This window comes from Geitlerinema calcuttense NRMC-F 0142, assembly GCF_030285425.1.
The window spans coordinates 1-57,671 of record NZ_JASVEJ010000038.1 but is presented as its reverse complement, the minus strand read 5'-3'; the positions used below and the strand labels follow the sequence as shown (position 1 = coordinate 57,671).

At 48.9% G+C, this 57,671-nt stretch carries 50 protein-coding genes and 1 pseudogene (1 of these 51 running past the window's edge); 31 read left to right on the top strand and 20 right to left on the bottom strand.

What is annotated here, in order from left to right; all coding sequences use genetic code 11:
* Window positions 1-95: the 5' portion of a single-stranded DNA-binding protein gene (locus QQ055_RS10190; RefSeq protein ID WP_286004657.1), read on the bottom strand. The gene continues 262 nt to the left of window position 1, outside the view; 95 of the gene's 357 nt are visible here — the first part of the coding sequence; its start codon is at window positions 93-95; its stop codon lies beyond the left edge, outside the window.
* Window positions 96-472: 377 nt separating this feature from the next.
* Here QQ055_RS10190 and QQ055_RS10185 point away from each other — a divergent pair, with 377 nt between their 5' ends.
* The 4 genes from QQ055_RS10185 to QQ055_RS10170 are packed head-to-tail and all read left to right on the top strand — an operon-like array spanning window position 473 to window position 3,259.
* Entirely contained in the window at window positions 473-1,513 is a 1,041-nt protein-coding gene (locus QQ055_RS10185; protein ID WP_071958116.1) for a rod shape-determining protein, read from the top strand.
* Window positions 1,514-1,518: 5 nt separating this feature from the next.
* Window positions 1,519-2,298: a rod shape-determining protein MreC gene (gene mreC / locus QQ055_RS10180; RefSeq protein WP_069965752.1), complete on the top strand. Its 780-nt coding sequence runs from the start codon at window positions 1,519-1,521 to the stop codon at window positions 2,296-2,298.
* Window positions 2,291-2,851 (top strand): rod shape-determining protein MreD, encoded by a 561-nt coding sequence (gene mreD, locus QQ055_RS10175; protein WP_286004656.1) that lies wholly within the window; start codon window positions 2,291-2,293, stop codon window positions 2,849-2,851. The genes mreC and mreD overlap by 8 nt, the downstream gene beginning before the upstream one ends.
* A 24-nt stretch (window positions 2,852-2,875) precedes the next feature.
* Window positions 2,876-3,259 (top strand): DUF6717 family protein, encoded by a 384-nt coding sequence (locus QQ055_RS10170; protein WP_349775343.1) that lies wholly within the window; start codon window positions 2,876-2,878, stop codon window positions 3,257-3,259.
* On the opposite strand, the gene QQ055_RS10165 is transcribed toward QQ055_RS10170, so the two are convergent.
* The 4 genes from QQ055_RS10165 to QQ055_RS10150 form a co-directional block, all read right to left on the bottom strand.
* Window positions 3,215-3,592, bottom strand: a complete 378-nt coding sequence (locus tag QQ055_RS10165) for a DUF423 domain-containing protein (protein WP_069965750.1) — start codon at window positions 3,590-3,592, stop codon at window positions 3,215-3,217. The two genes, QQ055_RS10170 and QQ055_RS10165, sit on opposite strands and share 45 nt — an antisense overlap.
* Before the next feature lie 106 nt (window positions 3,593-3,698).
* Complete coding sequence (locus tag QQ055_RS10160) at window positions 3,699-4,103, bottom strand: hypothetical protein (protein WP_286004654.1); 405 nt, start codon at window positions 4,101-4,103, stop codon at window positions 3,699-3,701.
* Between the two features lie 34 nt (window positions 4,104-4,137).
* The gene (gene bchM, locus QQ055_RS10155; protein WP_286004653.1) at window positions 4,138-4,827 is read right to left on the bottom strand and encodes a magnesium protoporphyrin IX methyltransferase; all 690 of its coding nucleotides are present in this window, start codon (window positions 4,825-4,827) and stop codon (window positions 4,138-4,140) included.
* A 326-nt stretch (window positions 4,828-5,153) separates the two neighbouring features.
* Complete coding sequence (locus tag QQ055_RS10150; protein ID WP_286004652.1) at window positions 5,154-6,701, bottom strand: AbgT family transporter; 1,548 nt, start codon at window positions 6,699-6,701, stop codon at window positions 5,154-5,156.
* Between the two features lie 46 nt (window positions 6,702-6,747).
* Here QQ055_RS10150 and QQ055_RS10145 point away from each other — a divergent pair, with 46 nt between their 5' ends.
* The gene (locus QQ055_RS10145; protein WP_286004651.1) at window positions 6,748-7,311 is read left to right on the top strand and encodes a GNAT family N-acetyltransferase; all 564 of its coding nucleotides are present in this window, start codon (window positions 6,748-6,750) and stop codon (window positions 7,309-7,311) included.
* Window positions 7,312-7,460: 149 nt separating this feature from the next.
* On the opposite strand, the gene QQ055_RS10140 is transcribed toward QQ055_RS10145, so the two are convergent.
* From QQ055_RS10140 to recQ, 3 genes and pseudogenes are all read right to left on the bottom strand, one after another.
* Window positions 7,461-8,036, bottom strand: a complete 576-nt coding sequence (locus QQ055_RS10140) for a hypothetical protein (RefSeq protein ID WP_286004650.1) — start codon at window positions 8,034-8,036, stop codon at window positions 7,461-7,463.
* A gap of 56 nt (window positions 8,037-8,092) precedes the next feature.
* Window positions 8,093-10,329, bottom strand: a pseudogene (locus QQ055_RS10135) (APC family permease).
* Between the two features lie 66 nt (window positions 10,330-10,395).
* On the bottom strand, window positions 10,396-12,579 hold the full coding sequence (gene recQ, locus QQ055_RS10130; protein ID WP_286004649.1) for a DNA helicase RecQ: 2,184 nt from the start codon (window positions 12,577-12,579) through the stop codon (window positions 10,396-10,398).
* 155 nt (window positions 12,580-12,734) lie between these two features.
* On the opposite strand from recQ, the gene QQ055_RS10125 reads away from it, so the two are divergent.
* The 7 genes from QQ055_RS10125 (at window position 12,735) to rpsU (ending at window position 19,141) form a co-directional block, all read left to right on the top strand.
* Entirely contained in the window at window positions 12,735-14,663 is a 1,929-nt protein-coding gene (locus tag QQ055_RS10125; RefSeq protein WP_286004648.1) for an ABC transporter ATP-binding protein, read from the top strand.
* 38 nt (window positions 14,664-14,701) lie between these two features.
* Entirely contained in the window at window positions 14,702-15,535 is an 834-nt protein-coding gene (locus QQ055_RS10120) for a metallophosphoesterase (protein WP_069965742.1), read from the top strand.
* Between the two features lie 296 nt (window positions 15,536-15,831).
* Window positions 15,832-16,839, top strand: coding sequence for a 1-acyl-sn-glycerol-3-phosphate acyltransferase (locus QQ055_RS10115; RefSeq protein WP_349775344.1), 1,008 nt, complete (start codon window positions 15,832-15,834; stop codon window positions 16,837-16,839).
* 172 nt (window positions 16,840-17,011) lie between these two features.
* Window positions 17,012-17,623 (top strand): transglutaminase-like domain-containing protein, encoded by a 612-nt coding sequence (locus tag QQ055_RS10110; protein ID WP_286004646.1) that lies wholly within the window; start codon window positions 17,012-17,014, stop codon window positions 17,621-17,623.
* Between the two features lie 44 nt (window positions 17,624-17,667).
* Window positions 17,668-18,231, top strand: coding sequence for a GNAT family N-acetyltransferase (locus QQ055_RS10105; RefSeq protein WP_283357978.1), 564 nt, complete (start codon window positions 17,668-17,670; stop codon window positions 18,229-18,231).
* A 276-nt stretch (window positions 18,232-18,507) separates the two neighbouring features.
* Window positions 18,508-18,810, top strand: a complete 303-nt coding sequence (rbp, locus tag QQ055_RS10100; protein WP_069965738.1) for an RNA-binding regulator — start codon at window positions 18,508-18,510, stop codon at window positions 18,808-18,810.
* 121 nt (window positions 18,811-18,931) lie between these two features.
* Window positions 18,932-19,141: a 30S ribosomal protein S21 gene (gene rpsU, locus QQ055_RS10095; protein WP_069965737.1), complete on the top strand. Its 210-nt coding sequence runs from the start codon at window positions 18,932-18,934 to the stop codon at window positions 19,139-19,141.
* Window positions 19,142-19,185: 44 nt separating this feature from the next.
* On the opposite strand, the gene QQ055_RS10090 is transcribed toward rpsU, so the two are convergent.
* Complete coding sequence (locus QQ055_RS10090) at window positions 19,186-20,085, bottom strand: alpha/beta fold hydrolase (RefSeq protein WP_283357979.1); 900 nt, start codon at window positions 20,083-20,085, stop codon at window positions 19,186-19,188.
* A 136-nt stretch (window positions 20,086-20,221) separates the two neighbouring features.
* On the opposite strand from QQ055_RS10090, the gene QQ055_RS10085 reads away from it, so the two are divergent.
* The 3 genes from QQ055_RS10085 to QQ055_RS10075 all read left to right on the top strand — a co-directional run bounded on the left by QQ055_RS10085 (window position 20,222) and on the right by QQ055_RS10075 (window position 25,106).
* Window positions 20,222-22,525 (top strand): PP2C family protein-serine/threonine phosphatase, encoded by a 2,304-nt coding sequence (locus QQ055_RS10085; protein WP_286004645.1) that lies wholly within the window; start codon window positions 20,222-20,224, stop codon window positions 22,523-22,525.
* 119 nt (window positions 22,526-22,644) lie between these two features.
* Window positions 22,645-24,315, top strand: coding sequence for a CHAT domain-containing protein (locus QQ055_RS10080; protein WP_286004644.1), 1,671 nt, complete (start codon window positions 22,645-22,647; stop codon window positions 24,313-24,315).
* Window positions 24,316-24,524: 209 nt separating this feature from the next.
* The gene (locus QQ055_RS10075) at window positions 24,525-25,106 is read left to right on the top strand and encodes a hypothetical protein (RefSeq protein ID WP_141724268.1); all 582 of its coding nucleotides are present in this window, start codon (window positions 24,525-24,527) and stop codon (window positions 25,104-25,106) included.
* Between the two features lie 38 nt (window positions 25,107-25,144).
* Here QQ055_RS10075 and QQ055_RS10070 read toward each other — a convergent pair whose 3' ends face one another.
* From QQ055_RS10070 to QQ055_RS10050, 5 genes are all read right to left on the bottom strand, one after another.
* Complete coding sequence (locus tag QQ055_RS10070; RefSeq protein WP_283357982.1) at window positions 25,145-26,575, bottom strand: PrsW family glutamic-type intramembrane protease; 1,431 nt, start codon at window positions 26,573-26,575, stop codon at window positions 25,145-25,147.
* 213 nt (window positions 26,576-26,788) lie between these two features.
* Window positions 26,789-26,989, bottom strand: coding sequence for a hypothetical protein (locus QQ055_RS10065; protein ID WP_069965731.1), 201 nt, complete (start codon window positions 26,987-26,989; stop codon window positions 26,789-26,791).
* 55 nt (window positions 26,990-27,044) lie between these two features.
* On the bottom strand, window positions 27,045-27,608 hold the full coding sequence (def, locus tag QQ055_RS10060) for a peptide deformylase (protein WP_286004643.1): 564 nt from the start codon (window positions 27,606-27,608) through the stop codon (window positions 27,045-27,047).
* Window positions 27,609-27,728: 120 nt separating this feature from the next.
* The gene (locus QQ055_RS10055) at window positions 27,729-29,393 is read right to left on the bottom strand and encodes a DUF11 domain-containing protein (RefSeq protein WP_286004642.1); all 1,665 of its coding nucleotides are present in this window, start codon (window positions 29,391-29,393) and stop codon (window positions 27,729-27,731) included.
* A 120-nt stretch (window positions 29,394-29,513) separates the two neighbouring features.
* Window positions 29,514-31,688, bottom strand: coding sequence for a CARDB domain-containing protein (locus tag QQ055_RS10050; RefSeq protein WP_286004641.1), 2,175 nt, complete (start codon window positions 31,686-31,688; stop codon window positions 29,514-29,516).
* Between the two features lie 272 nt (window positions 31,689-31,960).
* On the opposite strand from QQ055_RS10050, the gene QQ055_RS10045 reads away from it, so the two are divergent.
* The gene (locus QQ055_RS10045; RefSeq protein ID WP_286004640.1) at window positions 31,961-32,863 is read left to right on the top strand and encodes a cell division protein FtsX; all 903 of its coding nucleotides are present in this window, start codon (window positions 31,961-31,963) and stop codon (window positions 32,861-32,863) included.
* A gap of 23 nt (window positions 32,864-32,886) precedes the next feature.
* Here QQ055_RS10045 and QQ055_RS10040 read toward each other — a convergent pair whose 3' ends face one another.
* From QQ055_RS10040 to QQ055_RS10025, 4 genes are all read right to left on the bottom strand, one after another.
* Window positions 32,887-34,251 (bottom strand): right-handed parallel beta-helix repeat-containing protein, encoded by a 1,365-nt coding sequence (locus QQ055_RS10040; protein ID WP_286004639.1) that lies wholly within the window; start codon window positions 34,249-34,251, stop codon window positions 32,887-32,889.
* A 185-nt stretch (window positions 34,252-34,436) separates the two neighbouring features.
* Complete coding sequence (locus tag QQ055_RS10035) at window positions 34,437-36,380, bottom strand: M10 family metallopeptidase C-terminal domain-containing protein (RefSeq protein WP_286004638.1); 1,944 nt, start codon at window positions 36,378-36,380, stop codon at window positions 34,437-34,439.
* Between the two features lie 387 nt (window positions 36,381-36,767).
* Window positions 36,768-37,295, bottom strand: a complete 528-nt coding sequence (locus QQ055_RS10030) for a DUF456 family protein (RefSeq protein WP_141724273.1) — start codon at window positions 37,293-37,295, stop codon at window positions 36,768-36,770.
* A gap of 39 nt (window positions 37,296-37,334) precedes the next feature.
* Window positions 37,335-37,997, bottom strand: coding sequence for a cofactor assembly of complex C subunit B (locus tag QQ055_RS10025; protein WP_283357989.1), 663 nt, complete (start codon window positions 37,995-37,997; stop codon window positions 37,335-37,337).
* 137 nt (window positions 37,998-38,134) lie between these two features.
* Here QQ055_RS10025 and QQ055_RS10020 point away from each other — a divergent pair, with 137 nt between their 5' ends.
* Complete coding sequence (locus QQ055_RS10020; RefSeq protein WP_286004637.1) at window positions 38,135-39,421, top strand: D-alanyl-D-alanine carboxypeptidase; 1,287 nt, start codon at window positions 38,135-38,137, stop codon at window positions 39,419-39,421.
* Window positions 39,422-39,446: 25 nt separating this feature from the next.
* On the opposite strand, the gene QQ055_RS10015 is transcribed toward QQ055_RS10020, so the two are convergent.
* Entirely contained in the window at window positions 39,447-40,079 is a 633-nt protein-coding gene (locus QQ055_RS10015; RefSeq protein ID WP_069965720.1) for a M23 family metallopeptidase, read from the bottom strand.
* Window positions 40,080-40,360: 281 nt separating this feature from the next.
* On the opposite strand from QQ055_RS10015, the gene QQ055_RS10010 reads away from it, so the two are divergent.
* Complete coding sequence (locus QQ055_RS10010; protein ID WP_069965719.1) at window positions 40,361-40,714, top strand: DUF6464 family protein; 354 nt, start codon at window positions 40,361-40,363, stop codon at window positions 40,712-40,714.
* Window positions 40,715-40,722: 8 nt separating this feature from the next.
* Here QQ055_RS10010 and fmt read toward each other — a convergent pair whose 3' ends face one another.
* Entirely contained in the window at window positions 40,723-41,730 is a 1,008-nt protein-coding gene (gene fmt, locus QQ055_RS10005) for a methionyl-tRNA formyltransferase (protein WP_286004636.1), read from the bottom strand.
* A 433-nt stretch (window positions 41,731-42,163) separates the two neighbouring features.
* Here fmt and QQ055_RS10000 point away from each other — a divergent pair, with 433 nt between their 5' ends.
* The 13 genes from QQ055_RS10000 to QQ055_RS09940 all read left to right on the top strand — a co-directional run bounded on the left by QQ055_RS10000 (window position 42,164) and on the right by QQ055_RS09940 (window position 57,612).
* A complete protein-coding gene (locus QQ055_RS10000) occupies window positions 42,164-43,837 on the top strand; it encodes an alkaline phosphatase family protein (protein WP_286004635.1) in 1,674 nt (557 codons plus the stop codon).
* Window positions 43,838-43,935: 98 nt separating this feature from the next.
* Window positions 43,936-44,637, top strand: a complete 702-nt coding sequence (locus tag QQ055_RS09995) for an acyltransferase (RefSeq protein ID WP_286004634.1) — start codon at window positions 43,936-43,938, stop codon at window positions 44,635-44,637.
* A gap of 106 nt (window positions 44,638-44,743) precedes the next feature.
* Window positions 44,744-46,024 (top strand): glycosyltransferase, encoded by a 1,281-nt coding sequence (locus QQ055_RS09990; RefSeq protein ID WP_286004633.1) that lies wholly within the window; start codon window positions 44,744-44,746, stop codon window positions 46,022-46,024.
* A 173-nt stretch (window positions 46,025-46,197) separates the two neighbouring features.
* Complete coding sequence (locus QQ055_RS09985; protein WP_285962873.1) at window positions 46,198-47,265, top strand: polysaccharide biosynthesis/export family protein; 1,068 nt, start codon at window positions 46,198-46,200, stop codon at window positions 47,263-47,265.
* 57 nt (window positions 47,266-47,322) lie between these two features.
* On the top strand, window positions 47,323-48,774 hold the full coding sequence (locus QQ055_RS09980; RefSeq protein WP_069965713.1) for a GumC family protein: 1,452 nt from the start codon (window positions 47,323-47,325) through the stop codon (window positions 48,772-48,774).
* A 20-nt stretch (window positions 48,775-48,794) separates the two neighbouring features.
* Window positions 48,795-50,084, top strand: coding sequence for an O-antigen ligase family protein (locus QQ055_RS09975; RefSeq protein WP_286004632.1), 1,290 nt, complete (start codon window positions 48,795-48,797; stop codon window positions 50,082-50,084).
* Between the two features lie 38 nt (window positions 50,085-50,122).
* Complete coding sequence (locus QQ055_RS09970) at window positions 50,123-51,109, top strand: glycosyltransferase family 2 protein (RefSeq protein ID WP_283357997.1); 987 nt, start codon at window positions 50,123-50,125, stop codon at window positions 51,107-51,109.
* Between the two features lie 94 nt (window positions 51,110-51,203).
* Entirely contained in the window at window positions 51,204-52,487 is a 1,284-nt protein-coding gene (locus tag QQ055_RS09965) for a lipopolysaccharide biosynthesis protein (protein ID WP_286004631.1), read from the top strand.
* Between the two features lie 25 nt (window positions 52,488-52,512).
* A complete protein-coding gene (locus tag QQ055_RS09960; RefSeq protein ID WP_286004630.1) occupies window positions 52,513-53,550 on the top strand; it encodes a glycosyltransferase family 2 protein in 1,038 nt (345 codons plus the stop codon).
* 161 nt (window positions 53,551-53,711) lie between these two features.
* The gene (locus QQ055_RS09955; protein WP_286004629.1) at window positions 53,712-54,788 is read left to right on the top strand and encodes a glycosyltransferase family 2 protein; all 1,077 of its coding nucleotides are present in this window, start codon (window positions 53,712-53,714) and stop codon (window positions 54,786-54,788) included.
* Between the two features lie 212 nt (window positions 54,789-55,000).
* Entirely contained in the window at window positions 55,001-55,948 is a 948-nt protein-coding gene (locus QQ055_RS09950) for an ATP-binding cassette domain-containing protein (protein WP_069965707.1), read from the top strand.
* Window positions 55,945-56,787, top strand: a complete 843-nt coding sequence (locus QQ055_RS09945) for an ABC transporter permease (protein ID WP_285962878.1) — start codon at window positions 55,945-55,947, stop codon at window positions 56,785-56,787. Before QQ055_RS09950 ends, QQ055_RS09945 begins: the two co-directional genes overlap by 4 nt.
* Window positions 56,788-57,612 carry an ABC transporter permease gene (locus QQ055_RS09940; protein WP_286004628.1) on the top strand — a complete coding sequence of 275 codons (825 nt, stop codon included), beginning with the start codon at window positions 56,788-56,790 and terminating at the stop codon, window positions 57,610-57,612.
* Window positions 57,613-57,671: the final 59 nt, after the last annotated feature.

The window sequence follows — 57,671 nt, the reverse complement described above, 5'->3', positions numbered from 1 at the left end:
AGGGTTAAGTTACAAACAACGCTTCCTGATTCAAAATATTTGACATCCGGATCGCCACCCACGCGACCGACTAAGGTTACAACATTGAGAGTCATGAGATCTAATTTACCCTTGTTTTTTTCGCCAACGTTTATACTGTAGCCGAACCTGAACTCATTGAGTGGGGTCAAAACGCAAAACTTTCGATTCGGGGGTGCAGTTTCCGCAGGTGGGTTGTCAAATCCCCTATCCTACGAGAAAGATGCCAGACTCTACCTGAGTTCCACATCTATTTCAACATTGTCCTGAAATAAGGTGCCTAGCTCAGGATATAATGGCAGATTCCGAAAAGAGGTCAGTGGATTCGGACACTAAATTGATTAACCTGACTAGACTCAGGATAGAAAACGTAATAGAATCCACCTCGGTTACATAACAGTTACATTTTCTGTAGTTGCACGGCTTTGCATCGCAATTGGGGGCGTAGAAATCGGTGGGTCTTTTCAGTCGATTTTCACGGGACATGGGTATCGACCTCGGTACCGCCAACACTTTAGTTTATGTATCGGGTAAAGGGATCGTGCTTCAAGAACCCTCAGTGGTTGCCATTGACCACGAGACGAAGCAACCCCTAGCGGTTGGCGAAGACGCCAAAAAAATGCTAGGCCGTACCCCTGGAAACGTCGATACCTTTCGTCCGCTGCGAGATGGAGTCATTGCTGACTTCGATACCGCAGAATTGATGCTCAAACATTTTATCGAGCGCGTTCATGAAGGCAAAGGAGGACTGATTTCTCCTCGCATCGTCATCGGAATTCCTTCCGGCGTGACGGGCGTTGAAAGACGTGCTGTAATGGAAGCTGCTGCTCAAGCTGGCGCGCGGGATGTTTATCTGATTGACGAACCTGTCGCCGCTGCGATTGGGGCAGGATTGCCCGTTGCCGAACCAACAGGCAACATGATTATTGACATTGGTGGCGGAACTACTGAAGTCGCCGTTCTCAGCTTACAAGGTACGGTTATTAGCGAGTCTGTGCGGGTTGCGGGTGACGAACTCAGCGATTCGATTACGCAGTACATGAAGAAAGTCCATAACCTTGTCGTTGGGGAAAGAACCGCCGAAGAAATCAAAATTCAGATTGGCTCGGCTTATCCCACAATGGATACGGACGAGGCCACAATGGAAGTGCGCGGTTTGCACTTACTTTCGGGTTTGCCGCGTACGGTTAGTATTAAAGGGCCAGAAATCCGCGAGAGCATGTCTGAACCCCTTTCAGTCATTATTGAAGCGGTCAAACGGACGCTCGAACGGACGCCGCCAGAACTCGCTGCGGATATTATCGATCGCGGGATTATGCTGGCCGGTGGTGGTGCCTTGCTCAAAGGGTTAGATACCTTAATCAGTCACGAAACCGGAATTGTGACTCACGTTGCTGCCGATCCTCTAAGCTGCGTTGTCTTAGGTACGGGTCGCGTTTTAGAGAACTTCAAGCAACTGGAACGGGTATTTAGCGGTCGCTCACGCAATCTGTAGGTTCAATGTTTACTCTACGTCGCTGGTGGGATCGAAATGGATTACTGATAGTGCTGGCCAGTCTGGTGCTAGGTAGTGCGTTGTATGTGCGGCAAACTCAAGCTGCACTTCTGTTTGAAGCATATCAGTTGGTAACTCGTCCTTTCCAGTCAGAGCCATCTAAACAAGAGCAACTCATGGATGCTCGGATGGTAGAACTCCAAGCTCGCCTAGTGGAGCTGGAAAGCCAAAACCAGCAGTTAAAAGAACTCCTCGATTATAAATCGACGACGAAAAAACAAGGAATTGTGGCTCCAATTGTGGGACGCAGTGCTGACCATTGGTGGAAACAAATTACCTTGGGTCGGGGGAGTAACGATGGCATTCAGGAAGGATATATTGTTACGGGTACCGGAGGCGTGGTTGGACGCGTGATCGGTGTTACCCCTAACACGAGCCGAGTTTTACTTCTGAGCGATCCCAGCAGTCGAGTGGGAGTAACGATTAGCCGCAGCCGCTTTATGGGCTATATGCGGGGTCAAGGGGAAAGCAACGCGGTGATGGAATTTTTTGATAAGGTTCCTGATGTGCGTCCGGGAGATATCGTTTCGACTTCTCCGTTTTCTCACCTGTTCCCGGCTGGGTATCCGGTGGGTGTTGTTGAGTCGATCGATTTAACGAAGAGTCCGGCTCCGGAGGCGGTCGTTAAGTTTTCGGCTCCCATCGGCTATCTAGAATGGGTGATTGTGCTGGAAAATAATCCCCGTTTAGCAGAGGATAGCTCAGGAGAACAACCCCTTGAGTAATCTCAAGAGTCTACTGCGATGGAATCCCACGGCTCGTCAATGGTTAAATTGGACGATTACGATTGTTTCGGCGATCGCGTGCGTCATTTTATTGCCCGCCCGCTTGCCCGGAATGGAGTTATTGGGAATTGGTCCAAATTGGCCGTTGATTTGGGTCGTGGCTTGGAGCATTAAACGAACAACCCTACAGGGTGCTTTTGCAGGTCTGGTTTTGGGTTTATTGCAAGATGGGATGACTAGCCCTCATCCCACTCATGCTTTGAGTTTGATTGTGGTTGGGGCGCTGACAGGACATTTTCAGAAGCAGCGCTATATTCAGGAAGATTTTATTTCCATTGCCCTGATCGCGTTTGGTATGGCAATTGTGGCTGAGACGGTGTTAGCCGTACAGTTTCATCTGACAGGCGATCGCACTTTAACCGATATCTGGATGGATAATCAGCGAATTGCCCTCTCTTCAGCGATTCTCAGCAGCTTGTGGGCCCCAGTCATTTATTTCCCGCTCAGTCGGTGGTGGCAATTGGTCAATAGCTACGAACAGTCTCAAACTTAAAAGCGAGCTTGAGAGGGGTGAACGGTGGGCAATGCCATGATGGTCATTTATCCCTATCGTTTTGAAGGGACTTGGGTTTTTGATGACGATCGCTTTGGGTTAATCAGAGAACCGTTTGTCAGCGGGATGCCTCAAATGATCGAACAGTTGGTTCGAGATGTTCCATCGGCGGAACGCGGCTTTAGATTGCTATTTTCCGCGCGACCCTTCCCCGATTACCAGGCAGAATTGACTTGGCTGCGACCGGAGTATGATGGGAATTGGTATCGCTGGTCGGAACGCGACCTAGAAGGCTGGTTGTGTCCCGCCTTGTTTCACTATTTCAACGATACGCCAATCAAAATTTATTGCAAAGCCGAACCCCTACTTAAAACTCCAAGCGGCGATCGCCAAACATCCCCAGCCTAATAAAAAGGCAATGCCACCGAGGGGGGTAATGGCTCCCATTCCCTTGATACCCGTCATGCTAAGGGCGTAAAGACTGCCCGAAAATAAGAAAATCCCCACAATAAACGCATAACCGGCAGCAATTAACCAAAAATGCCCATTGGGTGTTTGACTCAGGAGTAAAGCGATCGCGAGCAACCCCAAGGCATGATACATCTCGTAGCGGGTTCCCGTTTCAAAAATCTCTAAAGCGCGATCGCTTAGGGCGGTTTTCAACGCATGGGAACCAAATGCCCCCATTGCTACTGAAAGTCCGGCAAAAATAGCCGCAGCGAACAAAAATATTTTGCTCACAGATAGTCAGCCTCTAATGTACTTTAGTTTAATTCAGACTTACCCAATCCAAATCAGGCATTTTGGAGAGAATCAGCACTCGCGCGATCGCAGTTGGAATTCCCTTCTAGAGGTAGAACTGGTAGGCAATATCGCCATTATCTAGGGGTTCAAACTCAGCGTTGAAGCATTTAGCGTTTTCATCAAGGTATTGTCTAGCCGTGGCGGCGGGGAGGTTCGCTGCCATTGCTAACCGCAAAACCGTCAGTCGGCCATTGTTAGCTTCGAGGAGGTGGTAAAAGGTCGATTGCAGGCGATCGCGTTCGGCTTGTTGGCGATCGCGATGCAGTTGCTTGAGGATCGCCCCTCCGGAGGCGATCGCGGGGACAGCGAGGGCTAAAGCGGTGACAATTGCGGCGATGGGGGTTTCTTCTTCATCCATCTCATCAAGACGATCGACGGCTACGGCTAATAGCAGCACGCAACCCGCGCTTAACAGAACTCCCGCCGCTAGCTTTTTGAATAGCCTCATTGCGATCGCCCCACCCTACTCATCGCTGCTTATTTTAACTTGCACTCCGGGTTGCTTCCAAGATCCGAGAGAAATAGAAGCGGGTTTTGGTCATGGCTTGACGTTGAATTTGAAACCCGTTTTTCTCTAAAATCGCAATCACATCCGCTTCTTTGTGCAGATAAGCGCGAGTCGTTTTACTAGGGCCGGGAAACAGACTGCCAATCTTCTTTAATAAACTATAGAAGCAAGTTTTAGGCGCAAAGCTCAGAATCACCCGCGACTCGCTTAAAGAACACAGATGCGAAATCATAGCATCCGCTTGGTTTTGCGGATAGTGAATTAACACATCCAGGCAAATCACCGTATGATACTGACCTCGAAGAGATTCTAAATCTTGAACGCTCAAATTCAGAGAACCTTTTAGCGTCTCAGACGCGGCTCTTTCTTTGGCTTCACCCACCATCTTTTCTGAGATGTCGCTTGCCTCAACCTTAGCACCCGCTTCGGCGAGGGGAATGCTTAAACTCCCGACTCCGCATCCCGCATCGCAAATGGTTAAATGGGTTAAATTATCATCGGCTTTTAACCAATCTAGGACCGTATCAATCGTTTGCTGGTGTCCGATGCGAATATCAAGCTGAACTTTATTGACTTCACCATCGCCATAGATCCGCCGCCAACGATCGAATCCCGTAGCGTTGAAATACTCTTTTACAACAGATTTATCATCAACAGTAGTCATAAAAAATTGCGAAGGGTTGGGATACAGAACGATTTCTTAATATATCAGTTATTGGTTCAGGTTCTGAGGGAGGATAGCAACATTCCTCAGTCCGTTGATGGTTCTGTCTAGGCTACGCTTTAACTAGGACTGCGAGGGGTAGGATCTAGCCAAACACAAGAATGGCTCCTACAGTAGCTCTATTGCTGACAGCAGCTACCGAAGTTTTGACACCCTTTAATTGTGCTTCAATCAGTTGAAAACTTCTCACCCCCAACCCCTCTCCCTAGGGTGAGGGGAGTAAAGGAAGGTTCACCTTTTTTATTAAAAATTGAGTTCTATTGAGATTAAATTCTAATGGGTGCGCCAGGACCTAGGGGAATATTTAAGATAAACCAAGCGACAAATAAGATTGACCAAGCGAGTAAAAAAGCCAGGGAATAGGGTAGCATCAAAGAGATGAGTTTGCCAATGCCTAAATCGCGATCGTATCTTTGACCGAAGGCAACCACCACTGGAAAATAGGGCATTAACGGCGTGACAATATTCATCGTTGAGTCGCCAATGCGATAGGCGGCTTGGGTGAGTTCTGGCGACAATCCCACTAACATTAACATGGGGATAAATACGGGAGCCATAATTGCCCACTTTGCAGAAGCAGAGCCGACAAAGAGATTGATGAAGCCGCTGAGTAGGATAAATAAAATTAGCAGTGGTGGCCCGGTGAAACCGCTAGCTTGAATTAATTCTGCACCATTAATCGCTAGAATTACCCCTAAGTTACTCCAACTGAAGTAAGCAATAAATTGGGCGGCAATAAAGGCAAGAGCGATATAATAACCGAGGGAACTCATCGAATGAGATAAGCCTTTCGCCACATCCCGATCGTTTTGAATAGTTCCGGCTACTTTCCCGTAGACAACGCCGGGAATAAAAAAGGCGATCGCAATCAGGAAGACAATCCCGTTAATAAACGGGGAAGGAATCAGCGCTTGGGTTTCTGGGTCGCGTAAAATCCCTTGGGGAGGAAGCGTTAAAATTGCAATAAACGCCAAATAAGCGAGTATAGCAAGACCCGCCCAACGCAACCCTTTCCGCTCTGCTGCGGTGAGTTCAGTAATATCTTCTTCCTGATTTTCGGGTTGATAAACCCCTAAACGCGGCTCAACGATTTTATCCGTAACGTACCATCCTACCAGCATAATCAGGAAAGTAGAAATAAACATAAAATAGAAATTCGCCGTTGCATTCACCCCATAGTTAGGGTCAATGATTTGGGCCGCACTTTGGCTTAAACCAGCGAGTAACGAATCCGTTGGTCCAATCAACAAATTGGCGCTAAATCCCCCAGAAACGCCCGCAAAAGCGGCTGCTAATCCAGCAATGGGGTGACGCTTGAATGCTCGGAAGATAACCGCACCTAACGGAACTAAAACTACATAACCCGCATCGGATGCGAGGTTAGACATCACCCCTGCAAATACGACGACTGGAGAGATCAATCGAGCAGGGGCAAATAAGACTAATCTTCGCAAAACGGCAGCCAGCAAGCCTGTATATTCAGCAACACCAACCCCTAACATGGCAACTAAAACTACCCCTAAAGGCGGGAAAGTAATAAAATTCTGTGTGGCTTCAGTAACAATGCGGCGCACTCCATCAGGGGTTAATAACGATACAGCCTGAATTGTTTCTTGAGTACCGGGATGGACAACCGAGACATTCGCCCAAGCTGCGATCGCACTAATCGCCAAAATTGCTAAACTCAAAAAGAAAAACAGCGTAATGGGATCGGGCAGCTTATCGCCAATCCGTTCGATCGCCGTTAGGATTTTATCTAAAAGATTGGCTGGCTTGTCCTCAGTTTGAGGATCTGGAGGTGTTATATTTGTCATTGTTTAATAACTTTTTATCTTGTCTAATGTAGAAAGTATAATTCTGATGAGCCAAGATTTTTCATTAATCTCTTTCCCAGAACTAGAAACAGAACGGTTATTGCTTCGACAAGCCACCCCAGCCGATGCTCAAGCTATTTTTACAGTATTTAGCGATCCTCAAGTGACTCAATTTCATGACCTGGATACATTGACTCAGATAGAGGAAGCGATCGCAGTGATTGAACGACGGGCAAAAGGGTTTGAAACTGGGCGCGGTATCCGTTGGGCAATTGCTCGTAAATCCGATAACTATTTAATGGGTTCCTGTGGCTTCACATGGGATCGCCAAACCAATTCTGCTGAAGTGGGCTATGAGTTAGCAAGTCAATTCTGGAAACAAGGCATCATGAGTGAAGCTTTGCAGGCTATTCTACAATATGCTTTTGAAAAAATTGGGTTAGAGTTTGTCATTGCCGAGATTATGTTAGAAAATCTTGCCTCTAGAACCTTATTGGAAAAATTAGGTTTTCAAAGCCAAGTTATTTTAAAGCAGCAGGGGTTTTGGAAAGGGAAATCTCACGATTTAGAGCGATTTAGCTTAATAAAAGCCGAATTCATTGCCAATTGAGATCGGGTTAAACAGCTTTATGGCAAAGTGTTATGGCGTTAGCTTCTACCAAGCAGCTACACGCGAGACACCGACTGCAGCACCTTGCTAGAAAAGGCGATTTTGTATCGCCCTCTATTTGTAACCCTCTTAACTTAGCGCGATCGCCCTTAGTCGGGCAGCGCAAAACCCGCGCGCGGATCGCGAATAAATAACCCCAAAACCAATGAATTCATCACTCCATCCCAAACCGGGGTAAACTTTTCAGCATCGTCTACCCAATAGTCAAACGTGATTAAACATTGCACGTTAGACCCTAAACCAATACAAATTCGAGAATAGGCGTCGCGGTTCTCAATGGGGTCAATAAACTTCATTTGCGACCAAACAATTCGGGCGGTTTGTCGGTTCAGTTTCACCACTTCCCCAATTTCAATGGGGTTGCGTTCGTCCTCTTTGACTAGCTTTTTTAACAAAGGAACTAAAGGAAATTCCGCCCACTCTCCCGGCGGCAACAAATTATAGGAGGCCTCTAGGCGACAATCATCGTGGGGGGGCTTGCGGTCGGTAAACTGAAAAGACTTTTCCTGGGGTTGAAAATGCCAGTTTTCAGGGACATCGAACCGCACCGCACCGCGTCCAGCGACAAAGATCCGCGTTCCGGGTTCAGATTTCCAATTATGATCCTCTTTTAGCTCTAGGGTTTGTTTTACCCACTTAAGAGTGTGCTTTTTTTGCTTAGACATAGCTGCGGGTGGGGGTATTTTTCCTTATTTTGCCGCAGGTTGTCTGAAATTTCTGTTTAATCGCTGGCGGGAAGCGCATCTTCTGCGAGGACTTTAGCAAACTTAAAATTAGAAGTTGCCAAGACAAACACGATCGTGGGTAAATTTACCGTTCGCAATTGCAAATTCTCGTAATACTGGGTGAAATTGTCTTTGGGGGTGGCAATTCCCATAAAAATCAAATCTGCTTTTTGGGAAGACTCGCGTAAAACCTCATCAAACGACCGCCCGTTGGCAATTAAGATTTGGGGAATGGCGCGAAAGCGTAACTGTTGCAAGACCTGATGAATATTGGTCTGGGCGGCTTGGGCTGCCGTTTCGTCAGGAACCATTAATTTGAGGTAAACTTGAGCGTTGCGCCAGTTGAGATCGGTTTGCAAAAGTTCGGCCAAAAGTACCATCAAGCCGCCATTGGCGTGCAACCCGCCCCACCAAATATCGATGTGTCGGCGTTGACCAAAACCCTGCTGGGCATTTTCGCGCAGGATAATTACGTTGCGTCTGGCTTGGTAGAGATGGGCGATCAGTTGGCAATAGCGATCGCGCCGAGAGGATTCTTCGCTATCCCCCAGTAAAATCGTATTTGGGACTAAAGGGCCTATTCCGTAAATTTCGACTAGCCGCTGCGCCCCTTCAAAGGGATCGGGGGCAGTTAGCGATCGCACTAAGGCCTGCACCCCGCGCCGTTCCAAATACTCGTGGATCGTGGCTTCTAACTCTTCCTGTTGGGTAATACTGCGCGATCCCCCCGGTAATACCGTCGCCACGGTAATTAATCCCCGGTTGTGGGTTAAACTATTCGCCAACTCAATCAAAGACCAGCGTTTCGTCGGCGCGCCGGAAAGCACCAGAATGTGAGGTCGCCAATTTTTGGTATCGTCAAGTCGTCCGACCTGAAAAATCCCCGTTCGCAATAACTCCATCCACATCCCGCGCCGCACGTCTCCCCAGTTGGTTTGCAGTTCGCGCCGTTCCAACCAGATATAGATACCCAAGACAATTAAAGCCGCCGCAACCGTTGCCACAGCGTTAATTAAGAACATTACAATTAAGCAGCCTACCGCCCCCAACATCGAAAGCGACCAATGGACGCGGAAGGTGGGCCGAAAGGAGGGACTTTGCAAAAACCCTTCAATTCCGGCGGCAATATTCAATACCATGTAGGTTGTGAGGAAGAACATGGTGAGGATGGGGGCAATTAAGTTGAGATCGCCAATATAAACGGCTGCGATCGCAATTCCTAGGGTGACAATCGTTCCCATGCGCGGTTCGTCATTGCGGCCGCTGCCAGACCCTAGAACGCTCATCCATCGCGGTAATACCCCATCCCGTGCCAGCGCCTGTAACACGCGAGGCGCGCCCAAAATACTCCCCAAGGCACTCGAAAGCGTTGCCCCCCCAAACCCCCAGCAAAATAGCGGGGCCCCACAATGCCATTTGTTGCATGATCAGGGGTTCGTTAATCAAGGTGACTGCATCGGCCCGCATTGCCAGTAGAATGGGCAACCCCATGTAAATCACATAGCCAGTCCCCACGGCGGCGAGGGTGCCTGTGGGGAGGGAACGGGTGGGATCGCGCAAGTCCCCCGACATATTCACCCCTGCCATAATTCCCGTTACCGCCGGGAAGAAGACGGCGAAGACGTTCCAGAAGGGTTCGGAAAGTCGATCCGGCGCGCCCCACATTTCAATTTGCGTGGCTTCTAGGGGCGAACCGAAGATGAAAGAGACTAGGGAAAGGGCGATCGCGGCCATAATAATGTACTGCGCCCGGATTGCGAGTTGGGCGGAGGTAATGGCGATCGCGGCGACAATGATGGTGGTGATTAAAGCGACGTAAAGCTGGTTGAGGTGTCCGAAGGTTTGAATGACACTCTCTGCAAACCCAATGGTGTATAGTGCCACGGATAGGGCTTGGGCGAAGTACAGGGAGATCCCGACAGCCCCTCCGGTTTCAATCCCCAAGGAGCGACTGATCCATATAATACGCGCCCCCCACGCGAACCACGCGGTCGGTGGCGATCGCGCAAACGGAAAGCGCGGTTAAAAAGGTAATGGCTGTTGAGAGCGTGACAATAATTAAGGTGCCAATTAAGCCCACATTTCCCACAACCCAGCCAAAGCGCAGATACATAATGACGCCGAGGATGGTGAGAATTGAAGGGGTATACACTCCGCCAAAGGTTCCTAAACCTTCTGGGTTAGCCGTTACGGTTTGAGTTGGCTCAGAAAGTCGGCGGAAGGGAAATTTCATGATAACTAGATTCAGTAAGACAGCAAAATCTTTACACAGCTTAGGGATACCTAGCCGTAATTGCACTCACCCTTTGTTAGAATTTAGCATTTGTTCAGAACGTTCTTGCTGCTGCTGCCGCCACCAAGCCAGAAATAAGCGAATCTCGCCATAGTCAATTTTCTCGTTTAGATATTCATAAATCGGTTTAATTCCTTCAGAAACCCCGGTTTCCCGAACCGCTTTTAGAATCAAAGCTTGATGTTCTGGAGAAACCAGTGGGTTTAAATCGATGGGTTTTCCCTGTTCAATTAGATCGGCTAAATGTCCCTGAATGGTTGTTAGCTTCAGTTGGCGCTGGCTGGCAATCTCTTCTACGCTTAACCCCTGTTCAAATAGTTCCCAAGTGGTTAAGCGGGTATCTGGGTTCGATTTTTTGGTTTTTGATGGAGAAGTTCCTAAATCCTGTTCTTGGCGGTAAGCTTTAATTTCAGTAATAAAGCGTTCTCCATATTGATTGAGTTTATAAGTACCTACCCCCGATAGTTGGCTAAATTCTGATAAGGTTTGCGGTTGCATTTGTGCCATTAACTTTAAAGTTGAATCGGCAAAAACAACATAAGGCGGAACGGATTGTTCGTCAGCAATCTTTTTCCGCAGCTTGCGTAATTTGTCAAATAAAATTTCGACTCCGGCTTTTTTGAGATTTGTCTCTTCTGATGCCTTTTTCTTAAATGCCGTTACTACTAAATGGACGGAACGCTGGCGGCGCATCACTTCCCAACTCAGGGGATTTAATTTCAGTACCGCATAGCCATCTGTGGTTTGATCGAGTAAGCCTTGATGTAAGAGCGATCGCCCTAACATCTTCCACTGTTCGGCGGTTCGATCTTTGCCAATTCCATAGGTTGAAAGTTCGTCATGTTTATTTTGTAAAACCTTTTGATTTTTAGAACCGCGCAACACTTCTATGATATAATTCATGCCATAGCGTTCTTTGCAACGAGCCACGCAAGACAAGAATTTCATCGCCTCTGTTGACCAATCTTCCGTATTTTTAGGCGAACAACAGTTATCGCAGTTTCCGCAACTTCCTGCAAAGAATTCTCCAAAATAACTTAACTGAATGGTTCGGCGACATTCCGTCCCTTCAGCATAATCTAAAACCTTCCGCAGTTGATGGCGAGCAATTTGCTGTTCTTTGGCATCCGTGCGTTGCTCAATACTCCACTCAACCTTTTTAACATCGCCATAACTATAAAATAGCGTACATTTCGCCGATTCTCCATCGCGTCCTGCTCGCCCTGCTTCTTGATAATATCCCTCCAGATTGCGCGGTAAATCGTAATGCATGACAAACCGGACATCCGGCTTATTAATTCCCATCCCAAAAGCAACCGTCGCCACCATAATTTGCACGTCATCGCGAATAAAGCGAGTTTGATTATTCGCCCGCTCCTCATCGCTCAAACCCGCATGATAGGGTAAAGCATTAATCTCATTTTTCTGTAACTTAAACGTCAACTCATCCACCGTCTTGCGACTCAGACAATAGATAATTCCCGAACCCTTTTCTTGACGAATTCGCAGTAAAATTTCCGTATAAGTATTTTTTGACTTTGGCAACACCTCATAGTAAAGATTATGCCGATTAAAACTCGCCACATGCACCTGTGGATTCGCTAGCCTTAGCTGAGTCATAATATCTTGACGAACCCGTTCGGTTGCCGTCGCCGTGAGTGCCATAATGGGAATATCGGGATAGCGCTGTCGCAGCCTCGCTAGCTGACGATATTCCGGTCGAAAATCATGGCCCCATTCCGAGACGCAATGCGCCTCATCAATTGCAAATCCATTCAGTCCAATTTGGTGTTTAACTAAATCAATAAACGGTAAAAATCGCTCGCTGACTAACCGTTCTGGCGCGACATAAAGCAGTTTAACCTTATTATTGAGAATCGCCTCTTCCCGGTGGCGAACCTGCCATTGGTTTAAGCTGCTATTTAAGAAAGTTGCCCCAATGCCATTATCGCGCAAGGCTTCCACCTGGTCTTGCATTAACGAGATTAACGGCGAAACCACAACCGTTAAACCGGGTTTGAGAAGTGCAGGTAACTGAAAGCACAGCGACTTCCCACCCCCTGTTGGCATTACGATTAATAAATCCCGATTTTGCAGCGCCTCTTCCACAATTTGTCGCTGTCCCGGTCGGAAGCTATCGTAACCATAATAGTGTTTAAGGGCTTTTTCCAGGGAAGGAAATGGTGGCATGATTGACGCTAACATGGCAATGGCTTGATTTTATCAGTTGAGCGTTAATCCCGAATCAATTCCCCAGCCCCCTTACCCCAAAACGCGACACAACCGCACCTCCTTCCCCCCACCTTCCCCATCCCCCCACCCTCTTCACCCCTCAGCACTGACTTATGACTCTGTTTACCCTGCGTTCCGTAAAAAAAGACTTTGGGATTAAAGAAATCTTAAAAGAGGCTAGCTTTAGCCTAGAAGAAGGCGATAAGGTGGGGCTGATTGGCACCAATGGTTCTGGTAAGTCTACCCTCCTGAAAATGATTGCAGGCTTAGAACCGATTGATGCTGGGGAAATTTGGGCGAACTCTAGCGCCAAAATTGTCTATCTTCCTCAACAACCTGAGTTAGACGAAAGCAACACCGTTTTGGAACAAGTGTTTGCAGATACTGGCGAACAGATGGCGTTAGTGCGCGAATATGAGGAACTCTCTGATAAACTCGCGCATGGACACGGCGACACAGAACGGTTGATGTCGCAGTTGTCGGCGGTTTCTCAGCGGATGGAAGCCGAAGGCGCGTGGGAGGTGGAAACCAACGCCAAAATTATTTTGACAAAGTTAGGAATTGAGGATTTTGAGGCGAAAATCGGCGATTTATCTGGAGGATACCGCAAACGAATTGCGATCGCCACTGCTTTGCTCTCGGAACCTGACGTTCTGTTAATGGACGAACCGACTAACCACCTCGATGCGCTATCGGTGGAGTGGTTGCAGAGTTATCTGAATCGCTATCGGGGTGCTTTACTGTTAATTACCCACGATCGCTACTTTCTCGATCGCGTCACCAATCGTATTCTAGAGATAGATAGGGGCGACCTGTACGCCTATGCTGGCAATTACGCTTATTACCTAGAAAAGAAAGCCGAAGCCGAAGAGTCGGCGGTGAGTTCCCAACGCAAACATGCAGGAGTCTTGCGCCGCGAGTTGGAATGGCTAAAACGCGGCCCCAAAGCACGCAGTACCAAGCAAAAAGCCAGAATTGACCGCATCCGGGACATGCAAGGTCAAGAGTTTAAGCAAGTCCAGGGTAAGGTAGATATCACCACAGCCGGACGGCGGATTGGCAAAAAGGTGATTGAGTTAGAGAATATCACCAAAGGATATGACGATCGCACGCTGATTAACGGGTTTACCTATATCTTTAACCCAGAAGACCGCGTTGGGATTATTGGACCTAATGGCGCTGGTAAATCAACCCTCATGGATATTATCGCCGGACGGATTGAACCGGATTCTGGAAGCGTGGAAATCGGTTCTACCATCCATATTGGTTATTTTGACCAACATTCCGATGATGTCTTACTCAATGACAATCAGCGCGTTATCGACTACCTGAAAGACGTAGCGGAATTGGTGAAAACCTCAGATGGCAGTACCATCACGGCTTCCCAGATGTTAGAACGGTTCTTGTTTCCCCCCAATCAACAATATGCACCCATTCATAAACTATCGGGGGGTGAAAAGCGGCGTCTCTTTCTGTTGCGGGTCCTGATGAGCGCGCCCAATGTCTTGATTTTAGACGAACCCACGAACGATTTGGACGTGCAAACCCTTGCAGTATTAGAAGATTACTTAGAAGATTTTAACGGTTGCGCGATCGTCGTATCCCACGATCGCTATTTTCTTGACCGTACGGTGGATAATATCTTTGCGTTTGAGTCTGGGGGAGTGCTGCGTCAGTATCCCGGTAACTATACGGTGTATTTAGATTACAGGAAAGCCGAGGAGGAGGAAGCCAACCAGCAAGCCAAAGCCGAAGAGAAGAAAACCGCGAAGTCTGTGGAGGCGACTCCCGTTAAGGCAAAATCGACGAATTCTGATAAACCGCGCAAACTCTCGTTTAACGAAAAGCGGGAATACGAACGGCTAGAAACGCAAATTCCCGAACTGGAAGCGCAAAAAGAAGCGGTAGAAAAGATTCTCTATAACAACCCACCTAGCGATTTTACTGAATTGCAGCAACTTACCGAACAACTGGCGCAATTGACTGAATCGATTGATAGCGCCACGGAACGGTGGTTAGAACTGGCAGAACGTGCAACCTAGAGGTCGTTACACTCAACCCAATTTCACTCACCATTGTTATGCATAGGCTACTCACCGGCCCCCTCAGCGTCGAACATCTGACCATTCCTATCGCGAATCTTCCGGTTCACCTTCAGGGGACAAAGATTGTGCAATTATCGGACTTGCACTACGATGGGGTGCGCTTATCTGAGCAGATGCTAGCAGATGCGATCGCAGCTAGCAACCGGGTTCAACCCGATTTAGTGGTGCTTACAGGGGACTATATCACCTACGAACCCGAACCGATTTATCCCTTGGTTCAACGCCTCAAACACCTGCAAAGCCGCTATGGAACCTACGCCGTTTTAGGGAATCATGACCTTTACTACCCCAACGCTAGAAATCTTGTGACGCAAGCCTTAACGGGAATAGGCGTTCGCGTTCTCTGGAATGAAGTTGCTTATCCCTTGGGTTCGGAACTGGCTTTAGTCGGACTTCCCGATTTTTGGTCAAAACAATTTAATCCTGCCTCAGTTTTAGACGAACTTGAACCCCAACTTCCCCGCATTGTCCTATCTCATCAGCCCGATAGCGCCCAAATTCTGCAACAATGGCGCGTAGACTTGCAACTCTCTGGTCATACGCATGGGGGTCAAATTATTCTCCCCCTTTTAGGACCGCTTCCGGCGTGGCAAAATACGGTTCGTCGCCTCATCCCCAAACCCCTGCGGCCTTGGATACCTTATATGGAAGATAGGTGCAACCATGTGGTTCGCCACTGGGAATGGTCGAGGGGGTTGCATCGCATTGGTCAAAATCTCCTCTACACTAACCCCGGTTTAGGTACCTATTATCCCGGTCGCCTTTGCTGTCCGCCAGAGGTGACTGTCTTTACTTTAAAGGAGTGCTGAGTGCTGAGTGCTGAGTGCTGAGTAAGTTCCGAGTTCCAGTAAATTCGTTAGTGTTGAGTTGGAACAGCGTGCAAAGTACCGTTGCTTGATTCTACGAAATAGTGTTTCGAGAGAGTGCTTTAAGCAGAATAGTAGATTAACTTGCTGCTATAGCTGTACTCAGTAAGGCTAGGACAGAGGTGAACTGCTCAAAGGATGAGACTCACTTGGTTTTAACTCAGCACTCAGCACTCAGCACTCAGCACTCAGCATTCAGCACTTTGCTACTGTTCGCCGTCAACTATCAACTCTGCGCCATGAGTGCTTATCGTTGGACTTGGTTGGATGAGTTTTGCCTGTGGTATCCTCCGGGATGGCTGATTTTGTTAAATCGCCACTGGCAACATTATCATGCAGACCCGGATGGCTGGAATGGGTTGGAATATTTTCTATTTTTGCTACCCGGTGGCTTTTATCTGGCGGTACTCATCCGCTGGTTGCGTTTGGGGTGTCGTTTACCGCGCCAACATCTGACAGAATTTGACCCGAATTATCAGCAGGCGTTTCGCGATGAAGTGCTGAGTGCGATCGCTCAACGCTATTTTCGCGCACAATTGCACCAGAGCGAACATCTTCCCCAAACTGGGCCGTTAATTATTGCGATGAACCACGCGGGGATGTGTTTCCCGTGGGATTTTCTGAATTTAGCCTATTTGCTGGGTCAGGAACGCAACTGGCAGGTTCATCCCTTAGCCGAGGTTTCTCTGTTTGAACATCCTTGGGTCATTTGGTGGCTTCCGGTAGGATGGTCGCAAGTGCTAGGAGGAGTCCAAGCTAAACCTGAAGATTTTGAAGCGGCGGTTGCTCACCAAACGATTTTACTCTATGCCCCGGAAGGATTGCGCGGCCCGCAAAAAGGCTGGTTGCAGCGTTACCAGTTACAGACGTTTCACCCCAGTTTCGTCCAATTGAGCGATCGCTATCAGATCCCGATCTTACCTGTCATTTGCCAGGGCAGCGAATTTTTACACCCTTGGACTCTTAATATTCAACCCCTCGCTAACCTGTTCCAACTCCCTTTTCTGCCCGTTTCTCTACTCATGCTGGCGTTTCTCCTATTTCCCTCAATGGGGGTTTGGGCGATGCGTTCTCGTCTCCAGTACAGCATTCAACCCCCGGAACCTCCCGAAAGTCTTCCCAAAAATCGGACTAACGCTTACCGTCGCGCCCAAAATTTACGCGAAAAACTCCAAAACCAGTTGCTGAGTTGCAAGGAAACAGGGAAGATATCTAGCGATCCTAAATCAAAGGTGAAACTTTTCTAAATCCCGTCGCCCTAGGGAGAGGGGTTGGGGGTGAGGGGAAGCCCACTGTTTCATACCAAGAATCGCACAACCGCACTTTGCTATCACTGAAAAGTCTGGAACTCTACCACAATCTAAAGTGTCATACAACCCCATTTTGAGATAATAGGCTGGAGCGTTCAGGGCGGCGAATATGGACGAATATCTGCAAGCAACAGATATCATTGACTGGCAACATCCTGAAATTTTAGCAAAGGCTCGCCAGCTAGCCTTTGGTCAGTCTAGCGTAGATGCGATCGCCAAAGCTTGTTTTGAGTGGGTGCGAGATGAAATCTACCACAGCGTTGACTCCCAAATGAATCCCTTAACTTGTCGCGCGTCTGATGTTCTCAGGTACAAGACGGGCTATTGCTATGCCAAAAGTCACTTACTCGCAGCGTTGTTACGCGCTAATCAAATTCCTGCGGGTTTTTGCTATCAACGCTTGAGTATTGATGACAAAGGGGCACCCTACAGTTTACATGGATTCAATGCAGTTTATCTTCCTCAATTCGGTTGGTATCGTGTCGATGCTAGGGGAAATCGTGAGGGAGTGAATGCACAATTTCATCCCCCTCAAGAACAGTTAGCCTTTGGGATTCAGTTCCCGGAGGAAGTTGATTTTCCAGCTATTCTTTCGTCTCCTCTAGCCGTTGTGGTAGAAGCTTTACAAAGCCAAAGCGCTTGGGATGAGATGTTAGCTCATCTCCCCGATGTCTCGCTAGAATTGGCAACTGAGTCTGGTTTGATGGGGAATGGTGACTAATTTCCAAAGGTTGAAATCAGGGAGTCATTCAAGTTACCGAATCTATGCAAACAATAGAAGCGTTTAGTGTCCGAGAGGCAACCTGCCAGGATATCCCAGCAATTGTTGATATTCATAATGGTAATGTTCGCACGCCAACTCTCTTGAGTCATCAAGGCTTTTTATTAGCAACCACAACCGCAGAAGAAGTGCTTGACCAATTTAAAAAGTGCGTGCAATATTGGGTGGCTGTTGACTGCACCGAGCGAATTCGAGGATTTGTTGCTTTTTCTTGGCCCAAATTAGATGAAAATTCTCTTACCGCAATCTTTTGGTATGATGAATCCGAACGAAAGGCAATTATGGGCGATCGCCATATTTATATCCATGTTGTTGCCACCCAAAAAGGGTATACTGGTCAGGGGATTGCGCGGTTGATGTATAAAAATCTTGAGCGACACTTTCCCAATTCAGTATTTTCTACATTCATTGTCCGCCAACCCATTTGTAATCAGCGCTCTATTCAATTTCATCAGCAGCAAGGGTTTAAAGTGATAGGAAAGGTAGAGCGCGAGCAATTTCTAGACCTCAAAAATTATGAAAGCGTACTCCTGATTAAAAGAACCTGAAAAGAAGGTTAACTCATTGAGCGCCCCCAGTTGCAGGGTGCAGACTCCAACGCCGACAAGAGCGCTAAAAATCCCTAAAGAATTCCTTTAAAAAGTAACAAAGCATACTCATCAGCTTGGAGGAAGGGAGATCTCGACAACAGTGTTATAATGCGCTCAGATGCGGTATCGGCGGCCAAGTTTTCACTGGCATTAGCGAAGTTATTGGTTTATGTAAGTTAGTAAGCTTACCTCCGAATCCAATCTCTACACGCTCATCTATTGCGAGGTAAGTGAATGACCATCTATGTCGGGAATCTGTCCTACCAAGCCACCGAGGCAGATATCAAAGAAATCTTTTCTGAATATGGTACTGTAAAGCAAGTCCAGCTCCCGGCGGACAGAACAACGGGTCGAATGCGCGGTTTCGGCTTTGTTGAAATGCAAACAGAAACTGAAGAGGCTGCTGCTATCGAAAATCTGGATGGAGCCGAATGGATGGAACGAACCTTAAAGGTTAACAAAGCACGACCCCGCGAAGAAAGAAAACCCTCAAGTGGAGGCTGGGGCGATCGTAGCAACTTTGGGCGACGTTACTAGGAATTGAGATCGGGAGTCTACAAATTCTCAGGTCTGCTCAGTGGGCAGGGAATTGAACCCTGTCCTATTCCTGTTGTTCTCGATACCCAGTCAATTGTACTTAAAATTAGGAGGCCCATGAATGAGTCAAGTCATCGTCAATGATAGCGAACAGTTAGATTCAGCTTTACGTCGATTTAAGCAAAAAGTATCCAGAGCGGGCATTTTTTCAGATATGAAGAAAAACCGCTTCTTTGAAACGCCCGGACAAAAGCGCAAGCGTAAGGAAGTTGCCAGACACCGAGAGCGTCAAAGACTCCGCAACCGTTCTAGACGAAGCGTCGCGGGTTAAGTCTTTCGCGCGGGGGCGTTTGATTGTGAAACGCTTTTTGTGCTTTAAGTCGCCCAATGTTTAACCCATTCCAACAGAATTGGATTCACTAACTCTGGCGCTTCATCTTGAGGACAGTGGCCTACGCCTTCTAAGTCAATAAACTGTTTGACTTGAGGGAATTCTGCAAACTTTCGTCCTAGAGCAATGGGTTCCCAAGGATCGTCCGTCCCCCAGAGGATCAACGCCTGACAAGGTAAAACTTCTAACAGATCCTCTGGCAGGGGCCCCTGAGAATAGCGAGTAAAGGCCAGAAAGACATCGCCTGCCCCTCCATCCAATGCAGGAGCCATCAATAAGTCTACCAACTCATCTGTTACCGCTTCGGGGCGCTTGTAGGCTTGCAGAAGAATTTTCCGCACCACTTTGGGTTGAGCAATTTGTTTAAAGAAAAGCTGTCCAATCCAAGAAACGGCTAGCAAGCGCTGCAATAGGGGCGCACCGTGGCGGCGATACCACGGCAGTTGCAGCCGTCGGCGATCGTGCAGTAGCCTCAAGGAGCAATTAATCAGGGCAACTTCTTTCACCCATTCCGGGTAACTGACAGCGGCTTGCATCGCCACAATACAACCAATAGAGTTACCCACCAGTAAAGCCGGTTCTCCAATAACTTCTCGACAAAAATCAGCAATTTGTTGCGCCCAGGTTTCAAACGTATAGGCAATTTCAGTATCGGGCGCAGGTTTTGCCGATCCGCCAAAGCCAATTAAATCAATCGCATAACAGCGGCACTCTGTTGCCAATACGGGAAGATTGTAACGCCAATGGGCAAGCGACGCCCCAAAGCCGTGAATGAGAATCACTGCCGGGCCGCGAGTGCCTTGGGTTTGATAGCGGATGGGAAAGCCTTGCCAAGTCCAAGTTTGGGTTTCGAGATTGGCACTCACAGAAGAAGAAAGAGTCATACCAGTTGAGGGAAGCGCGATCGCAATTTGTAATCTTTTTTAATCTTAAAAGGTCAACCCAACAATCGCACGGCCCTACCTGACGCCTCACGGGGATGGCGCTACAATCGGAAATTAGAGCAACCAACCTGAAATTGTGTTTTTGGTAGGGTTTGGCGGCGGCTCCCTTGCATCTACCCGTGGCTGTCTGCAACGCTCAACAATCTCCATCCTCGGCATTTGCGAACTCATCAATCAACTCATGGCGGCAACACTCTACTGCCCAAACTACAACTGTCAGGCTCCTAACCCAGAACATCACAAACACTGTGAAAAATGCCGCACATTGCTGCCCAAGCGCTATCTGTGGTCAGTCGAGCAATCCGCAACCCCTCACCAACCGGGAGAAATTGTTGGCGATCGCTATCTCTTCAAACAGCAGCAAATTTGGCTCGACACCAAGCCCGGAAGCTTCAGCGAAACGCCCCTAGAATTGCCAGCAATCGCCCTTCCTTACCTCAAACTTATCCCCTATCAGATCCACCTTCCCCAAGCCTACGATTGGCTAGAAACGGGTTCTAGGCATCTTCTGTTTTTAGAAAATATTCCCCTCAACCCCAATCGCCTCAACTCTAGCGATCTGCTAGCCCCTGCCCTAACGCAGCTTTGGTCAACCGCCAGCCCCCTACGCCAGCTCAATTGGCTCTGGCAAATTGCCCAACTGTGGCAGCCTCTCAGCTTGCAGGGCGTTGCCGCTACCCTCCTCGATCCGCAACTGATCCGCGTTGAAGGGCCGCTGATCCGCCTATTGGAACTGCGCCCTTCAGGTAAATCTGCCCCGAAATTGCAACAACTCGGACAACTTTGGTCGCAATGGGTCAAAACCGCCCATCCGGATGCCACCTCTGGGGTACAAAACCTCGCCAACCGATTAATTCGGGGAGAAATCAAAGGTTCCGAACAACTCGTGTCTCTCCTTGATGAAAGTCTCGCTCAATTTGCCACCTCTGCAACGTTAGACTTTCAAATTGCCACCCTCACCAATACCGGCCCCAGTCGGCGACGTAACGAGGATGCTTGCTATCCGCCTAGTGGCAGTAGCGTTCGCCTGAGTTGGGATCGCGCCTCTGCCCATGTACCCATCCCCCTAACAATTGTCTGCGATGGAATTGGCGGTCATGAAGGGGGCAATGTTGCCTCGCAATTGGCGATTGAAACCGTTCAGCAACGGGTCGAACAGCTATTTCACCCAGACTTGCATCCCGATCGCTTGCAAACCGAACTCGAACAAGCCGTTTGTATCGCCAACGATCGCATCAGCCAGCAAAACGACAGCGAACGACGCCACGAACGCCAGCGTATGGGAACAACTCTGGTGATGGCCTTAGCCCAAGGTCATCAAATGTATATTACCCATGTGGGCGACTCCCGCGTGTACTGGATTACGGCTTTTGGCTGCCATCAAGTCACTTTAGATGATGATGTGGCAACCCGCGAAGTCCGTTTGGGCTATGCCTTCTATCGCGATGCGCTGCAACATCCGGGTTCGGGTTCCCTGGTGCAAGCTTTGGGCATGAGTGCGTCGGATTTGCTGCACCCTACGGTAGGTCGCTTTATTTTAGATGGGGATGGCATCTTTTTATTGTGTTCCGACGGTCTCAGCGATGGCGATCGCGTTGAGGAATATTGGGAAAGCGAAATCTTGCCCGTTCTCAACGGTCAAATCGATGCTAAAACCGCCGTTGAGCGCCTCGTTGAAATTGCCAACACCCAAAACGGTCACGATAATGTCACCATCAGCCTCTTGCACTATCGCCTGCTGGGGGGGTCAAACCCTCCGCCGTTGGCGCATCCAGCAAGCCAGCGAACAGTCCTATCCTCTCCCGAACCCCGCAGTCAATCGAACCTGAAAACGCAATTGCTCCCCCCATCTAAATCGGATTGGGGAATTTTACCGCTGATTCTGTGTATTCTGCTGCTATTGGGGCTAGGCGTTCCCCTGGCTTACTTGCTGGGAGTGCCCAATCTTTTACGCGCTTGGCAGCAAACACCCGTTGCCACTTCCGACCCTTCGATTGTCGTTATCCCCTCACCCGATCCGCCTCCCGTGGCAGCACCGCCGCAAGCCAGCCTGGAAGCGCGATCGCTTGTACAAGTCGAGGCGATCGCCAATAACGGGATCGAACAACCCGCACCCCTATTTCTATTTAGCAGTCTCCAAGCCGCCACCGAACGAGAAACGCTTGGAGAAATTCCCCCCAACAGCCTGCTCTACATTCAAGGCAAACAAACCCTAGAGAACGCCGAAGTCTGGTTAAATCTTAGAGTCTGTACAGTCGGCCCCTTAAGCGAACCCAATCTTTCTGCCCCGGTTGTCCCCGGTAACGTTGGATGGGTGCGGGAAATCGATCTTCTACCGAGATCCAGCGTTACTTCTAGCCCCCCACAAGGTTGTCCTTAACCCGAAAATCTCTAACAAGAACTCTCAAGAGTTCATTTAAGCTAAATAATAAGGGAGTTTGTGTGCCAGATCGCAGAACTCTATCGGTTCAGTTAATGCCTAATATCGAATGGTTTTAAATGTCTCAGTTTGAGAGTCCTTGCCTCAGCATTGCGATCGCCCGCCTCATGGCGGCAGCAGAGACGATCTCCACTCACTCTGCTCATTTTGCGATCTGGGTGATTCGAGCAGATTATCCAGGAGGATACGTTCACCACGACTGTTTATGGCCCGAACACCTGAGCCAAACCTGGCAGGCTTGGCAAGAGATGTTTCATAGCAGTGGCGCTGCTCATGGCCTGCAAGTTCCTCCAGTGAATTTGCCCCAAGCGGAATTCACCCTTGCTGTTGATTCCCCACCAGGAGCCGCACAAGCCAGTTATAGCAGCCGCTTGATGCAGCAATTGGGAATTCATCTCTGGCAATGGGTGTTTCATGGGCCGATTCAAAGCAGCCTGTCTCACAGCCAAGGCATTGCCATTGGTCAAAGTCGGCAATTGCGACTGCGCCTAGAAGTGCGAGATCCCAACTTAATCGCCCTGCCTTGGGAAATTATGCAGCCTCAAGCAGGCAAACAGGCCATTTCGCTATCTCAACAAATTTTGTTTAGCCGAACGACCAGCGATGTCGATCCGCTGCCCCCGCGACGTACAGATGCAACCTTAAATATTCTATTGGTGTTCGGTCAAGATTCGCCAGAACACGAAGCCCAACGCACCGCCCATCAAAGCTTGACGAATGGGGCTTTAGACTTGGCAAAAGAAGCGGAAGCCCTTGCCCAAACGCTAGAAAACTCGACCTCAGAAAGCTTGGGAATGAATAGTTCCACCATTCCAGTTGCCAAGCACGTCGATACGCTCATTCAGCCGACGCCGGAGGAACTGATCGAGCAGTTAGAAGCCAAGCCTTACAATATCCTCTTTTATGGCGGTCATGGCGTCCCGTCTCCCGATGGTGGTTTGTTATTTTTACGACCGAATACGACCTTAAGCGGTACGGAACTCGCCCAGGTGCTAACGCGCTGTCGGGTAACGTTGGCTGTCTTTAATGCCTGTTGGGGGGCGCAACCGGATCGTCATGGCGACTGTCCCATTCCCCGCAGTAGCTTGGCGGAGGTGTTGCTGCATCACGGAGTCCCGGCAGTATTGGGAATGCGAGATTCGATTGCCGATCGCGAGGCGTTAACATTTATCCAAGCCTTTGCTCAAGCCCTAGCGGATCGACTGCCGATCGATCAAGCCGTGGCGGTGGCTAGACAGCAACTTTTAACCATTTATAAGTTTAATCAACCCGCTTGGACGCTGCCGGTTTTGTACATGCACCCAGAGTTTGATGGCGAACTGATTCCCCCGTTGGAAGAAGGAGTGACGGAGTTGCCCGAAAATTCCCTTACTTGGATGCAAAAATCGCTCTCGCCTGCGTGTTTGCGATCGCTCGGCGAAACCGAACAAGTTTGGCCAGTGCGCGGCGGCTTAATGCGGGTGGGACGATTGCCAGAAAATGATATTGTCATCCAAGAACGCTGGGTTTCTCAGCGCCATGCTGAAATTATTTGTCGCGATCCGACTAGCGATCTAGAGGCGGAACCGACCTATTGGCTGCGCGATTTTTCTCGATATGGCACGTTGATTTCGGGTTTGGAAGGCTGGAAGAAAATTCATCATCAGGAAGTGCCCCTACAATCTGGCGTTAAGCTAAAATTTGGCAGTTCTCAAGGACAAACCTTAGAATTTATTGTCGAACGCCCTTAAAATTGGGATTTGAACCCAAACCCTGATTTGGCAATCGCTTTCGGGCTTTGGTTGCCAGTCCGAGCAATCTTAAAGGCGGGTTGGAAAAATTAATCGCATTTTTTTGGAAAAAAATGCTTTCCTTCTCGGATGAAGTTACGGAACCTGTGGCGATCGGCGTGTAGCTATCCATGCCCCTAAATACCCAGCAGTGCTCTGGTGTAACCCCTATGAATTCTGAATCCCTATCAACCCAAGCTGAAGTCGAACTGTGGCGATCGCTAATCGAACCTACAGAAGAAGTCTATCCTTGGAGTCCCAACGAACCCCAGTCTGAAGATTATTACAAACGCCTAGAGGAGTCGCTGGAACTGGATTTGCCAGAAGCAGAGGTTAGCGATCGCGCTCAACAGTTTTTTGCTCATCTCGATCGGCTTTGGGCGAGCGTCTCTTCCCCATCCGCCTCTTTAGTGGAGGTGTTGAAAGCGCGTTTTGCGGCTCAGGTGCCAACAGCTATGCTAGCGGCGATCGCCCAAAAAGCCGAACAGGTTGCCACCACCTCCCTATCCCTCGCCAGTCAGCTTGTAAGTTGCGTTGAAGAAGCGATCCCCCAACTTCATGCTGAAGATTTGGAAGTCTTGGCCCGTCCTCTCGCGTTTGCTATGCGCGGGACAGAAGCCGATGCAGCCATTGATGGGATGCTCAATACCGTGCGTCCGGTGGAATGGGCGGCGCTTTCAGAGATCGAACAAGCTCGTCTCTCCCTAGCCGTGGCTCGCTATGCGATCGCCCAATTGCAGCAAGATCGCTAACTCCTTGGCACAGAGGGTTCAAATTTCTCCCTTTTGACCTACCACATACGAGTAGCAAAGTTTTGTTCGCGGGTGGGTGACAAAGCCCGCGCCTTTAAAATCGCTGCGGCGAGAAAGGCATAGGACAACATACCAATTAATGCGAGTGCCACTGCACCGGCCAGTTGAGAGACTTCTGTAAAAAAGTAGTGACCTGTGGCATTCCATAATCCATGCAAGAGGGCGGCGGTAAAATAACCTACGCCTAAAATTCGCCACCGTTTGCGCCGCTTGAGAACGCTTAAGCCGACAAAGTATCCTAAATAACCGCTATAGGCCATATGCCCAGAAACCGATCCCAGGACGCGAGGGATTAAAAGTTGCAGTCCTGCTAAATAGCCGAGTCCGGGTTCCGCACCATTGACCGCGCTTTGAATAGTGGAGGGCACGTAGAGTCCAAGGGTTTCAACCAAAGTAAAGCCAATAGCTGCTGCTGTGCCCAGTAAAATGCCGTCTAAAGGCTCCCAAACGCCGATACTTTGCGGATTGAAGTGGGGGTGAGGCGGATAGCCCGCTTGGGTAGCGTCGGCTTTTTGGGTAGCGCGCAACAGCCGTCCCCATTGAAAGGCGATCGCAATCGGCAGGGCTTTGATCAATTCTTCTAATAGGCCAGTTCCCAACGTTTCTCGCACCAATAAGGCCCACAGGCTATTACCGGGGGCCCATCCTGCCAGAATCCGATAGAAAAACGGACCAAAGAGCGTCACTAACGGTCGAGCTAACAAGGCTGTTAAAACGGCTGCCCCCAGTAACAGCCACCAGGGTTTATGCTTGCCGCACAACTGATAAACGTAATAATAAGCAATTCCCGCCATGTAACCGCCTAGCACGAGGTTAAACAGGGTGGGCACTTGAACGGAAAACAGCAAGACCACCACAATGGCGGTGATACTGGCCGGGATGAAATAGGCTTTGCGGGCCAGGTCGCGTCCTGTGGAGAAGATGGGAAACAGTTGCGTTAACGTGACCGTATCAGCAGATTCCGGGCGTTTTGGCTGGGAGCGGACGGGTGCAGAGGGCGGCCGCTTGAGGGTATTCGGTAGGGGAAAGGTTGCGCTCTCGCTCTGGGGCGCAGAAGCTACAGGAGGGGCTTCAAAAATAAATTCAGGACCATTTTGACCTAACGTAATGCGATCGCCCACTCGCAGCCGACAGCGGTCTTGCAGGCGAGAACCGTTAATGTAGGTGCCGTTGGCGCTGCCGAGATCGTGAATTTCCCAACCCAGACCTCCCGATAGAGGACGGATCGCAGCATGGCGTCGAGAAACCATTCCGTAACGATTGGAGTCTAAAACCACTTGGCAGCGAGGATCTCGACCCACCACCATCTCTGTACCACTTGAGAGAGGATATCGGGGCGGGTTTTGTCCGGTGAGATCGTTGATAACCAGTTGCCGAAGAAACCCGATAGCAGAATTTTTGTTGGTCATTGCTTGGAATCCACTCACCCCTACCAACGAGCGCTCGCCTTGGTTTGTCCTGTCTAGTTCGGAGCGTTCAGTTCTATGACTCAGCGCGTGACAGGCAATCTTGGTTCTGTATCAATTGTAGGGGTGGATTCCAATTTCTAGGGGAGGTTGGTCGCTCCCCCGATGGTTCTTCACGAATTTTCTTTGACCAATGAAATTTTGCTAAACCGCGACTTAGGAGTTGGCGTTGGCACTGCGGACGGCTGCGTAGAAACACAGAACCCCTATTGGCAGGCTCAGTCCTAAAATTAAACTGGTCGCGAAGCTACCCAATTCCGGCTGACCGGAGGATAGCTCAAAGATAGAACCGACTGCCGCGATCGCTGCCACGCAGGAACCGCCTAAAAACAATCCGCTTTTTGGTGTAAACCCCATTATTTTGGTTGTGAGTTATTAAGTTGAACCGTCCCCCTAGGGCGGGGGTTTGCCACTAGGATACCGATTTTACGGCTTGGGCGGAAAAGCCATGCTTGCCAAGTTCTTGATTAAGGGCAAGTTTATTCTCAACCCGATCGACAAACATGACGCCATTAAGGTGGTCAATTTCATGTTGAATGGCGCGCGCTAGCAGTCCCCTGGCTGTTAAAGTTTGGGGACGACCGTATTCGTCTTTATAAGCGACTGCGATCGCTTCCGGGCGCTTGACATCCAAATAGACCCCCGGAATGCTCAAACAGCCTTCTTGAAACACGCAAACTTCGCCCTCGAACTGTTTAATGGTGGGGTTAATCAACACCAAAGGCTGATTTGCTGGCTCATCCGGTTCGCAGTCAATCACGATAATTTGCTTATGGATCGCCACCTGGGGAGCGGCTAACCCAATCCCATCGGCACTGTACATGGTTTGCAGCATTTGCCGCACCACCTGCCGCACCTCGCTATCGACGCGAGAGACTCGTTTAGCCGGCATCCGCAAAACGCGATCGCCCAACGTATGAATCTCCAACGGCGGCTGCTCTAACTTTTTCTTTTCGACAAAAACCTCAGAAGTCATGGAATATTAACTCACTAGGGGGCAAACAATATAAATCCTTGTTATTCCATCTTAATAGAAACCCCCACAGGCGTTAGAAATCCCTGCGGGGGTGAGAGGACTTAGAGAATAGTGCGATCGCTACACTAACGTCAAACCCGTCACATTTGGCTGAACGAGCGAGTTACTCGCATCGTCAATACTAAAGGTTCCCGAACCAAAGTTGACAATCGCCTGCTGTCCTGAAGGACTTAAGGGAGGTGCCAAGGGCGATGCTGGCGTTGGATACGGGAAGAACCCAGTAAACAAGTTACCCGTGACATTGAAACCGCTTGACGGAGCGCCAGGAACAGGAGACCCCACAGGTTGCCCAAATCGTTGAGCCTGACTGGGCGTTAAGCGAGGATCGATCGCCAAACCTGTAGCCGCATTGATCCGGTTATTCCGAATCGCTGCGCCATTCACCTGCTGAAGCGCCATTGCCACAAACGGAGTTTGTAAAGTCGGCGTTCCTCCAGACATATTGAACAAGTTCTGCTCAATAATGATATTGCTGGTAATCGATACACCTTGAGAACTAATACGATTGCCGATGCCAACCACATCGTTTTCAAAAATATTGTTCCGAATGGTGACATTGCCATTAGAATCTGTCAAATCAATCCCATAACCTCCTAATGTTCCTGGAGCGGGTTGAATCTTGCTAGCAAACGAAAATCCCGCAATGGTTACAGGACCATTGTTGCTAGGAACAGTTCTTTCAAAACCAATACCGCCCCCATTCACGCCCGAACCAATAATCGCCTCATCAACTCTTGTTCCGCCCTGAGTGACCGGATCGATGTTGGCATTCGGACCCAGGAGAATGAAAGGTCGAACAAAGTTAACAAACTCGTTATAAGTTCCCGGTGCAACGAAAACAGTAGCGTTAGCCGGCGCACCCACACCCAAGAGAAAGTCGAGGGCATTTTGAATGCTCGCAAAAGCAGTTTGACCAAAAACCAAGCCCGTCACCGGTTGCTGAGGACCGGTACCATCAGGATCGACAGCAACTGTTGCTCCGGCCGCTGTCCCTGCCAAGTTATCATCCACATAAACTGCGGTCGGGATTGGTGCCGCTCCCACAGTGACTGCAAAGGTTGCAGTATTATTGGCTTCAGTCACTTCAGGAATCAGCCCGCCCGGATCGACAACCGCCGTATTAATCGCTGTTCCGGCTGTTGCTGGTGCAGTACCTGTAATTGTTAAAGTGGCACTCGCGCCTGGAGCTAATGTTCCTCCCGTAAACTCAACCGTTCCAGCAGCTGAGGGAGTCGTGGTAAATCCCCCAGCTCCTACGGTAGAAGTAATGGTAAACCCAGGCGGCAAGGTATCCCGAACGACAATACCAGAGGCGCCGGCTTGACCCACATTGCTGACAACAAGCGTATAGGTGAGGTTTCCCCCCGGCAATACGCTTGTAGCAGAAGCCGACTTTTGAATGGTCAGATCCGCAAGGTTTTGGGTTCCTGCAAAGATAAAGTTATTCTGTGTAAGTTGGGCCGCAGTAATCCCAATTAACGTAATTTGACCAAAAAGAGGACTGCTAACCCGAACTGCCCCCCCCTGTAGAGGTTGAATGAAAACATCATTCGTTGAAGTCAGAACAGGAAAAGCAGTTAGATCCAGCCGATCGGGTGTTTGAAAGTTGAAAACGAAGTCATTTTCTGTAATTAATGAACCCGCAGGCACAACAACGATGTCGGCTTCAGCAGGGTTGCCCTGAACAACATCATTGACCCCTGCTGTCAGGTTAATAGTTGCCATGAAAGATTACCTCAGTGGATGCATTCGGAAAGAGCAAGAGGAGCAAATTGTTTGACGCTTCAGCTCCGCCTATAACTTCCTACAAGAAGTTGATAGACGAAGCTGCAAGTTCGCAATAGCTTACGGTGCGCCAAAAACAATTGAATTGAGAATATCTTGAGCTGTATAGGGGGTACCGGTAGGACCGTCTAAATTCAAGAGAATCACGAATTGTTCAGGCAGAAAGTCGGTTGGCGTGTTAGGAACGTTCAGACCAATAGAAGCAAACCCAGTCGGTAGCAAAGTATCAAAGATTACGACATCACCAAGCGCAACGGGACGGCCTGGAGCAACCTCAAAATCTAAGCGAATCCTATCACCTTCTTGGGGATTGAAGTCAAGAATAGTATCGCCAGGTTCTAGAGGATTTAGCGGATCGCCTCCACTATCAGCTAAATTGTTATACCGAAATTCATCGGCACCGGGTCCGCCTTCTAAAATATCAGCCCCACGACCGCCAATCAGCGTATCATTGCCCCCGCCACCTCGAATAACTTCGGGGTTTGTCGTTCCCGTGTTGGGATCGAAACTCGGAGCATCGCGACCGATCAAAAATTCTGGTTGGGCAGTTCCTACCAGCTCTGCATTGGCCGGTAATACAGTCACTTGTACTGTTTGGGTTTGACCTGCATCGTTTGTGTAGGTAAAGATATCGGGTTGATTAGCCGGGGTTGGGTTGGGATTGACGTAGGTAACGCCTTCTCCGCCTGTTGCAACGCCTGCTGTTCCGGCTGGGGGTTGAGTAACGGTGGTGACTTGAGTCGCGCCTGGATCGTTATCAAGCACAGGAATGGTAACGGTTTCGCCTGCGCGAACCACTACAAAGTCATCTGCTCCAACCTGGACCGTTGTAACGGTTGTTGTAATCGAAACGGTATTATTCGCTTCGTTCGACTCAGGAATTAGGTTATCTGGATCGACAACTGCCGTGTTAGTAATACTACCGGCTGTTGCAGGTGCTGTCCCGGTAATCGTTAGGGTGGCGCTTGCTCCAACTGCTAAAGTTCCACCTGTAAAGGTAACGACTTGACCTTGTTGAGTCCCTGTAAATCCCCCGCCTCCAGCGATATTCGTTACGTTAAAGCCTGGAGGTAAAGTGTCGCGAACCACAATACCCGATGCACTCGCATTCCCTTGGTTCCTAACGGTGAGAGTATAGGTTAAAGTTTGTCCAATGGTGACGGGATCGGGGTTATCTGTTTTTGAGATTGTTAAATCAGGAAGATTTTGCGGTGGCGTTGGTGTAATCGGCGGACGAACAGGAGGCTGAATGGGAGGAGTTGGGGGTGTTGGAGGCGTCGGGGGTGTTGGAGGCGTTGGAGGTGGTGGGGGCAGGTCTGGTAAAGCGGCAATATTGGTTGTGAAGTCGGCTGCGGTAATTAAAGCGCGGTTCACCCCTTTCAAGATGGCAAGAAATTCGCCAGTCACGGTGTCTTGAATGATCGTATCGCTGGCGTATTGTCCGGTTCCCTGGAAGATGTTGAGTTGTCCAAAGGTTAAGCCCGGTTCTAGACCAATTAAGTCTAGTCCATCCGTGAAATCTAAGATGCAGTCTGCATCCGTGAGTTGAGGACCTCCTGTAGTAAGGAAGGGGGCGGCATTATCGGGTCTACGTCCTAGAACAAATAGGTTGCGTCCCTCTCCGCCTACTAGGGTATCTGCTCCAGAATCTCCGATTAGAACGTCGTTACCTTTGCCACCATAAAGGATATCGTTACCTTTGCCACCATAGAGGGTGTCGTTACCTTGGTTGCCGAAAAGAACATCGTTCCCTTCATTGCCGTAGACAACATCATTACCTTCGTTGCCGTAGACAACATCATTACCTTCATTGCCAAGTAGAAGGTCATTCCCTTCGTCGCCGAAGATGGTGTCGTTATCTTTTCCACCAAAGACAATATCGTTTCCTTTTCCAGCAAAAATTAGATCGTTACCTTGGTTGCCATAGATAACGTCATCGCCTTGATTGCCGTAAATAACATCGTTGCCTTCGTTGCCATAAAGGACATCATTGCCTTCATTTCCAAAAATGGTATCGTTTCCTTTACCGCCAAAAACAATATCATTCCCTTTGCCAGCGAAGATCAGATCGTTACCTTGATTGCCCAGGATGTAGTCATTTCCTTGATTGCCGAAGACAGTGTCATTGCCTTCAAGAGCATAAACCACGTCGTTTCCAGCTAGGGCATTAATCAGATCTGCTTCAGGGGTTCCTACCAAAAAGTCATCACCTAGGGTGCCGTTAATCACTGCCATCCTTCTAGTCTCCTCACTTCCAAGTCAATTTATTTTAGGTTAGCCGTTCGACGCCTGCTCGGAATTTTACTGAAATTTTCCAACTACTACAGGGATATTCGGTTGGTTTCCGTAAATTTAAGCCAAGGGTATGTATTTACAGGGTTTTAAATTTGCTCCTTCATCCTCAATAGGTTAATCTATGGTTTCTTGCCTATTGCTGCTGAGAATACCGCAAAAACCCCTAAACTGAAAAGCCAAGTCTACAATAATTGCCTAATCAGGATGGAGCTATGAAATTAAATGTTTGGCAAGCTGTTACCCGGATGGGTTATGTTTGGCGCGAGATGGTTCTGGGTCTGAGACGCGGGGGTTGGATGAACTGGGCGGCAGTGAGTACGGTGACGGTACTGCTGTTCCTGTTCGGTACTAGTTTACAGGTTTCGTGGCAGTTGGAAAACCTCTTAAACCAGTTTGGCAGTCAGTTAGAGGTTTCTGCTTATTTGGAACCGGGGATTGAGAGTCAGTCTTTAGTCAATACTGTAACTCAATTACCGGGGGCGATCGCAGTCCAAGCCATTTCTAAACAGGAAGCATGGGAAAGATTAGTTCAAGAAATGGGATTTTCAGACATTGCAGGAATTGTGGAGTTACTCAATGGAAATCCCTTGGTTGATGAGTTAAGAGTTAAAGCTCAAAACTCTCAGGGAGTTCCTGCTTTGGTTCAGCAGTTGAGGCAGCTACCTGGGGTTGAAGAGGTGCAGTATGGAGACGAAGCCCTGAGACAGTTGTCACAACTTCACCAGGGAGTCAACACTGTTAGTGGAGCGATCGCCCTAGCTTTAACGCTGAGTGCGATCGCCGTAATTACTACCACTATCCGCTTAATTGTCTTATCGAGACGCACCGAAATTGAAATTATGCAACTTGTTGGGGCAACGCGAGGCTGGATCGCTTTACCATTTCTGTTGCAAGGGATTTGCTTTGGGGTGGTTGGAGGCGCGATCGCTTGGAGTCTAATTAGTCTCCTGCAAAGATTTTGCACTCAATTGCTCGCAAGTCAACTGGAATTTATTCAATTTTTAGTCACAGCCTCCAATCCTCGCTTGCTGCTACTCCCCGCAATCTTAATGGGTTTTGGCTCCCTTGTTGGGCTACTGGGCAGTTGGTTTGCCGTTCGCCGCATTATTCAATAGGTACGAGTTTGTTGTTTTATGCCCTAGAAGGGAGTATTGGTCACTGTATTTCCAGGCGGAGTTGCAAAACTGCCTTGATTAAACACAGCAGCTACCCCAATGCGATCGAAGGTGTTGTTCGTAATCGAGACGTTACTGATCCCGTACTGCATCAAGACGCCAAACCCCTGTACCCCAGGACCGTAGCGTTCAATTAAGTTCTCTGTAATGGTGACATTGCTGGCATTATTGAGCTTAATAGCTTGCGGTACGCCTTGGAACGGTTGAAGCTGACCAATCCCATCAAACCAGTTATTTTGAATCACAATATTATTGCTGACAGGTCCCCCTGGTGCCGTTTCGATTTGAATGGTTGGATCGCTTGAGCGATTCCCTCGGAAAATATTATTCCGGAAAGTCATATTACTTCTGGCTGTTCCTGGGTTAGGATTCGTGTCATATAAATCGACCCGTCCCCCATTAATCAAAAAGCCATCCAGCGTAATCCCATCTTGAATTCCTTGAAACGTACCGATAGACAAGAGGGTAATATTTTGGATAACGGCTTCGGTGTTGCGACCTGCTGCTGGGTTAGTCCGTGCTTGCCATGTGGGATTTTCCACAGAACTGTTAGGACCGCGCAATCTCAGACGAAATCCATCATCGGGTGCAGTTTCAACTAATGTCACCGAACCATAGTTACCCGGAGCAACTCTAACAGCATCTAAGCCATCAGGATTTGACTGAAAACTTTGGTTAATATTATCACTAAAGGTTGCAACAGCAACAGCCTCTTCAATTCGGTGGAAAATCCTAATATTGGTCGTTGGTGATTGGTTGCCAGCAGCATCTCGTGCAGCAACAGCAAGGGTTGCTGTAGACGTTAAAGCCGCAGGATTATTCAGAATAATATTCCCATTAGGATTAATCGTAAACGCTGCTGTTGGTCCAGTTCCTCCAGTAATTGTATATTGAGTAACGGCGATGTTATCAGTGGCTTGAACCCGACCTACAACAGTACCACTGGGGGTTGTTGTGTGAGCCACGAAGGCTTCTGCTTGAACGGGAAGAGGGGCAGTGGGTGCTGTTATATCTGCTCCAGTCCTAATAAAAAGGCTCGATCCGGCTGCTTGAAATTGACTGAAGGTAATACCCGATAAGGTGAGTTGTGAAAAAGGCTGACCAACAATGCGGACAGCCCCCCCTAAATCTTGGGCACCACTAATTAACTGCTGGAGTTGTTGTTCAGTATAGTTATAGGCTGAAATGTCAATTCGATCGGCTGTAGAGAAATTAACGAGCGTATCGGTCTCTGTAAAATTAGCTCCAAATTGAACCGTAATAATGTCGGGGTCAGGAGTAAGCGTAATTAAGTCTGACGTGCTGGGGGATAGGGTAAAGGTTGCCATGTTTTTCCTCGATAAATCAAAGCCAAAATTCAGGGGTTAGCTGTTGACAACTCCAGAGTTTAAGCGCTCTAGAACGGCTCAAAACTGCTCTTTTTGATCATCTGAGAAGATGAATATTTTTTATTTATCCCTATCTTTCCGATTGAAAAGATAGGGATAAAGACAATTCAACTTGATCTTATTTCCTAGGAAGCACCGAAAACCAATGCGCCTTGGATATCAGCGGCTGTCACTGCTGGGTCAAGGTTGTTTAAATTGATCAGGAATTGTCCAGGAAGGAAGTCCGGAGGCGTATTGGGAGCATTCAGCGTGAGGACAAAGTTCCCTGGTGCAAACGAATTCAGCACTACATTATTAGCGGCTACAGGAACCCCCGGTGCTACATCAAAGTCCAAGCGAATGCGATCGATAGTGGGGTCAAAATCAAGGATAATATCGCCTGAAAGGAGCGGATTCTGAGGATCGGCACCGCTACTAGCCAGATTGGTATACCGGAATTCGTCTGCTCCCGCTCCACCAGCCAGCACGTTAGGTCCAGTGCCACTCACTAAAGTATCATTCGCTGTACTGCCTTGGAGCGTATCTAGAGGGGCACCAAGAGCGGGTGCAGTGGTACTGCCTAATAACAGGCTGGGGACACCAGGAGGTGCGGTGATAGTCTGACCAGGGGTATTCTCATTCACAATAATGGTGACAGTTGCAGTGTCCGTACCGCCTGCTCCATCGCTGACTGTGTAGTCAATGGTAAAGGTACCGGCTGCGGCAGGAATAAACTGCAATTGGTCGTCGCTTTGATCTTGTGGTGTACCGCCATCCAGACGAGTGACTGTTCCACCATTTGCGGTGGGGGAGAAAGAAATGAGTTGAACCGGACCAATATCGTTATCGAGAACGGGAATAATTAATGTACTTCCTAAACGTCCTGATACGCTATCGTCTACTGCTTGGATCGCAGTCGGGGCAACCACCCGGGTATTGTTATCCCTTGCCGTATTATTGGCTGTATTGGGATCGGTGACGCTAGCAGAGGTAATTGTTGCCGAGTTGTTGAGAAGTGTATCAACAGGAGTGGTGGGATTAACTGTAGCGCTCACTAGGTAAGTAATGGTGGCACCACTGGGTAAAGAAATGCCGGTATCGTTGATATTTCCTGTACCGGTTGCGTCAAAACTGGTTGCGCCTCCGGTTTGAGTAGCTGTCCAAGTAATATTGGTGAGTTGAGTTGGAAAGTTATCAACCACAACTGCATCGGTTACTGCATTCGGTCCAGCATTCGTGGCAACAATAGTGTAAGTTAGGGTGCCACCAGGAGCGATGCTGGTGAGTCCATCGGTTTTTGTGATTTGGAGATCGGCCGAAATTGTCGGGGTTGGTGTAGGAGTTGGTGTTAGAGGTGGACGAACGGGAGGGATCGGAGTGGGAGAGGTGGGGGTTGGTGTGGGAGTCGGTGTTGGAGGAGTGAGTTCCAAAAAGTCTGCGGCGGTGAGTTGCGCGGCATTGACGCCTTGGAGAATGGCAAGATATTCACCTGTTCCAGTATCGCGAACGATCGCACTGCCTGCAAATTGACCAGTCCCGGCTGTAATTTCAAGTTGGTTAAAGGTTAACCCTTGTAGACCGATGCGATCCTCACCGTCGGTGAAGTCGGTGATGTAGTCTGCGTTGGCTAATGAGGGGGAACCTGTGGTTCCGGTTGCCCGTCGTCCAACTACGAAAAGGTCGCGACCTTCGCCACCCGTCATGGTGTCGGAGCCGAGATCGCCGTAGAGGGTATCATCTCCTAAGTCCCCAAATAGGCGATCGTTGCCTTTACCGCCGTAGATCAGATCGTTGCCTTTGCCACCGTAGATGACATCATCGCCCTCGTTACCGAAGAGGGTGTCGTTGCCTCGGTTGCCATAAATGGTGTCGTTGTCTTTTCCGCCGTAAATAAAGTCGTTATCTTTTCCACCGAAGATTAGGTCATTACCTTGGTTGCCGAAGATAGAGTCATTCCCCTGGTTCCCAAATAAGGTATCGTTGCCTTCTAATCCAAAGATGGTATCGTTCCCTGCTAAACCATAGATCAGATCGGCTTGGGGAGTCCCACTTAGTAGGTCGTTACCCAAAGTTCCGTTGATTGTTGCCATCTTTTTGTATCCTCACAACAATAGAATCCGTCTTTTCCGACTCAATCGAGACAGGCAATACGATTTTGCCTGTTATTTGAAGATTTTGAAAGACTAACACTGCTTATTTAAAGATTTTCATGATATCCCATAGCTTGCTTGCTGATTTCGCATAGAATCTAAGCTAGCCTATGAAGTTTTATGACTGATGCAGGTTTGGCAAACTGTATCGCACTGCACTAACAGGGGCAATGCCCACTCTCAAGGTTTTTTACAAGCCTCAACACCGAGACTATCATCCAGTTATATCAGTTTTTGCCCATAAGTCACGGTTGGATTTACGGAAATCTACGGTTTGTTTTTCTTTAAGCAAAAAATTTATGGGAAATTGGTACTGGAAGTCCAAATCTATCCCACGGTTGACCAGGTGGTTGCGATGAAAACTACAACAGCCGCGATCGCGAGTAGCCCTTGAATCAGATTGCCCACCAGCGAACCGACTAGAATGCCCACACTGGCTTTAAAAGAGGTTTTCGCTCTTTCTTCTAAGGGAAGATTGCGGCGGTAGAGAAATTCGCCAATAAATGCGCCGACGATCGGACCGACTAAAATCCCGATCAGGGGGCCTGCGACTAGGAAAGCGGGTAATAAGCCTAGAAACCCTAACACTAAGCCAATGATTGCCCCAAACTGTCCCCATTTACTTGCGCCTGCTCGTTGAGCACCCAGATGCATCGCCAGGAAGTCAACCCCAACGCTGAGTAAGAGGATAACTAGGGTGGTGCCTAAAGCCCAACCAATGACATCGAAGCCTCGTACAAAGCCCCAGACTAAAATTGCGCCTAAAATTAAGCTAGAGCCAGGAATGCCCGGAACGACGGCACCGACAATTCCCACAAGCATTACTAATACCAAGACCCAGTACAGGATGGTTATATTCATTGCCGAGTTCGCAGGTGGTACGACCTCACCATTTTAAGCGGATTGTTGGTGGTTATCCAGAAGGCTGAGGGTGTGGGCGAGCTTATCGGCAATTCCGGCAATCCAATTTTCATCTTGGCGCGTGTAGGATCGGGGGGCGTTTGCCCCTAAAATCAAGGCACCGCGATCGCCAAGCGGTTGACAAATGACGCCTTGAGTATTTTCGGGTAAATAATCGAACTCAAATTTACCGGGATACAGCTTCAGCGCGACTAAATAGACGGGTTTCTGCTTATCGAGAACGCGTTGGAGAATCGCCCCCGGTTTGACTTCCGGGTTAGGCCCAAGAATACCGCGCCGCAGCAACACCTTTCCCTGATAGTAAACGACGAGCGATCGCGTTACCGTATTCGTCAGCAATAAATTCGACGCCCAAGCCAACTCGGTTTTAACTGTCTCTGGCAGATCCGCAGACAACTCAAACCCCTCCTCCCCCACTAACTGAACCGTTTCTGGGGGTAAAGGCTGAACGCGCTGCCATAACAAGCCCGTTAACAGCAAAACTGCGCTAATAATGACGCCCAACACATCCGAACGAGCCTGAGAGCTAGTCAACTCCGGAGTCAGCAAGCGGTTAACCATTAACAGCGTACCTGCAAGACCCCCCACCACCAAGGGAATTGACCGCAAAACTCGATTAGGATCGCCTGAATTCATCATGCTTAAAAGATCAATTTTCCCCCTTTTATTGCACAATAGCCACAGCAATACCTCTGGAAACCGGGAGGACAAGATTTAGCGTGCTCGATATTATTAGCTCAGGGTTGCTTTCGCTTTGGTTGGATACGGCTCGCGTGCATCAAACTTCAAGAGCAACGCTGGTTTGGCAACGAAATACGCATTTTGTATTACCCACCCAACCCGATACCACCGCCTTACAAACGGTCGATGAATTTCTCAAGCTGTGGACTTCGCGGGGATGGGAGCGCGAACAACAGGGCGTCTGGTTGCAAACCGGCCCCAGTTTACTTGCTGATAACCAAGGCAGAACCCCATTACCCGCCGCTTCCCTCACTAAAGTGGCGACGACCTTAGCGGCCCTAAAAACCTGGGAACCCGATTATCAATTTGAAACGGTGATTGGCACAACCGGCCCCATTGTTAACGGGGAACTGCAAGGAGATTTAGTGATTACCGGGGGAGACGATCCGTTTTTTGTGTGGGAAGAAGCGATCGCTCTTGGCAATGCCTTACACCAACTGGGCATTCTTCGCGTTACGGGTCACTTAATTTTAGTGGGAAACTTCAGCATGAACTACGAGAGCGATCCCGCCCAGGTCGGTCAGTGGCTGAAGCAAAGCTTTAATTCTGCTGAGTGGGATGGAGCGATGGAGGCTCGCCATCAACGGATTTCTCCGGTTGTCCCGCGCCCGCTGGTGGCGATCGCAGGCGGCGTCAAAACCACCGTTACCCCAGTTCCCAACCAAACCCTACTCCTGCGCCATCAGTCGCTGCCTCTGGCCAAACTGCTGCATCACATGAACACTTACAGCAGTAATGCCCTCTCCGAAGCGATCGCCGATGCGGTTGGCGGCGCTGAAGTCGTGCGAACCACGGCCGCCCAAGCTGCTGGCGTTCCCCTAGACGAAATTCTGATTACCAATGGTTCGGGTTTAGGGGCTGAAAATCGGATTTCTCCGAGAGCCGCCGTGGCAATGCTGATGGCCATTCAACGAGAAATCAATAGCCATAACTTAAACCTAGCCGATGTCTTTCCCGTGATCGGTCGCGACAAAGGCACCGCCGAAGACCGCAAAGTCAGCGTCCCCACAGCCATTAAAACCGGAACCCTGTGGGATGTCAGCGCTTTAGCAGGCGTTTTACCGACGCGCGATCGCGGTTTAGTCTGGTTTGCCATTATTAATCGCGGCGGAGACATTGAGAACTTCCGCGACCAACAAGATCGATTGCTCAATCAACTCATTCACCAATGGGGGGCTGCGCCGAACCCCACTCCTGCTGTCACACCGCAATTCTCATTTAACCCAGAATTGCTCAAACTCGGCGCGCCCGGACGCAATCAGCCAAATCGCGATCGCACTCCCCTCAACTCAGCGGAATCGTCACCTCAACCGCTGTAGTTAACCTTCAGCCAAGCCCAATCGCCTAACTGCTTGCTCTTTGCGCCTGCTGGGTATACATCGCCCTCAACACTAAAGCGGGATCGACCCATTGGTTAGAATACTTCAACCCCCAATGCAGGTGCGGCCCTGTGGTTCTGCCACTCATCCCCACGCGACCAATGCGCGTCCCCGCCTCGACCGCTTGACCTTGGGCAATTCGCAAACCGCCAGCGCTATCAATTAAATAGGGGACTCCGCCAATTTTGCGGACATTCCCCTTCATGTGGCAGTAGATGTGATCCCAACTTCCGGATTCAACCGCAATGCCCGTACCGCAGCGATTATCTTCCCAAACTTCAACCACTTTGCCACTCCACCAACTGCGAATATAACTGCCCTCTGGAGCAGCTAAATCTAAACCGTAGTGGAACTCGCGGCTATACGCGCCCGAAACGGAGCGTCGATAGCCAAATGGGGACGTATAATCGACAAAATTTTCTACTGGGAAAGAAGCACTGCGCCAGTCTGCGGCTCTCGCTATTTCGGTTGCAGATACTTGATGGGGATGCCATGCCAGAGAAAATAAAATGGCGAGGCTTAAACCTGCCAAAAAGAAAACGACTCGATTTTGTAAGAAAGTCGTAGACAATCGTGGCAGCCAGCACTTTTGTCTCATGATCGATACTCCACCTTTCGCCCAATCTGTTTGCGTGTAGTTGCCCTGACTGTACCCATCGGGTAAATGTTCGCGTCTTTAACGATGAGGAGTATATTACTGAATTGAACCCCCTTGTCAAGCAAAAGTCTGCAAGTGTAGAGGGTTCGTGGCTTGCATCCGTTGATAAACTCTGCTAATCCAACCACGCGGTCTTGAGAAAAACGTAAACTACCCTCAATGGATCGAGGGCTTACGATAGTATCCAAGAGAGTGTAGTTAGGATTACAACGAAAAGGATTATGGAGCCAGACTCTTTACCCACAGAGGTGATTTTGACGCATCCGCGTCAGACATTGGGCAATATTCAACTCGACTGGATTCCCCAACCGGGAAACTATCTCGATCTCAAGGGGAAAACCTACGCCGTCTTAGAACGCCGCCACCGCTATCAACTCAAGTCTGGGCGCTATCGCTTGCATAAAGTGGCTCTTTATGTGCAATCTGCTCCTCGCCCTGCGGAACAAAGTTTAGTGAATGGTCGCTGGGTGATTGGAGATGTCAGTTGCCGTTATAATGCGCGATCGGAGATTGTCCGGTGTGCGGTGAATCCTGAAGGGCCCTGCGATCGCTGCCGTTTGTACGAGCCGGTTTGAAGGCACAATTAGTGCTGGGATGAGGCGAGCAGTTCACCAAGGTTCGCTCGAACGCCATTTACCAAGTCCCAACCGGATTGAGGTTTTTTCCCAGCAAGCTGAACTTGTTGGAGCAGTAACAGCCCCTCGCCTGTTTGGATCGCTGGGCCCCAACCTTTAATTAAACCGACAATTTCTCCGGGTTGTCCAGTTGCGGTTAGAAGCGATTCCTCTCGATCGAGCAGAGTGTTGAGTTCTGGAGGAAGTTGCGATCGCGCCATCGGATCGAGAGGGGCTGTAGCCATAATTTTGAGCGATTGTCCTCGCAAACCTGTCACTGCATTGGGGAAAAAGGCCCGAATTTGATTGTGAAGCGCGATCGCCGTTTTTGACCAATCGAGTTGATAATCGGCTTTTTGAATCAGCGGTGCATAGGTGGCTTCATCAGAATTTTGGGGAATGGGCTGAATTTCTTCTCGCTCTAAACCCCATAGGGTTTGAACTAACAAGTCTGCCCCTAAGTTTGCCAAGCGTTGGGCAATGTCATGAGCAGTATCAAACAGATGAATAGGCGTGTATTCTTTCAGCAGCATAGCTCCGGTATCCATCCCCGCATCCATCAGCATCGTGGTAATCCCGGTTTGAGTCTCGCCGCGATAAATACTCCACTGAATCGGGGCGGCTCCTCGGTATTTCGGTAAAATTGAGCCATGTACATTGATACAACCCAAGCGAGGCATCTCCAAAATCGCTGGCGACAGAATTTGACCGTAGGCGACCACCACAAAAGCATCGGCGTTCAGTTGAGCGAGTTCGCTTAAGGTTTGCGAATCTTTTTTGATCCGATCGGGCTGCCAAATGGGTAACTGATGGGTCAGTGCTAGTGTTTTCACGGGGGAAGGAATTAGAGCGTTACCGCGCCCTCGCCGCTTATCCGGTTGCGTCACCACCCCTAGGACTTGGAAATCTGAACTACTCAGTAATTTTTCCAGGGTAGGAACTGCGAAGTCGGGCGTACCAAAAAAAACGAGCTTCATGTGGGTCTACTTGACAATATTAAGTGCGATCGCACCTAGACGGAAACGGAATTTCCAGGCACTTCAGAGTCTCCTCAAACCCTCAACCGGGCAAAATTAGAGGCTTCTCCCTTCTACGCTACCTTACCGCATCCCGACGAGGAATCGATCTGCGTCGCTGTCTGTTATTGAGTATCAACGGCAACAATTAGGGAAAATACAGAACTCGATCGGACAACTTCATTCAATTTTCACAATATACGTACGTAGATTTAGTAACTTTTTACTTTTTTCTGCCCTAGAAGAATTTACTGTAGTTAAAGAGATTCAATTTTGCCACTCACACCCCACCCATATCAGACTCCGCCTAAATATACTTCACTAACCGACTCCCTGACTTAGCTCCGAGTTGATGGTAGTTATGAATCTTTCATATAAATCGAGGAAAGCCACTATGAGAACGCCCGTTATCGCCATTGGATTGGACGCTGCTGACCCAACCTTGATTGAACAGTGGATGGCTCAAGGACACCTGAAAACCCTCAGCCGCTTGCGCGAACAAGGTGCTTATACTCGAATTAACAATATTGAACACTACAGAGCCGAAACCCCCTGGACTACCTTTTTAACGGGCTGTCTGCCGGATAAAACCGGATACTGGTCGCCCGTGAAATTCCATGAAGGTACCTACATTGCTCAAGAGGTCGGCGCTTACGACTTTAAAGAATATCAACCCTTTTATGCCTTGGGTGAAGACTATCGCGTCGCGGTCTTCGATATGCCGCAATCGACCCTAGCCCAAAACGCCAACGGTGTCCAAGTTCTAGCTTGGGGGGCGCACTCCGCCTTAACCCCCAGTCACTCTCAACCCGCCTCTATTTATGAGGAACTGATTCAAAAACACGGCGAACACCCGGCTTTTGGCTTCGATCACGCCAGTACCCGCGATGTAGAAGGGATGAAGGCGCTCAAAGAAAAACTCGAAATTGGGATTGCTCGTCGTTCCGCCATCTGCCAAGACTTGCTACAGCGCGAAGATTGGGATTTCTTCCTGACCATTTTCGGCGAAACCCATTCCGCCGGCCATATCTTCTGGCACCTCAGCCAACCGGATCATCCCCTGTATGCTGAGATTGCCCCGAAAGTGGGTAACGATCTGATGTTGGAAACCTTTGTCGCCATTGATCGCGCCATTGGCGAGATTGTTGCTAAAGCCCCAGAAAATGCTCAAATCGTGGTATTTGCAGCCCACGGGATGGGAAGCAATGTGATGGATTTGCCCAGTATGCTCTTTTTACCAGAGCTAATGTATCGCTGGAACTTCCCCGGTCAGTATGGGCTGGCTCGCGGTAATACCCAGGCGAAACCCGGTAAGCCGTTTGTTAACAATACCTTGGATTGGTTGGGCGAAGTTTGGCGGCTGAAATATGAAGCCAATCCCATTCGTCAGTTTTTGAGAAAGAAAGCACCCGTTAAGCTGTTTAAGCTGATTGACAAGCTTTTTGGCACGACTCCCGAACGCGACTTAGTATCCCCGTTCCAATTGGTGGAAGAACAAGAACCGATGTTTTTCCAACCGGCGATGTGGTACCGGGATTTCTGGACGCAGATGAAGGCGTTTGCTCTCCCTAGCTATTCGGAAGGTTACATTCGGATTAATTTGCAAGGGCGCGAACCCCAAGGGATTGTTGCTCCTGCGGAGTATGATGCGGTGTGTGAAGAGATTTGTGCGATGGTTCGCCAACTCAAAGATGCCCGCACGGGTCAGCCGATGGCAAAAGAGGTAATTCGCACTCGCAAGTCTGCTTTAGACCGCGATCCGAAGTTGCCGGATGCCGATATTGTAATTATCTGGCAAGAAGAGTACGCGACGGATACGGTAGATTCTCCTGAGTTTGGTCGCATTGGCCCGGTTCCTCACCTGCGGACGGGTAGCCATCGGGCGAAGGGCTTTTTCCTGGCGAAGGGTGGCAATATTGCACCTAACTCGACTTTACCCGTCGGTCATGCGCTGGATTTGGCTCCGACTCTGCTGTCGATGATGGGTGCGCCGATTCCTGAGTATTTTGAAGGGAAGTCTATGGTTGAGCCTGTGGCTGCACCGACTTCTGAGTTGGTGAGTGCGTAATGTTGATTTAGCCCCTTGCAAAACGAGGGGCTAAGTGTTCCCTTTGTGTGAGATGCTGCAAGGAATATCTGAGAAATTGCGATCGCCTCTATACGATTATGAGTAAGTCCAATCGTTCGTCTGAAGCAGCAGAATCGGTTAAGGGAGAAGGTTTTCTGATTGCGCTAGTGGGTTGGATGCCGCTATCCATCGGTCGCCTTCTCCGTCAAGTTGTTTATCGCTTCATTTTTGGTCGCTTGGGTCGCTCGGTTCGGATTAATCCTGGGGTCGAATTCATTTGCGCCCAGGGGATTGAGTTGGGTCATGGGGTTAAACTCGATCGCGGCGCAAGCTTAAGAAATCATGGCCCTAGGGGTCGGATTCGCCTGGGAAATGAGGTGTCTTTGGATATGGGGGTAATGGTGAAAACTCACATTCAAGGTAATATTTGCATTGGCGATCGCACTTATATTGGCCCCTACACTTGTCTATCGGGTCAGACCCTCTCTATCGGAGAAGATTGTTTAATTGCTTCCCACTGCGGCATCTATGCCAATAATCATGCGTTTGCTGAACCCGATACCCCGATTATCCTGCAAGGCGCAACCTACAAGGGAATTACGATTGAAGATGACTGTTGGTTAGGGTGCGGAGTGAAAGTGTTAGATGGAGTTACGATTGGTCGAGGTAGCGTCATTGGCGCGGGTTCAGTCGTCACTAAGAATATCCCCCCCTATGCGATCGCGGTTGGCGTACCTGCTAAAGTGGTTTCCTGGCGAAAAAAACCTTCTGAGTTACCGTCATTACAAGCCCCAATTTAAAGAGAATTCGGTTATTCAGTTCAAATTTTGTACGTTCCCTTTTCTCTCTCACCATTAAAAGTTGTTAAACTCTAGGGGAAGCAAGTGCAACTCCTCCTCTTTTGTGATGACAACTTCTCATAAACCTCGAATTTGTATTGCATTTCCCGGTCTTCATTACGTTCATTATTCTCCTTACATTCTAGGTACGTTGCCCCTTCTGCCGTATCTGAGCCAAGATTTTGAAGTAAGTCTAGCTTTTCGGAAGAATTTAGAAGAACCTCTAGCAGGATATTCGTTCTTAACGTTTTTAGACTCCCAAAATTTATCAGAACGCGAGCAAAACAACAAAAATATCTACTTTAGCCCGCCGGATTATCTGAGATTATTTAAGTATCAGCGACTACTGAAAAAGTTTACATCTGAACATGCGAAAGATTTCGATCTAGTCATTGAGAAGGAATGGCCCTTTCTGGGGGTATTAGCCCAAGCTTTTTCGGAGTATGATATTCCGACGATTGTTGTTGCAGAGGCGGTTTTCAACTTCCCGGAAAAAACGACCCCCTTCTGGAAGCTAAATAACCCAACTCAGTTATTGAATCAAACTCTAGCAATCGGTTATCACAAAGCGCGTCCCATCCTCCGCAAGCGTTGGACAAAGAATGCAACCCGAATTGTCGGCGAAACCGAACAACTCAAAAACTATCTTCAATCCCAAGGCGATTTACTCCCCAATCAACCCGTTGATGTCATTCCTAACGGCATCGATCCGCAAGTTTTTTATCCGCAAGATCGAACAGTTTGTCGAGAGCAATTGGGAATTCCTCAAGATGCTTTTGTATTGACGTATGTCGGGTCGCTCAATCGGTTTATTCAAGAACCTGCTTATCTGATTGAAGCCTTGGGTCGAGAACGCAACCCTCGAACCGTTCTCTATATGGTTGGAGATGGCGTCAGTCGCCAAGAACTAGAGGAAATTGCAAAGACTTGGAATTCGCCTGTGGTCTTTACAGGGAGGGTTTCCCAAGCAGAAGCAGCCCGCTATATTAATGCGGCCAATTTGTGCGTTGCTCCTTATAATAAGGGACTCTTTCCGGATAACCAGTTTACCAGTGCCAGTTTGAAGGTTTGCGAATATTTAGCGTGCGGGCGGCTTGCGATTACTATTCCTTGCGATCGCATGAATCACTTACTCGATGGGGGACAATATGGATTTTTTGTAGAGAACAGTTCAGAAAGTTACCATCGCTTTATTCAAGATTTACCCAGTTTTGAGGAACTTAGCGATCGCGAATCTCGTCTGCTTTCTGATTTGCAAAATTCTCTACTCAAAGAAAAACAGATTGTCCTCACCTGGGAAGATATTGCACAACTGTATAAGCAGTCCTTTGAAAAAGCCCTAGCTTAGGAGATGAAATTTGTCAAAAATGAACCCATCCCATCAAATTTCTATCTCATGATATAGATGAAGGGGGGTGACTTTCAGCATAGACTATTAAAGATGAAGAATCTCCCTCACGCATTGAGAGTGAAAACTTCCTGACCATTGATGAATTAAACTTCAAGAGATCGGATGCGTCAATGTTTCGCGCCAAATTAATTGTTTCGGCATTGGTTACAGCGATCGCCACAGTCGGGATCGCGCTGCCTAGTTGGGCCCTACCGTTATCTCCAGGCGATCGCCTGCGGATTAATATCCCCGCCGATGAAGGGCTTCCGGAGACCGATCGCTTCAGTGGCGTTTATGAAGTCAACCTCGATGGCACCCTGCAACTCCCGTTTATCGATCCCGTTCCCGTCGTCGGGTTAGAACTCCCTCAAGTTCAGCAACAACTGACGCGCCTCCTCATTAACGAAGGCTTCTTTCAACCGAACTTTTTACGCGTCAGCGTCAGCATCATCGAATGGGCACCCGTACAAGTTACCGTATCCGGAGCCGTCTTTGAACCCGGCCGCTATCTTATCAACCCGCGTCAAGCGGGTGGAGACGACCCCCCGATTGTGCCTTTGACTGGCAGCTATCCCCCCAACCGCTACCTCACCGTCGCCATCCAAGCGGCGGGAGGCATTCGCCCCGAAGCCGACATCATCAACGTCCGCTTAATTCGGGGAGGGATAGAGCAAGTGATTGATGTCTCTGGTGTCTTTACAGGCGAACTGCTTGATGACGTTCCCCTGATTGCAGGCGATCGCATCATTATCCCAGAGCGAGAAATTATTCAAAGCGAACTGGTGCGTCCTTCCCAAATTACTCCCCAGGCCATCCCCGTCTTTCTGTCTAACCTATCGCTTCCTAACTTTGGGGGAAACGTCCAGGTGCAACAAGTTGCCTACGGTTCCCGCTTTTCCCACGCCGTCATTGCTGGAAAATGCGTCGGCGGTACCACCGCAATTAATGCCAGACGGCGAGCCACCCTGATTCAAACAGACCGAACCACAGGACAGACTCGCGTTCTCGATCGCTCTGTCGAAGAACTGGTGAGAGAGTCTACCGATAACCAGGACAACCCTTTCTTAATGCCGGACGATGGCTTGGTTTGTTATGATTCAACCGTAACGAACGTGACCAGTATTTTTAGTACAATTGGCACGATTCTGAATCCAATTTCGGGTATTGAATTATTGCTACGCCGAATATTTGGTCAATAGTGACCTCTAAGTGAAGAGGATTTCCGCCGTCACACCCAAGTTTTGAGAGTCGATCTTATGAAGCGAGTAAGCTGGCTACCTTATATATTTCTGGGATTAGTCACCAATGCTGCCGTTGGAGGGGCTGCTTACTACTACTTAGAAACCACACCTCCAACCTATACCAGCACCTGGGCCGTCACCTTACCCTCTCTGGGTTCATCCACCAACATTAACCTGCCGGGGATTGGGGGGGCTTATTCCCAAGTGCGATCGCCCTACGACGGTCAAGCAGGCGACCCCAGAGAAAACTATAGATTTATTGCCTCCAGCGATCCCGTCCGGAACACCGCCGCCGAATCTATTAACCTTTTACCAGGCGAATTCGGCAGACCCCGGATCGAAGTCGTGGGAAATACCACCCTCATGACCTTCGAGATGAACGGAGACACGCCACAAGAGGCCTACAATAAAGCGATCGCCCATTACCGCGCCTTTGAATCCCGACTCGATCAGCTCAGAATTCAAGAAGCTACCGAACGAGATGCCAGCGTCGCCGCCGCCCTCAGCAACGCCCAACAAAAACTCGAAGAATCCCAGCGACGCCTCTCAGAATACAAGGCTCAAACCGGACTCGCCTCCGACGAACAAGTTACTCAACTCTCAGTTAACATCGAAGGACTGCGCCGCCAGCGAGCCGAACTCATCGCCCAACAACAACAAACCACCGCTCGCCTGCGAGAACTCTCCACCGAACTGCAACTCAGCGCCTCTCAAGCTAACGACGCCTTCGTCCTCAAAGCCGATCAACTCTTCGATCAATATCGGCAAAACTACAGCGAAGCCACCTCCACCCTCAACGTCCTCACCGCCCGGTATGGCCCCAACCACCCTACCGTCGTCCGAGAGCGTCGCCGCCAAGAAGCAGCTCAAGCCGCTATGTTTGAGCGCAGCCAAGAGCTTCTAGGGCGTCCCGCCGACCAAGTAACCCTCGCTCAACTCAACCTGGGTAGCAGCACAATGGGAGCCTCCGCCAGAGAAACCCTCTTTCAATCCCTCGTGCAAGTCCAAGTCGATCAACAAGGTCTGCAAGCCGGGGCCCAGGAACTAACCGAACAAATTCTGCAACTCGAACAGCGACTCGGTACCTTAGCGCAATACAGCACCACCCTAGACGCCCTCAGACGCGATCTGCAAATCTCTGAAGCCGTCTTCTCCTCCACCCTAGCGAGTCTAGATGCAGGTCGCAGCAATATTTTCGGCTCCTACCCCCGGATTCAACTGCTCACAGACCCTAGCCTTCCCGATGGGCAAAGTTCTCCCAATAAAAAACTGGTCTTCCTCGGTGCGGCCCTCTGTATGCTCTTCATCAACACGGGCTTATTTGCCCTGTGGTTGCGTCAGCGAGCCGTTAGCCGCCGTCGCCAATTAAAACAACAAACCGAAAAAGTTGAATTCATCCATCCCGAATCTGCCCAACTCAACACTCAATCTCGCTCTGAAATCCTCGACTTGCAGAAAAACATCTAAGTGGGCTGGCTAAAACCCCAATGAAACCTCAGAACTTAGAAGAAAAAGTCGTCTGGTACTACATTATTGGCACCTATGTCCTTTACTTTATAGGTGCCCAGCATATTTTAGCCTCAATGGTAGCTTGGGGCTTAGGATTTTATGCAATCTACAAAATTTGGAACCAAACTGAAGAAACACCAGAATCAGAACGCATTCAAATTCCGCTAGGCGTCTGGGTTTGGATTATTGCCATTTTAGTGATTGAAATCACCATCATTGGCAGTCACCTAGACTTCCATATGGGATTGGGGCGAATTATCAAAACCACCATTAACTTATATGGTCGAACCTGGGTCTTATTTGCCCTGTTTCCCCTGATTGGCTGTCTCAAAATCCGCCCTCAACTTGTTTATCGAGCCATCTCCATCCTCTGCGTGCAAAGCATCTTTTTTATTCTGGTGGCTTTTGTTGCTGAAGCCGCCGGGATTCCTGGAGACCTCTACACCTCACCCTTAGCCAGAGTTGGAGGGGCCGATATTTTTTATAAAGTCTTCCTCTATCCTTGGAGTACCGATCGGCTGTATTTATTTGCACCTTGGGCCCCTGCATTAGGGTTAATTGGCAGTTTATACTTTTTTCTGGCTTGGGCAGATCCGAGTAAAAAATGGCGCTTCCTGGGGGCAGTGGGTGCAGCAGCAATGGCATGGGTTTCGGCGTCGCGACTCTCCAATATCTGTTTAGTTGTTGTTCCCATTGCGAGTTGGTTTTTATCCAGGGTTTCTCAGCCTCTGGTACTCGGTGGCGCAGGCGCTGCCAGTTTCGTTGCTGGTTTATTTGGGCCGCGCCTGATTATTTTCTTAGAAGACTTTAGAAGAGACTTTGACGGTCAGCGAGCGGCCTCTTCCCAGGTTAGAGCAGATTTAGCTAATATTACACTCTATCGGTGGCGAACAGAAGCCCCAATTTGGGGGAGAGGCATTATCGATCCCAGAGGCCCTCGCGTCGTCGAACAGATGCCGATTGGTTCCCACCATCATTGGTTCGGTCTGCTATTTTTACATGGAATTGTCGGTTTTATTGCCTTTGCTTGTGCCATGATGTGGACTTTTATTGAAGTTTTTATCCGCGCCCAAAGCAGCCATACCGCTCGCGTTTCTTTAAGCTTACTCTTAGTTTATTTTGCGTACTCCTTTGGAGAAAATTTAGAGGCGCTGGCTTATATTACCTGGCCGGCTTTGGTCGTCATTGGTATTACCTTAAATGAAGAGTTGCCCCCCTTAGAAACAGACAAAACGCCGAAGGAGTTAACTCGCGTCGAGTTAAGTTAAATAGCGATGTATCAATCCTAACTAGAGGTTAACGCATTATGCCCCTTGTTTCTGTCATTATTCCAGCTTATAACGCCCAGAAAACGATTTTAGAAACCATTGATTCAATTCAAAAGCAAACTTTAAAAGACCTGGAAATTATTGTTATCAATGATGGTTCTAAAGACAATACGCTAGAAATTTTAAGTAAAATTGACGACCCGCGCTTAAAGGTTTTTTCTTATGAAAATGGGGGATTGCCCGTTGCCAGAAATCGAGGAATTGAGCGCGCAACTGGGGAATATCTAAGTTTTATTGATGCCGATGATTTATGGACGCCCGATAAACTAGAAACGCAAGTGGCAGCCTTACAAGCCAATCCCGAAGCCGGAGTAGCCTATAGCTGGACGGCATTTATTGATGAAAATAGCGATTTTTTATACGCCTGGGAACCCCTTTACTTTCAGGGGAATGTTTATCCCGATCTACTCTTATGTAACTTTATTTCTAGCGGCTCAAATATCTTAGTTCGTCGCCAATATATTGAAGCGGCAGGAAAATTCGATCCAACTTTGAAATCGGCTGAGGATTGGGATTATTATATTCGGCTTGCAGCGCTATGTCCGTTTGCGTTAGTGCCTCAGTATCAAATTCTCTATCGCCGTTCCTCCCAATCCATGACTTCTAAAGTGGATGTGATGGAAACTTATATTCTTAAGGTTACAGAAACAGCATTTGCGGCTGCACCCGCAGAACTACAACCCCTCAAGAATCGCAGTTTAGCGCATACCTATCGTTTTTTATCGCAACTTTGTATTGCCCATGTTTCTAATGAAGAAGGCGTAAAGCAAGCTAGTCAAAAGTTACAAAAAGCCTTACAGTTGTATCCACAATTCCTATTAGAACGCAAAACTCAACGACTGCTGTTCAAAGTTTTGCTACTGCGCTTGCTGCCTTATCAATTGGCAGTCCAGTTTTCTCAGTTTCTCAAGAAACTCTTTCCTGATTCTTCGACTCAGGCGATACCCGCAGCTAGCCAAGACTAGATTCTGCCAATCTCTGTATTAAAGCGTCTGACTTGAGCGATTTCCTCTTTGAGCGCGCAGGAAAATCCTGTACAAATTTTGAAATGCAAAATACATGAACTTCGTACAAGCACTGATTGGTAAAGTTAAGAACAAATTCCAAAGCAAGTTTGTTCAAAATGTTGGCTGGTTGGGTGGATCTGAATTCATTAATCGTGTCATTCGCCTGGGTGCAACGGTTATCTTAGCGAGGTTTTTAACGGAATATGATTATGGACTGGCTGCGATTGTTTTAACGGTGCGCGAGTTTACTCAGGTGTTTACGCGCGTGGGGATTGGACTCAAAATTATTCAGGCCGATCCAGAAAACCTAGAGGAACTTTGTAACTCAGCTTATTGGCTCAATTGGCTGATTTTTTTTGGGGTATTCGTTGCCCAGTGTTTGGCGGCGTTTCCTGTCGCCTGGTTTTACAACGATAACAGCTTAATTTTGCCGATTTGTGCTTCTGGACTGGTTTATTTAATTTTGCCGCTTTCTTCCGTTCAGTATGCCCTGATTCATCGGGAGAATCGTTTAGAGGTGACTGCGCTCAACAATACGATTCAACACTCAATCAGTAATATTCTATCGGGGGTGCTGGCGTTTTTTGGCTTTGGGATGTGGGCAATTGTGCTACCTGGAGTTTTGGTTGCGCCCATTTGGGTTTATATTTACTGCTCCAATCATAGCTGGCAACCCACTTCCGGATTTACGACTAAACACTGGGATGAGTTGTTTAACTTTGGGCGCAATATCTTAGGGGTGGAAATGCTGAAAACCCTGAGAAATAACCTCGATTACTTGATTGTGGGGCGTTTCATTAGCATTGAGCAGTTGGGGTTGTATTATTTTGCGTTTAATGCGGGGTTGGGGATTAGTTTGAGTATTATTATGGCTCTCAATTCCGCGTTGCTGCCCCACTTGTGTGCAGTACGGGCTGAATGGGAGCGGTTTAGACATCGCTACTTTAAGAGCCTTAAAGGAATTGCAGTGGCGATTATCCCTTTGGTGCTGCTTCAGTCTAGTTTAGCGCCCTTCTACGTGCCGATTGTGTTTGGTGAGAAGTGGGTTCCCGCGATTCCCATTTTAATCTTTGTGTGTTTGTCTGCGATTCCTAGACCGTTTGCAGATGCGGCTTCTCAGCTTTTAATTGCGGTGGATAAGCCGCATATTGATTTACGGTGGAATGTCATTTTTACCCTTACTTTTACCGCAGCGCTGTTAGTGGGGGTGAGTTGGCAGGCGTTAGGCGTTGCGATCGCAGTTTTCCTGGTTCACACCATTTGCTTGCCGCTGTATACCCTCTGGGCTAGCTATCACGTTTTTCATAAGCGTGCGGTTGTCACTGCTCAAGATTAATCTTTTCTCTATTGAGACTACTACCATGACTAACCCAACTGTTTCCGCGATCATCCCGGTTTATGGCGTTGAGAAATATATCGCCGCCGCCGTGCAATCGGTTCTCAATCAAACTTACTCGGATTTTGAGCTAATTATTGTCGATGATGGCTCTCGCGATCGCAGCGTGGAAATTTGCCAGCAGTTTAACGATCCGCGCATCAAAATTGTCAGCCAAGCGAACCGGGGACTTGCGGGAGCCAGAAACACAGGGATTCGCCACGCTCAGGGAGAGTATCTCGCCTTCTTAGATGGGGACGACTTGTGGCTAGCCGATAAATTAGAAAAACAAATCGCTCATCTCGAACAGTCTCCGGAGGTGGGTGTCAGTTTTTGTCGTTCGGCTTTTATTGACGAATATGGCGAGTCTCTCGGTACCTACTTAATGCCCAAACTCCGTGATATTACGGTTGTCGATCTCTTGCGGGGCAGTCCGCTTGGCAATGGTTCAACGCCTGTCATTCGTCGCGCAACCCTTGAGGATATTAAGTTTCAGGATAACCTGCACGGCAGCGTTGAAGACTTTTATTTTGACGATCGCTTCCGCCGTTCGGAGGATACGGAGTGCTGGTTGCGGATTGTTCTGCAAACCCAATGGAAAATTGAAGGCCTTCCGGAAGCCTTGACGCTGTATCGCGTGAATTCTGGCGGACTCTCTGCAAATTTACTGAAGCAACTAGAGTCTTGGGAACAGGTTCTAGATAAAACCCGATCCTATGCGCCAGAAGTTATCGAGCGTTGGGAAAAGTTAGCAAAATCTTATCAGTATAGATACTTAGCTCGAAGTGCGGTACGCTTGAAAGATGGTTCCCAAGCGGTAGCGCTCATGCATCGCGCTTTAGCAGCTTACTGGCCCATTCTACTGGAAGAACCGCGACGCACCATCCTAACCCTAATCGCCGCCTACCTGCTCTGGCTCTTACCTAAGCCGCTTTACTCTCAAGTTGAGTCCCTAGGAGCCAAATTAACTGGAAAAACCCAACAGCAACGCATCCTAAAGGATCGAACCCAACAAGCATTTTAAAAAAATCGGACTTTGGGAGTAGGAAAAGCTGGAAGTCTTCCAGTTAAGCTAATGGGCATTAAATGTGTGTCAAGTGAAGGGTCAGAAATTTTCCCTGGAGGATTCCCACCCAACGGCTTGAGAATTGACATTCAGCTCCTTATAAAGTCTCCCATTTACCGATGAAAAAAGTCTCTGTTATTATTCCCGTTTATGGGGTTGAGAAATACATTCTGCAAACCGTGCAGTCGGTTTTGAATCAAACTTATCAAGAGTTTGAAATTCTGATTGTTGATGATGAGTCGCCCGATCGCAGTATTGAAATCTGTCAGCAGTTAAACGATCCGCGCATCAAAATTATCCATCAGAAAAATCAGGGAATTTCAGCCGCTCGCAATGCCGGAATTCGTCAAGCAACCGGAGACTATATTGCGCTTTTGGATGGAGATGATATTTGGGTTCCTGAAAAATTAGCAAAGCATGTTAAGCATTTAGATTCTTCTCCTAATGTTGGGGTAAGTTATAGTTATTCGGTGTTTATTGACGAACAGGGTAAGTCTTTAGGTATTTATCAGATTTCTAAGACTGAAAATATTACGCCCGGTTTGATTTTCTGCCGCAACCCGGTTGGGAATGGCTCAACGCCTGTCATCCGCAAAGAGGTATTTGAAGAAATCAAGTATCAAGAAAATTGGGAAGAAGGTGGGGTGGATTGCTATTTCGATCCGAGCTTGCGCCACATTGAAGATGTGGAATGTTGGCTGCGAATGTCGATTAAAACTGAGTGGGCTTTTGAAGGCATTCCGGAGGCGCTTACTCAATACCGCATTCATGGAATGGGTGGCTCGACTAAGTTAGATAGCCAGTTGGAGTCAATGCTGCGCGTGATTGAAAAAACCCGCGTTTATGCACCAGAGGTGACAGAACAATATGCAAAACCGGCTTTGGCGTATCAGTTACGCTTTTTGGCGCGCCGAGCAGTGCGCCTCCGGGATGGGGGACAAGCGGTTAAGTATTTTCATCAGGCGATCGCAACCTCTTGGCGCATTCTGATTGATGAACCCCGGCGAACGATTCTCACGGCAGGTGCAGCCTATTTGCTGTGGTTGCTGCCCCAAGGACTCTATCGCACAATGGAAGAATGGGCGCTCAAGCGTACGGGTAAAAATCAGGAACGCCGCATCATTCAAAACCCGATTGCTCAGTTAGAAATGTCGCAGTCGCAATTCTTAGAACGCTACCCGCAAAGTGCTGAGTGAGTCTCATCCGTTGAGCCGTTCAGTCTGTCCTAACCTTACTGAGGACAGCTATAGCAGATTTCCCTCTGGCTGGAAATCTGCTGTTTGTTGTTGAGCATCCTTAGAAATCAGCCGATCGTATCTAAACGAATCCCGCAGCAAGTTCTAAAATTTGTCAACATAGGGGGCCTTGAACAAACCCTCAGACCGATCGCAAAGGATGCAAAATAGTGATGAATGACCTGATGGTAGAGGTTCAGGGACTCAAAAAACGATTTGGGAACACTGAAGCCCTACGCGGTATTAATCTATCGGTGGCAGCAGGTTCGGTTCTGGGCGTTTTAGGACCGAACGGCGCGGGAAAAACGACCACCATTAATTGTCTGACCACTTTAATTAAACCCGATGCTGGGAAAGCTGCGATCGCAGGCTACGATATCATCCGCGATCCAGCTTCCGTGCGGGCTTTAATTAGCGTTACCGGACAATTTGCCGCTGTTGACGAAGAACTGACCGCCCGCGAAAATTTAATCTTATTTGGGCGACTGTTGCGCCTTTCTCACCACGACGCCGCCAAACGCGCCACGGAATTACTCGAACAGTTTGACTTAATGGCAGCGGGAAACCGCCGCGTTAAAGAGTTTTCGGGCGGGATGCGACGGCGTTTAGATTTAGCGGCGAGTATTGTCGCCGAACCTTTGGTTCTGTTTCTCGACGAACCCACCACCGGACTCGATCCGCGCAGTCGCCAGCAGCTTTGGGATGTGGTGCGCGAGTTGAAACAGCGCGGGATTACCATCTTTTTAACCACGCAATATTTAGAAGAAGCGGACGAACTGGCCGATCGCATTGTGGTGATCGATCGCGGGGAAGCGATCGCAGAAGGAACAGCAGATGAGTTAAAAGATCGCGTCGGGGGGACGTATTGCGAAATTCGCCTCGCCGATCCCAGAGACGAAGCAAAAGTCAGACAAGAATTAGGCGAGTTGCATCAATGTCCTGCGGATGGAACGCTTGCACTCCCCGCACCGGATCGGGTGGCGACTCTGATCGATGTGGTGCGCCGCATGGATGCGATCGGAGTGACGCTGGCCGATATTTCCCTACGGCGGCCGAGTTTAGATGATGTGTTTTTTGAATTGACGGGTCATACCACTGAGGACGCAAATACGAAATCATGAGCATGGATGCGATCGACAAGAGCGCTGATATCTCCTCTAGGGCAAAGCAGATGGTTGCGACTCGCCGCGAGTCAGGGTTGGAAAGCGCCATTCGGGATAGTTTAACGATTGGGTGGCGAAATTTAATTCGCCTCACCCGCACTCCCTCAGCAATTGTTTCGGTTTTACTGTTCCCGATTATTTTCTTAAGCTGCTTTCTATTTGCCTTTGGGCGTTTTATGTCGGCCCAAGGGATTGATTACATTCAATACCTCGTCCCGATTATTACCTTACAGGCAATCTTTTTTACGGCAATGGGAGCAGCCGTGACACTCACGAAAGATGTACAAAGCGGGATGTTACAACGCTGTCGATCGATGCCGATTTCGCGGGTGGCTATTCTAGGCGGGTTGATGATTGCTTACTTAATACGGGCAGCGATCGCCACGGCTATTTTATTAGTGTTTGCCCATATTTACGGCTTTCGGTTTGAAACCGGGATTTTATCGGTAATTGCCTATTTTGCGATCGCGCTTTTATTTGCGGCTACTGCGATCGCGGGATACTCTGCTTTAGCCCTGAAAGTCCGCCAACTCGATTTAGTCCAATCGCTGTTAATCGTTCCCTACGCGCCTTTTCTGCTATTAAGTAACGGCTTTACCCCGGCGGAAAACTTCCCCTCCTGGCTGCAACCGTTTGTGCAACATCAGCCCGTCAGCTATACCGCCGCCGCCCTCAGAGCCTTTTCTTCTAGGGGAGAGGATCTGCTGGTTCCGGCTGGGGGAAGCTTGCTGTGGCTAACCGGATTGCTGGTTTTATTATCCTTGATTGCCGTTCGACTGTATCGGGGACTGTCTTAAATGCCGAATTCTCCTGCTCAAATTCGCCAAATTGTCGCCACCCGACGCGAAGGGGGCTTAGGGCGATCGCTGCACGATGTTATCGTCTTAACACAGCGCAATCTCCTGTTAGATCGACGCAACCCCGCCGTTATTTTAGGCGCAACAGCCTTCCCGATCTTTTTAATGGTTATCTTTACCGCCGGATTTTCTAGAGTCGTCGTTCCGGGGGGTAACTATGCAGACTATGCTCAATTTCTGGTACCCCTCAGCGTCCTTCAGGGCCTATTGTTCAGCACCGTTAGTTTAGGCGTTGCCCTGTATAATGACCTGGATACAGGGATGGATACCCGCTTGCGAACCCTCCCGATTGCTCGTTCTACCGTCATCGCTAGTCGCATTTTGGGTGGATTTGGGCGATTATTCATTCAGGCGATCGCGATCGTACTGGTTGGTCATTTCCTGGGTTTTCGCTTTCAAGCCGGAATTCTCGCCACCCTCGGCTTTCTGCTACTCGCCCCCCTGTTCGCGATTTCCTTTGCTTGGATTGCCATGTTAATTGCGGTAAGAGTGACAGCCCCCGAATCCGTCCAAATTTCCATGAACCCTTGGCTGCTTCCCCTAACCTTCCTCAGCATTGGCTACGTTCCCATAGAAGGGTTCCCCGAATGGCTGCAACCCTTCGTGCAACTCAATCCCGTCTCTTCCGCCGCCCAAGCCCTCCGAGGTCTTTCTAGCGGAATTCCAGCCACTCAGCACATCCTTATCACTCTAGCTTGGAGTCTGGCTATTACAATCGTCTTCGGTTTCCTAGCCATCCGTTCTTACCAGCATCGCAGCGCCTAGAGAGTGTAAAGTGCTGAGTGCTGAGTGCTGAGTGGGGGAGAAGGTGGGGGGATGGGGAG

What these genes read in the sequence shown, in the direction of transcription:
- mreC (WP_069965752.1), top strand. Translation starts at nt 1,519, where the DNA reads ATGTTTACTCTACGTCGCTGGTGGGATCGAAATGGATTACTGATAGTG.
- QQ055_RS10160 (WP_286004654.1), bottom strand. Translation starts at nt 4,103, where the DNA reads ATGAGGCTATTCAAAAAGCTAGCGGCGGGAGTTCTGTTAAGCGCGGGT.
- bchM (WP_286004653.1), bottom strand. Translation starts at nt 4,827, where the DNA reads ATGACTACTGTTGATGATAAATCTGTTGTAAAAGAGTATTTCAACGCT.
- QQ055_RS10150 (WP_286004652.1), bottom strand. Translation starts at nt 6,701, where the DNA reads ATGACAAATATAACACCTCCAGATCCTCAAACTGAGGACAAGCCAGCC.
- QQ055_RS10145 (WP_286004651.1), top strand. Translation starts at nt 6,748, where the DNA reads ATGAGCCAAGATTTTTCATTAATCTCTTTCCCAGAACTAGAAACAGAA.
- QQ055_RS10140 (WP_286004650.1), bottom strand. Translation starts at nt 8,036, where the DNA reads ATGTCTAAGCAAAAAAAGCACACTCTTAAGTGGGTAAAACAAACCCTA.
- recQ (WP_286004649.1), bottom strand. Translation starts at nt 12,579, where the DNA reads ATGCCACCATTTCCTTCCCTGGAAAAAGCCCTTAAACACTATTATGGT.
- QQ055_RS10125 (WP_286004648.1), top strand. Translation starts at nt 12,735, where the DNA reads ATGACTCTGTTTACCCTGCGTTCCGTAAAAAAAGACTTTGGGATTAAA.
- QQ055_RS10120 (WP_069965742.1), top strand. Translation starts at nt 14,702, where the DNA reads ATGCATAGGCTACTCACCGGCCCCCTCAGCGTCGAACATCTGACCATT.
- QQ055_RS10115 (WP_349775344.1), top strand. Translation starts at nt 15,832, where the DNA reads ATGAGTGCTTATCGTTGGACTTGGTTGGATGAGTTTTGCCTGTGGTAT.
- QQ055_RS10110 (WP_286004646.1), top strand. Translation starts at nt 17,012, where the DNA reads ATGGACGAATATCTGCAAGCAACAGATATCATTGACTGGCAACATCCT.
- QQ055_RS10105 (WP_283357978.1), top strand. Translation starts at nt 17,668, where the DNA reads ATGCAAACAATAGAAGCGTTTAGTGTCCGAGAGGCAACCTGCCAGGAT.
- rbp (WP_069965738.1), top strand. Translation starts at nt 18,508, where the DNA reads ATGACCATCTATGTCGGGAATCTGTCCTACCAAGCCACCGAGGCAGAT.
- rpsU (WP_069965737.1), top strand. Translation starts at nt 18,932, where the DNA reads ATGAGTCAAGTCATCGTCAATGATAGCGAACAGTTAGATTCAGCTTTA.
- QQ055_RS10090 (WP_283357979.1), bottom strand. Translation starts at nt 20,085, where the DNA reads ATGACTCTTTCTTCTTCTGTGAGTGCCAATCTCGAAACCCAAACTTGG.
- QQ055_RS10080 (WP_286004644.1), top strand. Translation starts at nt 22,645, where the DNA reads ATGTCTCAGTTTGAGAGTCCTTGCCTCAGCATTGCGATCGCCCGCCTC.
- QQ055_RS10075 (WP_141724268.1), top strand. Translation starts at nt 24,525, where the DNA reads ATGAATTCTGAATCCCTATCAACCCAAGCTGAAGTCGAACTGTGGCGA.
- QQ055_RS10070 (WP_283357982.1), bottom strand. Translation starts at nt 26,575, where the DNA reads ATGACCAACAAAAATTCTGCTATCGGGTTTCTTCGGCAACTGGTTATC.
- QQ055_RS10065 (WP_069965731.1), bottom strand. Translation starts at nt 26,989, where the DNA reads ATGGGGTTTACACCAAAAAGCGGATTGTTTTTAGGCGGTTCCTGCGTG.
- def (WP_286004643.1), bottom strand. Translation starts at nt 27,608, where the DNA reads ATGACTTCTGAGGTTTTTGTCGAAAAGAAAAAGTTAGAGCAGCCGCCG.
- QQ055_RS10055 (WP_286004642.1), bottom strand. Translation starts at nt 29,393, where the DNA reads ATGGCAACTATTAACCTGACAGCAGGGGTCAATGATGTTGTTCAGGGC.
- QQ055_RS10050 (WP_286004641.1), bottom strand. Translation starts at nt 31,688, where the DNA reads ATGGCAGTGATTAACGGCACCCTAGGTGATGACTTTTTGGTAGGAACC.
- QQ055_RS10045 (WP_286004640.1), top strand. Translation starts at nt 31,961, where the DNA reads ATGAAATTAAATGTTTGGCAAGCTGTTACCCGGATGGGTTATGTTTGG.
- QQ055_RS10040 (WP_286004639.1), bottom strand. Translation starts at nt 34,251, where the DNA reads ATGGCAACCTTTACCCTATCCCCCAGCACGTCAGACTTAATTACGCTT.
- QQ055_RS10035 (WP_286004638.1), bottom strand. Translation starts at nt 36,380, where the DNA reads ATGGCAACAATCAACGGAACTTTGGGTAACGACCTACTAAGTGGGACT.
- QQ055_RS10025 (WP_283357989.1), bottom strand. Translation starts at nt 37,997, where the DNA reads ATGAATTCAGGCGATCCTAATCGAGTTTTGCGGTCAATTCCCTTGGTG.
- QQ055_RS10015 (WP_069965720.1), bottom strand. Translation starts at nt 40,079, where the DNA reads ATGAGACAAAAGTGCTGGCTGCCACGATTGTCTACGACTTTCTTACAA.
- QQ055_RS10010 (WP_069965719.1), top strand. Translation starts at nt 40,361, where the DNA reads ATGGAGCCAGACTCTTTACCCACAGAGGTGATTTTGACGCATCCGCGT.
- fmt (WP_286004636.1), bottom strand. Translation starts at nt 41,730, where the DNA reads ATGAAGCTCGTTTTTTTTGGTACGCCCGACTTCGCAGTTCCTACCCTG.
- QQ055_RS10000 (WP_286004635.1), top strand. Translation starts at nt 42,164, where the DNA reads ATGAGAACGCCCGTTATCGCCATTGGATTGGACGCTGCTGACCCAACC.
- QQ055_RS09995 (WP_286004634.1), top strand. Translation starts at nt 43,936, where the DNA reads ATGAGTAAGTCCAATCGTTCGTCTGAAGCAGCAGAATCGGTTAAGGGA.
- QQ055_RS09990 (WP_286004633.1), top strand. Translation starts at nt 44,744, where the DNA reads ATGACAACTTCTCATAAACCTCGAATTTGTATTGCATTTCCCGGTCTT.
- QQ055_RS09985 (WP_285962873.1), top strand. Translation starts at nt 46,198, where the DNA reads ATGTTTCGCGCCAAATTAATTGTTTCGGCATTGGTTACAGCGATCGCC.
- QQ055_RS09980 (WP_069965713.1), top strand. Translation starts at nt 47,323, where the DNA reads ATGAAGCGAGTAAGCTGGCTACCTTATATATTTCTGGGATTAGTCACC.
- QQ055_RS09975 (WP_286004632.1), top strand. Translation starts at nt 48,795, where the DNA reads ATGAAACCTCAGAACTTAGAAGAAAAAGTCGTCTGGTACTACATTATT.
- QQ055_RS09970 (WP_283357997.1), top strand. Translation starts at nt 50,123, where the DNA reads ATGCCCCTTGTTTCTGTCATTATTCCAGCTTATAACGCCCAGAAAACG.
- QQ055_RS09965 (WP_286004631.1), top strand. Translation starts at nt 51,204, where the DNA reads ATGAACTTCGTACAAGCACTGATTGGTAAAGTTAAGAACAAATTCCAA.
- QQ055_RS09960 (WP_286004630.1), top strand. Translation starts at nt 52,513, where the DNA reads ATGACTAACCCAACTGTTTCCGCGATCATCCCGGTTTATGGCGTTGAG.
- QQ055_RS09955 (WP_286004629.1), top strand. Translation starts at nt 53,712, where the DNA reads ATGAAAAAAGTCTCTGTTATTATTCCCGTTTATGGGGTTGAGAAATAC.
- QQ055_RS09950 (WP_069965707.1), top strand. Translation starts at nt 55,001, where the DNA reads ATGAATGACCTGATGGTAGAGGTTCAGGGACTCAAAAAACGATTTGGG.
- QQ055_RS09945 (WP_285962878.1), top strand. Translation starts at nt 55,945, where the DNA reads ATGAGCATGGATGCGATCGACAAGAGCGCTGATATCTCCTCTAGGGCA.
- QQ055_RS09940 (WP_286004628.1), top strand. Translation starts at nt 56,788, where the DNA reads ATGCCGAATTCTCCTGCTCAAATTCGCCAAATTGTCGCCACCCGACGC.